General features: G+C 68.8%; 62 protein-coding genes and 1 tRNA gene (2 of these 63 running past the window's edge). 19 read left to right on the plus strand and 44 right to left on the minus strand.

Annotated features, from left to right (window positions below; all coding sequences use genetic code 11):
• The 6 genes from AAH991_RS26465 to AAH991_RS26490 all read right to left on the minus strand — a co-directional run.
• A protein-coding gene (locus AAH991_RS26465) for a replication initiator (protein WP_346228681.1) crosses the window boundary here: on the minus strand, positions 1-1,456 show its 5' portion. 167 nt of this gene lie to the left of the window's left edge; 1,456 of the gene's 1,623 nt are visible here — the first part of the coding sequence; its start codon is at positions 1,454-1,456; its stop codon lies off the left edge, out of view.
• A 41-nt stretch (positions 1,457-1,497) separates the two neighbouring features.
• Positions 1,498-1,653 carry a hypothetical protein gene (locus tag AAH991_RS26470; RefSeq protein WP_346228611.1) on the minus strand — a complete coding sequence of 52 codons (156 nt, stop codon included), beginning with the start codon at positions 1,651-1,653 and terminating at the stop codon, positions 1,498-1,500.
• Positions 1,650-3,077 (minus strand): FtsK/SpoIIIE domain-containing protein, encoded by a 1,428-nt coding sequence (locus tag AAH991_RS26475; protein WP_346228612.1) that lies wholly within the window; start codon positions 3,075-3,077, stop codon positions 1,650-1,652. Before AAH991_RS26475 ends, AAH991_RS26470 begins: the two co-directional genes overlap by 4 nt.
• Positions 3,078-3,163: 86 nt before the next feature.
• Complete coding sequence (locus tag AAH991_RS26480) at positions 3,164-3,466, minus strand: hypothetical protein (RefSeq protein ID WP_346228613.1); 303 nt, start codon at positions 3,464-3,466, stop codon at positions 3,164-3,166.
• Positions 3,466-3,735 (minus strand): hypothetical protein, encoded by a 270-nt coding sequence (locus tag AAH991_RS26485; protein WP_346228614.1) that lies wholly within the window; start codon positions 3,733-3,735, stop codon positions 3,466-3,468. The genes AAH991_RS26480 and AAH991_RS26485 overlap by 1 nt, the downstream gene beginning before the upstream one ends.
• Complete coding sequence (locus AAH991_RS26490) at positions 3,735-4,145, minus strand: plasmid replication, integration and excision activator (protein ID WP_346228615.1); 411 nt, start codon at positions 4,143-4,145, stop codon at positions 3,735-3,737. The genes AAH991_RS26485 and AAH991_RS26490 overlap by 1 nt, the downstream gene beginning before the upstream one ends.
• 370 nt (positions 4,146-4,515) lie before the next feature.
• On the opposite strand from AAH991_RS26490, the gene AAH991_RS26495 reads away from it, so the two are divergent.
• Positions 4,516-5,655, plus strand: coding sequence for a GmrSD restriction endonuclease domain-containing protein (locus AAH991_RS26495; RefSeq protein WP_346228616.1), 1,140 nt, complete (start codon positions 4,516-4,518; stop codon positions 5,653-5,655).
• Between the two features lie 13 nt (positions 5,656-5,668).
• Positions 5,669-6,169 carry a HEPN domain-containing protein gene (locus tag AAH991_RS40515; RefSeq protein WP_428834032.1) on the plus strand — a complete coding sequence of 167 codons (501 nt, stop codon included), beginning with the start codon at positions 5,669-5,671 and terminating at the stop codon, positions 6,167-6,169.
• A gap of 18 nt (positions 6,170-6,187) precedes the next feature.
• Here AAH991_RS40515 and AAH991_RS26500 read toward each other — a convergent pair whose 3' ends face one another.
• The 8 genes from AAH991_RS26500 to AAH991_RS26535 form a co-directional block, all read right to left on the minus strand.
• Positions 6,188-7,024 (minus strand): integrase, encoded by an 837-nt coding sequence (locus AAH991_RS26500; protein WP_346228617.1) that lies wholly within the window; start codon positions 7,022-7,024, stop codon positions 6,188-6,190.
• Positions 7,024-7,866: a sigma factor-like helix-turn-helix DNA-binding protein gene (locus AAH991_RS26505; RefSeq protein ID WP_346228618.1), complete on the minus strand. Its 843-nt coding sequence runs from the start codon at positions 7,864-7,866 to the stop codon at positions 7,024-7,026. Before AAH991_RS26505 ends, AAH991_RS26500 begins: the two co-directional genes overlap by 1 nt.
• Before the next feature lie 146 nt (positions 7,867-8,012).
• Positions 8,013-8,279: a hypothetical protein gene (locus AAH991_RS26510; RefSeq protein WP_346228619.1), complete on the minus strand. Its 267-nt coding sequence runs from the start codon at positions 8,277-8,279 to the stop codon at positions 8,013-8,015.
• A 5-nt stretch (positions 8,280-8,284) separates the two neighbouring features.
• Entirely contained in the window at positions 8,285-8,704 is a 420-nt protein-coding gene (locus tag AAH991_RS26515; protein ID WP_346228620.1) for an ATP-binding protein, read from the minus strand.
• A gap of 97 nt (positions 8,705-8,801) precedes the next feature.
• Positions 8,802-9,605, minus strand: a complete 804-nt coding sequence (locus AAH991_RS26520) for a helix-turn-helix domain-containing protein (protein WP_346228621.1) — start codon at positions 9,603-9,605, stop codon at positions 8,802-8,804.
• Between the two features lie 149 nt (positions 9,606-9,754).
• A complete protein-coding gene (locus AAH991_RS26525; protein ID WP_346228622.1) occupies positions 9,755-11,767 on the minus strand; it encodes an AAA family ATPase in 2,013 nt (670 codons plus the stop codon).
• A gap of 496 nt (positions 11,768-12,263) precedes the next feature.
• Positions 12,264-12,992, minus strand: a complete 729-nt coding sequence (locus AAH991_RS26530; protein ID WP_346228623.1) for a hypothetical protein — start codon at positions 12,990-12,992, stop codon at positions 12,264-12,266.
• A gap of 1,450 nt (positions 12,993-14,442) precedes the next feature.
• Positions 14,443-14,805: a tyrosine-type recombinase/integrase gene (locus AAH991_RS26535; protein WP_346228624.1), complete on the minus strand. Its 363-nt coding sequence runs from the start codon at positions 14,803-14,805 to the stop codon at positions 14,443-14,445.
• A 382-nt stretch (positions 14,806-15,187) separates the two neighbouring features.
• Here AAH991_RS26535 and AAH991_RS40520 point away from each other — a divergent pair, with 382 nt between their 5' ends.
• The gene (locus AAH991_RS40520) at positions 15,188-15,559 is read left to right on the plus strand and encodes a DUF7674 family protein (RefSeq protein WP_428834033.1); all 372 of its coding nucleotides are present in this window, start codon (positions 15,188-15,190) and stop codon (positions 15,557-15,559) included.
• Between the two features lie 373 nt (positions 15,560-15,932).
• Here the strand turns inward: AAH991_RS40520 and AAH991_RS26540 are convergent, their stop codons facing one another.
• Together AAH991_RS26540 and AAH991_RS26545 are read right to left on the minus strand one after the other, a co-directional pair.
• Complete coding sequence (locus AAH991_RS26540) at positions 15,933-16,583, minus strand: HAD family hydrolase (protein WP_346228625.1); 651 nt, start codon at positions 16,581-16,583, stop codon at positions 15,933-15,935.
• A gap of 221 nt (positions 16,584-16,804) precedes the next feature.
• Positions 16,805-17,068 carry a hypothetical protein gene (locus tag AAH991_RS26545; protein WP_346228626.1) on the minus strand — a complete coding sequence of 88 codons (264 nt, stop codon included), beginning with the start codon at positions 17,066-17,068 and terminating at the stop codon, positions 16,805-16,807.
• 137 nt (positions 17,069-17,205) lie between these two features.
• On the opposite strand from AAH991_RS26545, the gene AAH991_RS26550 reads away from it, so the two are divergent.
• Together AAH991_RS26550 and AAH991_RS26555 are read left to right on the plus strand one after the other, a co-directional pair.
• Positions 17,206-17,907 (plus strand): hypothetical protein, encoded by a 702-nt coding sequence (locus tag AAH991_RS26550; RefSeq protein ID WP_346228627.1) that lies wholly within the window; start codon positions 17,206-17,208, stop codon positions 17,905-17,907.
• 232 nt (positions 17,908-18,139) lie between these two features.
• Entirely contained in the window at positions 18,140-18,607 is a 468-nt protein-coding gene (locus AAH991_RS26555) for a tetratricopeptide repeat protein (protein WP_346228628.1), read from the plus strand.
• Positions 18,608-18,812: 205 nt separating this feature from the next.
• On the opposite strand, the gene AAH991_RS26560 is transcribed toward AAH991_RS26555, so the two are convergent.
• The gene (locus AAH991_RS26560) at positions 18,813-19,388 is read right to left on the minus strand and encodes a TetR/AcrR family transcriptional regulator (protein ID WP_346228629.1); all 576 of its coding nucleotides are present in this window, start codon (positions 19,386-19,388) and stop codon (positions 18,813-18,815) included.
• A gap of 188 nt (positions 19,389-19,576) precedes the next feature.
• Between AAH991_RS26560 and AAH991_RS26565 the strand changes: the two genes are divergently transcribed.
• On the plus strand, positions 19,577-20,044 hold the full coding sequence (locus AAH991_RS26565) for a hypothetical protein (protein WP_346228630.1): 468 nt from the start codon (positions 19,577-19,579) through the stop codon (positions 20,042-20,044).
• Between the two features lie 125 nt (positions 20,045-20,169).
• On the opposite strand, the gene AAH991_RS26570 is transcribed toward AAH991_RS26565, so the two are convergent.
• A complete protein-coding gene (locus AAH991_RS26570; RefSeq protein WP_346228631.1) occupies positions 20,170-20,703 on the minus strand; it encodes a YbhB/YbcL family Raf kinase inhibitor-like protein in 534 nt (177 codons plus the stop codon).
• Positions 20,704-20,845: 142 nt separating this feature from the next.
• Between AAH991_RS26570 and AAH991_RS26575 the strand changes: the two genes are divergently transcribed.
• Positions 20,846-21,544, plus strand: a complete 699-nt coding sequence (locus tag AAH991_RS26575) for a GntR family transcriptional regulator (RefSeq protein WP_346228632.1) — start codon at positions 20,846-20,848, stop codon at positions 21,542-21,544.
• 203 nt (positions 21,545-21,747) lie between these two features.
• Here the strand turns inward: AAH991_RS26575 and AAH991_RS26580 are convergent, their stop codons facing one another.
• The gene (locus AAH991_RS26580; protein ID WP_346228633.1) at positions 21,748-22,335 is read right to left on the minus strand and encodes a hypothetical protein; all 588 of its coding nucleotides are present in this window, start codon (positions 22,333-22,335) and stop codon (positions 21,748-21,750) included.
• Between the two features lie 94 nt (positions 22,336-22,429).
• Here AAH991_RS26580 and AAH991_RS26585 point away from each other — a divergent pair, with 94 nt between their 5' ends.
• On the plus strand, positions 22,430-23,203 hold the full coding sequence (locus AAH991_RS26585) for an SDR family NAD(P)-dependent oxidoreductase (RefSeq protein ID WP_346228634.1): 774 nt from the start codon (positions 22,430-22,432) through the stop codon (positions 23,201-23,203).
• Positions 23,204-23,210: 7 nt separating this feature from the next.
• Here AAH991_RS26585 and AAH991_RS26590 read toward each other — a convergent pair whose 3' ends face one another.
• Both AAH991_RS26590 and AAH991_RS26595 read right to left on the minus strand, forming a co-directional pair.
• Positions 23,211-23,867, minus strand: a complete 657-nt coding sequence (locus AAH991_RS26590; RefSeq protein WP_346228635.1) for a response regulator — start codon at positions 23,865-23,867, stop codon at positions 23,211-23,213.
• Positions 23,857-25,929, minus strand: coding sequence for a sensor histidine kinase (locus AAH991_RS26595; RefSeq protein ID WP_346228636.1), 2,073 nt, complete (start codon positions 25,927-25,929; stop codon positions 23,857-23,859). The genes AAH991_RS26590 and AAH991_RS26595 overlap by 11 nt, the downstream gene beginning before the upstream one ends.
• Before the next feature lie 237 nt (positions 25,930-26,166).
• Between AAH991_RS26595 and AAH991_RS26600 the strand changes: the two genes are divergently transcribed.
• Entirely contained in the window at positions 26,167-26,796 is a 630-nt protein-coding gene (locus AAH991_RS26600) for a hypothetical protein (protein WP_346228637.1), read from the plus strand.
• Positions 26,797-26,809: 13 nt separating this feature from the next.
• On the opposite strand, the gene AAH991_RS26605 is transcribed toward AAH991_RS26600, so the two are convergent.
• The gene (locus tag AAH991_RS26605; protein WP_346228638.1) at positions 26,810-27,670 is read right to left on the minus strand and encodes a helix-turn-helix domain-containing protein; all 861 of its coding nucleotides are present in this window, start codon (positions 27,668-27,670) and stop codon (positions 26,810-26,812) included.
• Positions 27,671-27,772: 102 nt separating this feature from the next.
• Here AAH991_RS26605 and AAH991_RS26610 point away from each other — a divergent pair, with 102 nt between their 5' ends.
• Positions 27,773-28,468: an SDR family NAD(P)-dependent oxidoreductase gene (locus tag AAH991_RS26610; protein ID WP_346228639.1), complete on the plus strand. Its 696-nt coding sequence runs from the start codon at positions 27,773-27,775 to the stop codon at positions 28,466-28,468.
• A 44-nt stretch (positions 28,469-28,512) separates the two neighbouring features.
• Here AAH991_RS26610 and AAH991_RS26615 read toward each other — a convergent pair whose 3' ends face one another.
• Positions 28,513-28,881 (minus strand): barstar family protein, encoded by a 369-nt coding sequence (locus tag AAH991_RS26615; RefSeq protein ID WP_346228640.1) that lies wholly within the window; start codon positions 28,879-28,881, stop codon positions 28,513-28,515.
• 8 nt (positions 28,882-28,889) lie between these two features.
• A complete protein-coding gene (locus AAH991_RS26620) occupies positions 28,890-29,303 on the minus strand; it encodes a ribonuclease domain-containing protein (RefSeq protein ID WP_346228641.1) in 414 nt (137 codons plus the stop codon).
• Between the two features lie 152 nt (positions 29,304-29,455).
• On the opposite strand from AAH991_RS26620, the gene AAH991_RS26625 reads away from it, so the two are divergent.
• Complete coding sequence (locus AAH991_RS26625) at positions 29,456-30,274, plus strand: glycoside hydrolase family 16 protein (protein ID WP_346228642.1); 819 nt, start codon at positions 29,456-29,458, stop codon at positions 30,272-30,274.
• A 110-nt stretch (positions 30,275-30,384) separates the two neighbouring features.
• Positions 30,385-30,900: a DUF4142 domain-containing protein gene (locus tag AAH991_RS26630; RefSeq protein ID WP_346228643.1), complete on the plus strand. Its 516-nt coding sequence runs from the start codon at positions 30,385-30,387 to the stop codon at positions 30,898-30,900.
• 49 nt (positions 30,901-30,949) lie between these two features.
• Here AAH991_RS26630 and AAH991_RS26635 read toward each other — a convergent pair whose 3' ends face one another.
• Positions 30,950-31,072 carry a hypothetical protein gene (locus AAH991_RS26635; RefSeq protein ID WP_264294895.1) on the minus strand — a complete coding sequence of 41 codons (123 nt, stop codon included), beginning with the start codon at positions 31,070-31,072 and terminating at the stop codon, positions 30,950-30,952.
• Between the two features lie 197 nt (positions 31,073-31,269).
• Here AAH991_RS26635 and AAH991_RS26640 point away from each other — a divergent pair, with 197 nt between their 5' ends.
• Both AAH991_RS26640 and AAH991_RS26645 read left to right on the plus strand, forming a co-directional pair.
• A complete protein-coding gene (locus AAH991_RS26640; protein ID WP_346228644.1) occupies positions 31,270-31,728 on the plus strand; it encodes a MaoC family dehydratase in 459 nt (152 codons plus the stop codon).
• Positions 31,729-31,867: 139 nt separating this feature from the next.
• Positions 31,868-31,940: transfer RNA gene (locus AAH991_RS26645), tRNA-Arg, on the plus strand.
• 77 nt (positions 31,941-32,017) lie between these two features.
• Here AAH991_RS26645 and AAH991_RS26650 read toward each other — a convergent pair.
• The 6 genes from AAH991_RS26650 to AAH991_RS26675 all read right to left on the minus strand — a co-directional run bounded on the left by AAH991_RS26650 (position 32,018) and on the right by AAH991_RS26675 (position 39,345).
• Positions 32,018-32,488, minus strand: a complete 471-nt coding sequence (locus tag AAH991_RS26650; protein WP_346228645.1) for a hypothetical protein — start codon at positions 32,486-32,488, stop codon at positions 32,018-32,020.
• A gap of 76 nt (positions 32,489-32,564) precedes the next feature.
• Complete coding sequence (locus tag AAH991_RS26655; RefSeq protein WP_346228646.1) at positions 32,565-33,695, minus strand: serine hydrolase domain-containing protein; 1,131 nt, start codon at positions 33,693-33,695, stop codon at positions 32,565-32,567.
• 109 nt (positions 33,696-33,804) lie between these two features.
• Positions 33,805-34,659: an ABC transporter permease gene (locus AAH991_RS26660; protein ID WP_346228647.1), complete on the minus strand. Its 855-nt coding sequence runs from the start codon at positions 34,657-34,659 to the stop codon at positions 33,805-33,807.
• Positions 34,659-35,654, minus strand: a complete 996-nt coding sequence (locus AAH991_RS26665; protein WP_346228648.1) for an ABC transporter ATP-binding protein — start codon at positions 35,652-35,654, stop codon at positions 34,659-34,661. The genes AAH991_RS26660 and AAH991_RS26665 overlap by 1 nt, the downstream gene beginning before the upstream one ends.
• Positions 35,655-35,713: 59 nt before the next feature.
• Positions 35,714-38,911 carry a type 2 lanthipeptide synthetase LanM family protein gene (locus tag AAH991_RS26670; protein ID WP_346228649.1) on the minus strand — a complete coding sequence of 1,066 codons (3,198 nt, stop codon included), beginning with the start codon at positions 38,909-38,911 and terminating at the stop codon, positions 35,714-35,716.
• Between the two features lie 206 nt (positions 38,912-39,117).
• Entirely contained in the window at positions 39,118-39,345 is a 228-nt protein-coding gene (locus AAH991_RS26675) for a cinnamycin family lantibiotic (protein WP_346228650.1), read from the minus strand.
• A gap of 355 nt (positions 39,346-39,700) precedes the next feature.
• Here AAH991_RS26675 and AAH991_RS26680 point away from each other — a divergent pair, with 355 nt between their 5' ends.
• Entirely contained in the window at positions 39,701-40,864 is a 1,164-nt protein-coding gene (locus AAH991_RS26680) for a serine hydrolase domain-containing protein (RefSeq protein ID WP_428834034.1), read from the plus strand.
• 18 nt (positions 40,865-40,882) lie between these two features.
• Here the strand turns inward: AAH991_RS26680 and AAH991_RS26685 are convergent, their stop codons facing one another.
• Entirely contained in the window at positions 40,883-42,415 is a 1,533-nt protein-coding gene (locus tag AAH991_RS26685; protein WP_346228652.1) for a S8 family peptidase, read from the minus strand.
• A 111-nt stretch (positions 42,416-42,526) separates the two neighbouring features.
• Positions 42,527-42,886 carry a hypothetical protein gene (locus AAH991_RS26690; protein ID WP_346228653.1) on the minus strand — a complete coding sequence of 120 codons (360 nt, stop codon included), beginning with the start codon at positions 42,884-42,886 and terminating at the stop codon, positions 42,527-42,529.
• Positions 42,887-43,255: 369 nt separating this feature from the next.
• Between AAH991_RS26690 and AAH991_RS26695 the strand changes: the two genes are divergently transcribed.
• Positions 43,256-43,714, plus strand: coding sequence for a nuclear transport factor 2 family protein (locus tag AAH991_RS26695; protein ID WP_346228654.1), 459 nt, complete (start codon positions 43,256-43,258; stop codon positions 43,712-43,714).
• Between the two features lie 62 nt (positions 43,715-43,776).
• Positions 43,777-44,298, plus strand: coding sequence for a nucleotidyltransferase domain-containing protein (locus AAH991_RS26700; RefSeq protein WP_346228655.1), 522 nt, complete (start codon positions 43,777-43,779; stop codon positions 44,296-44,298).
• A gap of 64 nt (positions 44,299-44,362) precedes the next feature.
• Here AAH991_RS26700 and AAH991_RS26705 read toward each other — a convergent pair whose 3' ends face one another.
• From AAH991_RS26705 to AAH991_RS26715, 3 genes are all read right to left on the minus strand, one after another.
• Positions 44,363-45,064, minus strand: coding sequence for a helix-turn-helix domain-containing protein (locus tag AAH991_RS26705; protein ID WP_346228682.1), 702 nt, complete (start codon positions 45,062-45,064; stop codon positions 44,363-44,365).
• Between the two features lie 94 nt (positions 45,065-45,158).
• Positions 45,159-45,605: a hypothetical protein gene (locus AAH991_RS26710; RefSeq protein WP_346228656.1), complete on the minus strand. Its 447-nt coding sequence runs from the start codon at positions 45,603-45,605 to the stop codon at positions 45,159-45,161.
• Positions 45,606-45,756: 151 nt separating this feature from the next.
• Complete coding sequence (locus AAH991_RS26715) at positions 45,757-46,215, minus strand: Lrp/AsnC family transcriptional regulator (RefSeq protein WP_346228657.1); 459 nt, start codon at positions 46,213-46,215, stop codon at positions 45,757-45,759.
• A 110-nt stretch (positions 46,216-46,325) separates the two neighbouring features.
• On the opposite strand from AAH991_RS26715, the gene AAH991_RS26720 reads away from it, so the two are divergent.
• Complete coding sequence (locus tag AAH991_RS26720; RefSeq protein WP_346228658.1) at positions 46,326-46,811, plus strand: DUF2000 domain-containing protein; 486 nt, start codon at positions 46,326-46,328, stop codon at positions 46,809-46,811.
• Positions 46,812-46,830: 19 nt separating this feature from the next.
• On the opposite strand, the gene AAH991_RS26725 is transcribed toward AAH991_RS26720, so the two are convergent.
• From AAH991_RS26725 to AAH991_RS26755, 7 genes are all read right to left on the minus strand, one after another.
• A complete protein-coding gene (locus AAH991_RS26725) occupies positions 46,831-47,226 on the minus strand; it encodes an ACT domain-containing protein (RefSeq protein WP_346228659.1) in 396 nt (131 codons plus the stop codon).
• Positions 47,227-47,271: 45 nt separating this feature from the next.
• The gene (locus AAH991_RS26730) at positions 47,272-47,922 is read right to left on the minus strand and encodes a DUF6461 domain-containing protein (RefSeq protein ID WP_346228660.1); all 651 of its coding nucleotides are present in this window, start codon (positions 47,920-47,922) and stop codon (positions 47,272-47,274) included.
• A gap of 162 nt (positions 47,923-48,084) precedes the next feature.
• Complete coding sequence (locus AAH991_RS26735; RefSeq protein ID WP_346228661.1) at positions 48,085-49,722, minus strand: sensor histidine kinase; 1,638 nt, start codon at positions 49,720-49,722, stop codon at positions 48,085-48,087.
• Positions 49,723-49,726: 4 nt separating this feature from the next.
• Positions 49,727-50,422, minus strand: a complete 696-nt coding sequence (locus AAH991_RS26740; RefSeq protein ID WP_346228662.1) for a response regulator — start codon at positions 50,420-50,422, stop codon at positions 49,727-49,729.
• Positions 50,419-51,930 (minus strand): serine hydrolase domain-containing protein, encoded by a 1,512-nt coding sequence (locus AAH991_RS26745; protein ID WP_346228683.1) that lies wholly within the window; start codon positions 51,928-51,930, stop codon positions 50,419-50,421. Before AAH991_RS26745 ends, AAH991_RS26740 begins: the two co-directional genes overlap by 4 nt.
• Positions 51,931-52,067: 137 nt before the next feature.
• Entirely contained in the window at positions 52,068-52,550 is a 483-nt protein-coding gene (locus tag AAH991_RS26750; RefSeq protein ID WP_346228663.1) for a DnaJ family domain-containing protein, read from the minus strand.
• A gap of 84 nt (positions 52,551-52,634) precedes the next feature.
• Positions 52,635-53,507, minus strand: coding sequence for an NAD(P)-dependent oxidoreductase (locus tag AAH991_RS26755; RefSeq protein WP_346228664.1), 873 nt, complete (start codon positions 53,505-53,507; stop codon positions 52,635-52,637).
• 97 nt (positions 53,508-53,604) lie between these two features.
• Here AAH991_RS26755 and AAH991_RS26760 point away from each other — a divergent pair, with 97 nt between their 5' ends.
• Complete coding sequence (locus AAH991_RS26760) at positions 53,605-53,979, plus strand: winged helix-turn-helix transcriptional regulator (RefSeq protein ID WP_346228665.1); 375 nt, start codon at positions 53,605-53,607, stop codon at positions 53,977-53,979.
• 218 nt (positions 53,980-54,197) lie between these two features.
• On the opposite strand, the gene AAH991_RS26765 is transcribed toward AAH991_RS26760, so the two are convergent.
• Positions 54,198-54,563, minus strand: the 3' portion of a protein-coding gene (locus AAH991_RS26765) for a hypothetical protein (protein WP_346228666.1). The gene runs 81 nt beyond the window's last position; only the last 366 of its 447 coding nucleotides appear in the window; its start codon lies off the right edge, out of view — the gene reads right to left on this strand; it ends in the stop codon at positions 54,198-54,200.

The following is a 54,563-nucleotide window of genomic DNA, read 5'->3' on the forward strand; positions in this document are numbered from 1 at the left end:
GGTGTGGGTCGACCGGCTCGTCTTCGACGCCGAGGGCTTCCAGGACCCAGGTACGGCGGTCCTGCTTGTGCTCGGTGAGGGTCTTGTTGGACCACTTCCGGGAGACGAGGACGCGGCGGCCCGCATAGCCGAGGTGGTCGGGCTTGTGCGCCTTGCCCTTGCATCGGCCCGGGGCCATGCCGGGCTTGGCGCCCTTGGGTTGCACGCCGTAGCGCAGCCAGTTCGGGCACGTCGGCGCGCACGGCTCGAACCGCAACGCCTCCAGCAGCCTCTCCGCGTGAGCCTTCCGGCGAGGGTCGTCGGTGCCGAGGGCGTCGCCGAGGGACTTGGTCAGGTACTTGGACAGGTACTGGATGAGCTGGTCGGCGTCCGGGGTCCCGGCGAGGACGCTCTGGATGTCGAGCTGGTCGCCGAAGCGGAGCACGTGCAGGGGTTCGGCGTCCTCGTCGGCGTCGAGGGCGTCGAGGGCCTGTTCCCAGGTCGGCAGCACTTCCCCCGTGGTCGGGTCGAGGTAGCCGGCCCCGTCCTCCCAGACCGGCAGGTGGTCGCCCTCGAACCGCACTTCGTCGGTCGAGGGCCACCACACTTGGTGGTAGGTCGCGGCGATGATCTGCCGCAGTTCCGCACGGGGTAGGGTGCCGCGGATCGCCATGTGCAGGTGCGGGGCGAGCCGCTTCTGTGGTTCGACGGTGGCGAAGTACTGCACGTCATATCCGGCGACGCGGCGGAGGTTCTGCACGAACCGGTCGACGAGCTTGGAGAAGTGCAGCGCGTCGCGGGCCGCCCGCGCGTAGTCGTAGCGGTCGGGGTCGAGGGGCGCTCCCTCCAGCACCCGCCCGTACGACGGGAGCGTGAGGGTGACGAACATCGAGGGCCGGTAGGTCTTGTCGTCCGAGCCGGTGAAGGTCCGCCCGAGCGTGGTCTTGGTCATCTGCCGCTTGGGCAGGTCCGGGGCGTCCTGCCGCCGCTTGGTCGAGCGGGAGCGCTTGCCGGAGGTGCGGCCGAGGACGTTGCCGCGCATCCCGGCCCGGTTGATCTCCTCGTTCAGGTCCTCGATCGCGGCGTCCAGGTCGGTGGTGTCGCCGCCGGCCTTTTCGACCTCGTCCCGCCATGCCTGGGCGTCGGCTCGCAGCTCGACGAGGTGACGCTGATACTCGTCGGCGTTGTCCGGGAGGTTCACGGGTTCGTGGTCGAGGTGCCAGCCCTCCCGGCACTGGGCGCGACGGAGTTGCCGGTTGCGCTTGGCACAGGGCGGGCACTTGCTCTCCAAGGTGGCCCCGCACGGCACGTCGATGACCTCAACCTGACCGGTGAGGATGTCCTGCCGCCGCAGCGGAACCGGCCGGATGCACACCCCGTACTGCTTGGCGATCTCCTCGACCACGTCCCGCGCGAGCGGTTGAGCCATCCGCACGGCGCGCGGCGTGGACCGGTCGTTTAGCCGAGCGGGGGACATCGGCTGGTCTCCCCCGCTCTGGTGGGCGTCGGTGAGGTCGATCAACTGTCCTCCTCTGCGGTATCGGGGATGGTGAGGGCGGTCTGGCCGCATTCACGGCACTCGACCAGGCCGCGCAGGGGGTCGAGCCACAGGACGTTGAGCGCGCCGCAGACCGAGCAGCGCAGCCCGTCGAGGAAGTGCGCCAGGCCGTTCATGCGGCCTCGCTTCGACTGCCGTACTCAGCGACCATCGCCCGGATATCGGCGTCGGAGACGTAGGCCGCCCGAACCCGGACAGGCTCGGGGGAGGTCTCCAGTCGGACGTAGCCGATGCCCGCGCCGAGTGCGGGGACGGGTGAGATGTGGTCGGCGAGTGCTCCTCGGTCGCGTGCGCCGTCGCCGAGGACCATGTCCACCTGTTCGCTCTCGTCGAGCCGGAGGGCGATCTTGTCGGGGAACAGGTTGCGGATGTTCACGACCTCCTTGCGCGGGTCCTGAAGCGCGGCCATGACCCCGATGCCGACCGCCCGGCCCTGCGTAGTGAGCGTGGCCAGGGCCGCCGTGATCCGCTGACGAAGGCCCTTGTCCGACTGGTAGGCGGTCAGGAACGCCACTTCATCCACGAGCACCAGGACGAACGGGTCATCGACGGTCGGCGTGTGCGAGCGCTGCAGGCCGGCGAACCGGTCGGCCCGCTCCTGCATCACGCACACGGCCTCGTCGAGCAGGTCGGCGCACTCCTTCGGATCGGCCGCATACCTCGCACCGAACAGCGCCCGTCCGAAGGACAGTTCCATCCGCTTGGGGTCGAGCGCCCAGACCTGCACCAGCCCGACCCTCATCGCGGGGAGGAGGCCGCGGATGGTCGACCACAGCCATGAGCCCTTACCGGCCCCGGTCGCGCCCGCGATCAGAACGTGCGTGCCGTGGACCTTGAGCCGGTACGGCGTGCCGTCCTCACATTGGCCGACCTCCACCGGCCCGACCGTCGACGACTCCGGAACCGGGACGGCGGGCAGGGGTTCGGCGAGGGGATCACGCCGGGGGAAGGTGAGGACGAGCCGCCCGGCCTTGGCGACGGCGACGCGGCAGGAGGTGGAGCCGAAGCCATGGGCCAGGTGCTCGGTGCGGTCGGCCCAGTCCTTGACGGCCTGCCCAGACAGCATGCGCACGGTGACGCGGTCGGCCCAGCCATCGCACTCGACCCGGAGCAGGCGGGGCAGGTAGTCGCGGCCCTGGAGGTGACGGCCGAGCCCGGACACGATCATCACCGGTTGCCAGTGCCGCCGGTAGATCCAGAACCGGCGCCAGAAGGCCAGCAGCCGCCAGCCGATCCAGCGGGCGAACGATGCCCGGTCGGCCAGCACCCAGCCGAACAGCAGCGAGCCGGGGATGGTGACGGCGGCGACCGCCGTGGGCCAGCCGTACCGGACCCAGATCACGCCGGGGACGGCGAGCACCGCCACCGCGACCGGATGGACGAGAAGGGTACGGACGAGCCCGGCGACCAGGCGGCCGAGGAAGACCAGGATCGTGAGGATCGCCGGGGTCTGGACGACGGCCGGTTTGAACACGACCGCCGTGTCTGGAGTGGTGGACACGAGGTTACGGACCTCGCCACCGGGAAGGCGCTTGAGCATAAGCTGAACTCCTCTCTTGTGATGCGCAGTCAGGGAGAGACCGAGGGGCCGCCGGAAGTTGCCGCTTCCAGCGGCCCCGCTTCGTGTCAGGCCGCCGACTCCATGGCCTGGGCGTGCTCGGCGTGCAGGCGCTCGCAGTCGGCCAGGTACCGCGCGGCGGCGTTGAAGATCTCCCGCGCCATGTCCAGGTCTTCGGAAGTAACCGGCCCGGCCCCGGTCGTCGAGACCGTCACGTCCGCCTCGTCGGACTCCAGGACCAGGTACGGCCGCCCGGACTCCAGCACCCGAGCACGCGCCCGAGTGATCGAGGCGTAGAACGAGATCCCGATACGGGGACGCTGGCCGGGGTCGATCGACATCGACACGTGGGTGTAGGGACCGTGCGCCATCACGCCACCCCGCGACCGTTGGCCAGGCCGTGAAACCGCCGCTCGACCGACCGGGCGAACGAGGCCGCCTCACGAGCGAGCTGCCGGGCGAACTCGACATCGGCCGGGCTGACCTGGTCGCTGTCCGAGGTGCTCAGTAGCACCGAGGTCGTACCGAAGTCCAGCGCCAGCACCGGCGTCCGGGCCGGGTACGGCATCGTCTTGGCCGAGGCCCCGCCCCCGGTGTTGAGGCTGATCACAACCGAGGGCCGCACCGTCCGCCGCCCCATCACGCCGCGTCCTTCGCAGCGTTGCCCGTCTTGCCGGCCCCGGTGCGTGGAGCCCGCATCACCCGAGCCGATATCGAGTAGGCCAGCCGCCCCGTCGCCTGATGGACGTACGGCTTGACCTCCAGCCCGTCGAACTCGGCCGGGGCGAGCGGCACACCCGGCAGCGACGGCGGGATGACCGGCTGAACCTCGGCGAGGATCTTCACGGTCACCGTCTTCTGCGCGGCCTTGAGCGAGGGGTCGGCGTCCATCACCGGGACCTGCCAGACCGGAAGACCAGTCAGCTTGTCCTTGGCCTGGGTGTCCCGCTTGGCGTCGAAGTCCTTCGCCGCGGTCACCTCGCCCACGACGTAGCAGCCGTGCGGGAACAGCAGCTCGAAGCTGATCGGGATGGGTCCTTGCAGTGCCATCGTTCACCACCTCCTTGTCCACCCCCCTAGACGGCGACGGTCGGTCCGCAACGGAAACTGTCTAGGGGGCTATGCGGAAGACAGTAGCCTGCATCTACCCAGCTGTCTAGGGGGGTAGACGTAGTACACAAATATTCATGGCAGCGTCCGGTCATCTTCGATCGCTATGCGAGTCGACCGTAAGGCAAGGCTGTCAGACCCACGTGGGCCAACCACGTGCCGAGCTTCCTTAGCGGCACTCTGTTCACTTGCCGCATGCGTCTCGAGCCGCAGAACGACCACGCCATGGACCGTCAAATCCCGAACAAACTTAGCCATAGCTACTACGCTGGCGTCGCTAGATGCGGCCGGGCCGTAAGGAGTAGCAGGCATGACTGACAACGGGCAAGATCAACTTGACTTTGACGTAGAGTCCGGGGAACCCGTCGAGCTTGACCAGGAGGATGTTGAGAGCCTCCAAGAGGCCGATCCGGAACCTGCTCGAGTTTCCTATACCGGCTCTGACTTCGACGCTGAAGGGCTTGTGAGGCGGCTAAAGAGGGGTGACATCGTTATTCCAACTTTCGGTCACCCTGAGGATCCGCCAATAGAGACAGCGCGCTTCCAAAGAGATTTTGTCTGGCGCAGGCCTCAGATGGATCGATTTATTGAGTCGCTGCTGCTTGGCTATCCAATTCCCGGAATTTTCTTGGTGCAGCAGGTGGACCGGAGATACCTGGTGCTGGACGGACAACAGCGACTCCGCACACTCGCTGCCTTCTATGAAGGACTCCACGAGAAGCGCGAGTTTGCTCTTCGTAACGTCGCCACCAAGTTCCAGGGCCTCACGTACCGCACTCTTACCCCTGAGGTGCGCCGAACACTGGATAATACGTTCATCCAGGCAACCATTGTGCAGACGGATGGCTCAACAGATTCCCTGGACGCCGTGTATCAGGTGTTCGAACGCCTCAACTCCGGCGGTACACAACTGACGCCACATGAGATCAGGGTCGCCTTGTACGCGGGTGATTTCATCGATCTTCTCACAGAATTGAATGCCGATCCGAACTGGCGAAACTTGTATGGCAGAAAGTCTCCTCGTTTGAGGGACCAAGAAGTTATCCTGCGAATAATCGCGCTGTATACCTCGCCAGGAACGTATAAGCGTCCTCTGAAAAAATTCCTCAACGACTTCGTGGGCCAGAACAGGGATCTGGAGTCCCTCTCCGCCGAACTCGTTGAGACACGTTTCCGGCTGGCGGCTCAGCTCATCAATGAGGGAGCCGGCCCGCGAGCTCTCCGCCGACAGTCGGCTCAGATCAATACCGCACTGACTGAGGCGATCTTCGTTGGTCTCATTAGGAGACTTGATGCAGACGCATCCGTGACTGCAGCGGACGTTGGGCAAGCCATCGAGCGGCTCCTTGGTAACAAGCGCCTGGAGCCCGCTATCTCCCGGGCTACGGCGGACGAAGAAAGCGTGCGAACGAGGCTGGCCGTGACTACTCAGGCCTTCGCCGCAATATAGGAGGCGCCATATAATGGCTAATCGGTGGCCTCCATGGGAAGTCACCAGCCTTAAAGTAGGCTTGGAATCCCTTAGTAACTTGGTTGAGAAACCTGCGGATCATAACCTGTCCGATGAAGTTCATGGCTGGTTATGTCGCCTTCTAGTCGTCCGTTCCTGCGGGTATCTAGAGCAGGCGACTATAGAAGTTTGCCGTAGTTACCTCGATGGTAAATCCGGTGGCCTAGTCAAGTCGTTCGCGAAATCCTGGCTCGATAAAAGTAGGAACCCTACCCCGGACAACCTCCAGCAGCTAGTTGGGCGTTTTGATAATGGCCTCGGTGAAGAGTTCCAAGAGTTCCTCGGCCAAGATGATCAGCGAGTATATCGAGAAATTTTCTTTCTTGTTGATCGTCGCAATAAAATTGCCCACGGCCTCAGTGAGAGTGTTGGCCACAAGAAGGCTATCCAGTTGAAATGTGTCGTATATGAGGTTGTTGATTGGTTTGTACTTCGGTTAAATCCCAATAGGTAACGTGGGCTCTGCCTAATATCAGAGAGCCTCTCTATTGAGGAACGAAATCCAGGATGCGGTGGCATCATCAGCCGGCTTGCTCCGTGGCCAGCGTTCGCCGTGCGGATCCGTGCGCTCGGCTTCGCGGACCTGGCGGATCAGCTCAGCCGGACCGTCCTGCGTAAGGACCTCGAGGAGCTGTCGCCAGGTCATGAGGCGGTAGCGGCTGACGGCGTCGGCGGCCCCGTCGGTGAGCAGGGCCGCGGCGTGTACCTGGTCGGTGGGGATGGTGCCGGTGAGGGCTTGGTCGGCGGCGAGGGGGTCGGTGGAGGCGACCCAGAAGCCGCCGTCGCGGTTGCGGTATTGGCCGAGGGTTTCGACGTACTCGCGGCGGGCTTCGGCGTGTTCGGGTGTGCCGCCGGTCAGGCTGTCGAGCCGTGCGCGGTGGGGTGCGGCGACCTGTTCGAGCCGGTCGTCGCAGATCACGATCGGGTCAGGTGTGTCGGTGTCGAGGATGAGGGTGCTGTCGCCGAGGACGAGCCAGTCGAGGTGGTCGGCGGTTTGGCGGAGCATGATGACGGTGGCGGAGGGGGAGCCGCCGTGGGTCAGGTCGCAGGTGTAGTCGTGCAGTGAGGTGACGTGCTTGATGCCCTGGGCGAGGAGTTCGGGCAGGGGGCCGGTGCTTTGGGTCATCTCGGCGAGCAGGGTGGAGCCGAGGGTGTGGGAGTACCAGCGCACGCTGTGGGAGCAGGTCGAGGTGATGCCCGGGGGGATGCTGGCGCCGTCGAGGAGGACGACGGCGTCGGCGGTGGCGGCGATGAAGTCTTCGTTGGGCCGGTCGGGGTAGGCGGGTTGGCTGGCGAAGGCGACGCGCATCAGGTGTCCTCGTGCCGGTAGAGCGGGCTGGCCAGTTCCGCCCGCACTGGTTCCCCGGTTTGCGGGTCGTATTCGACGCCGACTACGCAGGAGAAGCGGCGGTCGCCGACCTGCCCCCACAAGGTGGCGATCTCGCTGGCGAGTAGGTGGATGACGCCGAGGGAGCCGTTGGGGTGGATACCGGCGATGGCCAGGAACGAGCCGTTGCCGTCCGGGCGGGGCAGTCGGCCGAGGAAGGCCGAGTCGGTGGGCTGCTGAGGGTCGAGCTGGGAGCCGGAGCGGTACTCGCGCCCGGTGCGGGTGTCGAGGAGCTTCCAGCCGGTGTCGTCGCGGTCCCAGCGGATGACCGGGTCGGCGTCGTACGCCTGGCGCATGGCGTCGGACATGCGGGGGCCGCAGATGACGAGCAGGCCGGGCCGGTTGAGGTCGATCTGCCCGTCGATGGTGACGTTGTCGGTTGCGACGGTCAGGCCGAAGGTCCGGGCGAGGTCTTCCAGGCGCTTGCCGGCGCGCATGTCGTCCAGGGCGACCATGGAGCGGCCGGTCGCTGCGTCGTGCCGTAGCGGGGTCACGACGGTGACGGTTCCGACGCCGAGGAACGCGCCTTCGGGGGCGGGGCCGGTGTGGCGGATCTGGTGGATACGCCCGCGGGACAGCCCGGCCTTCTCGGCGATCTGCGCATACGACATGCCCCGGGCGTGAAGTTCCTGGATGATGCGGCGGCGGAGCCGGGCCAGTTCGGTGACTTCTTGCTGGGCGGCGTTGAGTCGTTCGGTGGCGACCCGGAGCAGCAGGTAGGGATCGTCGATCGCGGCGATTTTGTCCAGGTCGCTCGGTGGCACGGTTCCTCCTCGGTGGTGCGCTCCCGAGTCTAGGCCCCTAGACGAAATGCCGTCTATCCCTCTTGACAGTACGGTTTTGAGGGGTTTGCCGCTCTTTGGGTCCACGGCCCGGATCGCTGAGCGCCGGTTGGGGACACCGCGCGGGCTCACCGCGTCATTCCCGTCAGCAGGGCCGCCCAGACCTCACGCGCGCGGGCGAGGGGCCAGTGGTGGGTCTCGCGGATCTCGGGTGCGTCCTCGTTTTGGAGGGTGCGCCGAATGAACCCCTGCCCGCCCGCCTGGCACAACTCATAGACCATGGCGAGGCAGTCGCAGGTCCAGGCGAGCACGCGCACCCGCGCTCCGTCCGAGGGTTCGAACCATTCCAGCTTCTTGCACCCGGGTTGCCGGCGATCGGGGACGTGTGGGCTCACGCAGGTCATGACCGGGACGTCGCCTGTGCGGCGGCTGCAATCGGGTCGACCTTGAGCAGCGCCCAGACGGTACGGCCGGCCTGGCTGCCGTACACGCCCCAGTTGTCGGCCAGGGAGGCGACCAGCAACAAGCCGCGGCCGCCCTCGTCCTCACTGGGCCGTACGAGCCGGGGAAGGCTGGGGCCGCCTTCGTCGGTGACGCCGAGCCAGATCTGATCGGGTTCGGCCTGGATGCTGACGGTGAACTTGCCGCCGAACCGGGCCGAGGCGGTGTGCCGGACGGCGTTGGTCGCCAGTTCGCTCACGATGAGCTCGGCCGACTCGACGACATGCCAGTTGCCGAGGGTGGCGGTGATGAAGCGGCGGGCTTCGGTGACCGAGGCGGGACGGCCGAGGAAGTGCCGGGACAGGCGCCATGGGGGCATGGGACACGCTCCGTCGTATAGGGGGCTAGACATGCCTACGATCAGGAGCGTATGACCAACGTTAGAAGGTTCTCAAGGAATACGACGCATAAATGCGTCAGTCGTCGAGCTGCTTCGCCAGCTCCCGGAAGTCCGAAGCGATCTCACTCAGCAGCGCCCGCAGGTCGTCCCCGTACACGGCCGCACCCGCGAACGCCTCGAACGCCTCTTCATGAGCGCCGATCTCGGCCGCCTCCGTCAGCGTGAGATCACCGGTCAGGCTCTCCACCACACTCACGGACCCATCGAAGACGGTGAACCCGTGGAGTGGGAAGGCCGGAGCCTCTGTCCTCCACGGCACGACGCCGAGCCGGACATGCGGAAGTGTCGACACCTGAGCCAACCGGTCGAGCTGGGCCAGCATTAGCGAGGGCGACCCTGGCCAGGTACGCACCGCACTCTCGGTCAGCACGAAGGCGAACCGCCGGCTCTCCTCGAACAGCAAGGCTTGAGCATCCACGCGCACCGCGGCGGCTTTGGCCGCCTCGTCCTCATCCACATCCCGGCCGATGGAGACCGCGAGCCGCGCATACTCCGCCGTCTGCAACAGAGCCGGGATCATTGCCGAGGAGAAGACCGCCAGCCACTTGGACGACCGAACCCTCGCAGCATTCGCCGCCTCCCGGCCAGCCAACCCACTCTTCAGCTGGGACACCTCCTCACGCAGCCGTAAGAGCAGCGTGTCCAACTCCCGCCGCGCGTCCTGGCCGAGGTCGAGGGCTACAGCCACCCGCTCAACTGTCTCCGGCGTCGGCAGCAGCCGCCCCGTCTCCATCCGCGAAATCGTCGGCTGCGCCACCCCGGCCCGCTGTGCCAAGTCCTTACCAGTCAGCCCCGCATCCTTGCGCAGCCGCCGCAGCAACTCTCCTAAGGCGCGTAGCCGATCCCGACGATTATCCACCCGGACGTTCTATCATGACACGCTTCAGCCATATCTCACAGCCGCACTACTGGATGCTCTGACAGCGCACGCTGCGGCAATTCGGGATCACAGGCCGTAGGTAATTCCGGTCAGACGGGTCGTATCAGTTTAGTTCTTGGCGGCACAGAGACTAAAGAGTGGGGTAGGCCCTTCAGCATGGCGCGGAGATCAAGTTCCTCCTCGCTTGTAGCGAAAATTATCTGCGCCCCAGAGGCTCCATCGGTAGCTGCCCTATTTAGCAGTGCCGCGAAGCTCAGTCGGTTCGTCTCTTGCTGACGGGGCTCATCGAACACCAGTAGGCGCGCATGGTTGGTGTTGTACCGCATGCTAGCTTCAAGGAAAGCTAAGAGATACGCCCAGATGACCCGAATCATGTCGCTTGCGGATAAGTCGAAACCCAGGTCAAAGCCTTCATGTGTAGGACGATACGTTTCCCGGGACACCTCAATTGACTGAGGAGGTAGGGAATGGAAATGATATCTTCTTAGCTGATCCACGAGAGAGGCCTCTAGGAAGTCGACCTTCTCGGTATCCGACGATGAGCGCGGCCTGTTGACAAGTGCTCGAAGAGATTCCCGGTTGGTCGCCCAGGCCGCCGCTCTAGATCGCAGTTCTGCTGTTGTATCGGCGATATCGTCGCGTATCTTGGTTAGAGTCTCGATACGCTCGGAAAGCCGAAGTTTCTCCGTAATGGCCGCGACGGAAGGCTGCGAATTAGCGGATGTAAGGGAATCTTTCAGGGCCCGGATACGCCTTCTGATCTCCGAACTCTGCGAGCGCAATCTGTCGAGTTTGGTCTCTTGTACGTCGATCAGTCGATACAAATCGTCCCTGATAGCTCGAAAAGTTCGAAGTTCTTGCTCGATAAACCTTATGTTCTCCTCAGGCGACATCGGGTGATGGGTCACTTCGAAGCCGTCCGGCAAGCTCTGCTGGCACGTGGGGCAAACTGAATCTCCAGCTATCACCGCAGCGTGTCTCGATCCCAACCGCCGAAGCAGAGCGGCATCTCTATGGCGCTGAAGATCTTCCTCCAAAGAGGACACCCTGAGTTCAATACTGTCTCTTCGTCCTGTCGCGTCCCCTAATTCCTGAAGGGCGTCCGCGGTAAGTGCAGTAAGCGCAGTTAATTCTTCCTGGCTCTGAGTGAGCTGTATTTCGAGCTCAGGCGCGTCCTCTCCAACGCTAGGTACTTCATCTTCTAGGGACTCGTAGGCGGACGACAAGGAATCAATCTCCTGCTCAAGGCTCAGCCAAGCGCCGGAGTTGTGGACTACAGCTTCCGCAGCCACCTCTGAGATGTTCGCGGACGGCCTCGTAGGAAGCCCACGAATGACTACTGAAGAAGCCTTTGCGAGAGCCGTTAAGTCGCTAACAACTTGCTTCCATTCGCTCTCCATGATGCCGGCAGCGGATTCCAATCTTTGGCGCTGCAGAACCGCTTGGTACTCCTCTAGAGCCAGGATGAACTCTGCTGCACGTCGGCTTACGTCACGAATCATAAAGTACGTTGGTATTCTCGCCTGCACACCTGACCAACCGTGCTTCTGCTCCACGAAAAAGAATGGAAACAAACATTCTAGATAGAGCGGCACTTCGCTGCCGTCCATCCTCGCGACCTGAGGGAGATTCCAACCGATGAACCGTGCTAATTCGTAGTGAAACCCGCTCTCCCTCTGAGCAGCGCCGGGGCGGCGAACGAAGAAGTCGCGTCCTGTAGAGGGCATGCGTTCAGTGAGTACTGGCCCGCCAAATGTTTCGATAAGAGCGGAATCTCTGTCGGCGCTTTTTACGGCGCGTCTCACCGTCATGATCTCGGCATTGGCGTTCTCAATCTCTAAAGCGACCCAAGACTCTCGTACGCGATACTCTTGCCCCTCTACCTCAATAGTGTCCGTCATTGCATGAGGCAAAGGTATGTCACGCTTTGCGCTGAGCATTCCTTCAAGCCCAAGTGCGTATATGATCGCTTGCAAGCACGTAGACTTGCCGCTTGAGTTATCTGCGCGCAGGACATTGAGGCCATCTGTGAAAGAGATTTCGGTACCGCATACGGGCCCATCGGTGAATACCTGGATCCGCAGGTGGCGGAGTCTAAGCATACGTCACCAGTCCATGATTTCGCGTATAGCCTTCTGGGATATTTTGTTGGGAAGCCTGCTTAAGAAGGCCTTTTCTTGTTGCATCACCTCGGAGTTCGCCCAGATGCTACGGGCTAAGGCCACACCGGAGTCACTGAGCGATATTGTCTGGTTTTCATTCCGTTCGACAAGCCCGGCAGACACTGCAATCGCTATCGTGCGGGTTAGTGATGGATCATAGCGAACCGCGAAATCGTCGGGAGATTTTCGTCGCTCAAACCATCGCACAAGAATCTCCTGAGATCCTTTAGATCTTAGCGCCCAGGATAGTAAATAGATCTGTTCCATATTAGCCGTGTTTCCGCGGCATCGCGCTAGAATAAGCACCAGTGCGGACAGGCGCCATCCGTGGCGCAGGTCACCGGGGATCGGGTCAGGCCTACGCGCAAAAGCGACTGGTGATTCTAGGCTTCCGAAAATGTCCGCGAGATCGTCCGGGCTAAGCATAACTGTGCCTCTAGGAGGTAGGCGAAGGGAAGCTAAGTGGACACCGCATAAGCCAGTCCGCAATGGAGGCCCAAGCAATTACAGTCCTCAATCTTCCGTCGAGCGCTGGCACATCCCTTCCCAGTTCCGCATCGATCTCTTTTGCAATCTGGGCTAGGTTGCCGAATTCAACCGAATCGCTAGGATACTCCAATACTAGAAGCTGTTCTTTGTGGTTCCTGTAGCGACTGGTGAACTCCCAGTTCTCCGGATACTTACTACGCATGCGTTCGAGTGCGTTCTCTCCGTCAACGTACTGTCTAATCAGACTCTCAATAACTTTCAGGCGACGCGGTTCGTCAGCTACAAGGTCCCTGAGTTTGGTATCAGCGGTTGCGACCAACTGTTCGTTCGCTTCAATCCAGGCTTGGACCTGTTCTGGCGACGAGGTCTCTACATCAATAAGTGTCCTGGGTTGCTGTAAGACCTGTTCGCGAGTATCAGCATATGCATCTTCATCCAAGACGACTATGTGGAAGTCGGGATCTAAATGTGGGAGATGCTTGTCGCGATATTCCTGCGTTTTGTCTGAAGCGTGCTGAATAAGCTCATAAGAGTCAAAAAATGGTACAAAAAAGACGTAAGTCTTAATTCTTACATGACCCAAAAGGCGGAGAAACTTTTCTTGCCGATCTTCAAGCTTTGCGAGGTCACGCGTCAACTTGTCGCGCTGCTTTTCGTAGCGGTCCTTGACAGGCACGGGCTCCTGTACTGCGTAGCATTGAAAGGCGCATCCATCATAGGTGAAGGCTTCAATGCCTAGGTCACCTCTGTGTCGCGCAGGGACGACCTGAACCTGATGTGCGCCGTATCGTCGCCGAATAAGTAGAATGCACCAACTCTCCCAGTCTTCGCCGAGCCAACTTGTCGCACTCGCCACTTCGGTTTTACTCCTCCGAAAGGTCGCTTGAATCTAACTCTTGCTTGTACTGTCCGCTATGAGATCACCATACGTGGGTAGTGTAAAATTTCAACGGTATAAGTTGCCAAACCGCCGCGTTCCGGTGCTCCACAGCGGCGACGATGAAGTCGTATGGGCATGCTGATCGACGGCCGCCTTGGCTCCTCTGCTCACAAATGAGCAGCTCAGCTGCCGAATTGTGCTTTTAAGGATCAAGGGCGGCGCTGCGCCGCCGCCTCGCGGCCCTGCGCCCGCTCGGCGGCCGGGCTTGCGGCCTGGGGGCCGGTCCCGGCCGCCGGCGGCTCGGGCCGACACAGGACACCTCGAGCGGTCGCGCTCTGCCGCGTGATTCCACTGCGCTAACAAGTTGGGCAATCCGGATCGCCACACGGTTCTGTACGCCCACGCGGCATCCGTACGGGTGTAGGGCTTACGAACTCGTTGCGCTTGGACTGCGCCCGAGGTTGGGTTGCTGGAGTGATGACCACTGCATCCGGGATTGCGCGTCGGGGGCGAGGCCTTGCGGTCCCTCCGCTGCTTCCTCTCGCGGCTATCTGGTCCCAGCCCTCTCCCTCGGTTGTGATGGCGAAGCGGTTCCTTGCATGCAGCTGGGCCATAGCCTGCGTCAATCCCTGCTCGAGAACTTAGCCAGACGCTGTTGTATCGCTCCAAGCAGCGAGATCGTTTCGCCTCCGGCGGGGGCCTCCAGCTCCGGGATGCCGCCCGAGCTGGAGAGCACGGGCCGCAATGGCTGAGGTAGGAGCCCGCGCATCCCGTCTGCCATCGACCCAGGCAGAGCCCAGCAGACCGGCTCCTCCGGTTCAAGCCCGTCTGTGACCCTTGGCGTCCAATGGCTGCGGAACGGCGACCGGCTAAGGTACACGCAAAGACGGGCTTGCCCCTCCGTCGCCGGCCCGCTGCCGCTTCGCGGTGGGTCGACGGCATACGGGATGCGCGGAGGGCGAGGCGTGCGCGTCCGCGCAGGTCACTAGCCCGCTCTAGTTGCAGTTTTAGTTGCAGTTCCCCTTCGTACCAAGCCGTTCCAGGAGGACCGCCGTGCGGTGTTGGTCCAGGTGGAACGGATCGGGACGGTCGAGAGCCGAGCTGCTAATGCGGTTTGGGTCTTAAGCCCATCCGGGGTTCAAATCCCCGAGCCTCCGCAGTTCAAAGCCCCTCTCGCCGGTCTTCGGCGAGAGGGGCTTTTTGATCTCCAGGGGGTCTCTAGTTGCAGTTGCCTTCAGCCCCTTGTTTAGTCCTCGCCCCACAGGGCCGCCCCCATGCGCTCGCTGGCGTCCTTCACCTGGGGACTGGCGATGTGGGTGTAACGCTCTGTCGTCGTGACGCGGGCGTGGCCGAGGATCTCCTGCACGACCCGGATGTGGACGCCCTGCTCGACGAGGAGTGTCCCGGCCGTATGCCGCGCGTCGTGGAGGCGGGCCTCCCTGACCCCGGCCTGGCGGAGGAGCGCCTTACACATCTTGTAGTCCTCGCTGCGCTCCATCGGCCGGCCCCGGCGGGTGGGGAAGAGAAGGTCGTGATCCTCCCAGAGCTCACCGGCCTCCGCCCGTTCGGCGTCCTGGCGCTTCTTGTGCTCGCGCAGGATCGGAAGCAACTCCGGCGGACACTGGAGGGTCAGCCGACTCCGGCCCTTGCGTTGCCGAAAGACGATGCCGCCGCCCGTACGCTGCGGGCAGCGGTCGGCGTGCCCGGTGCAGCCCTTCGCGCACGTCCGCGGCGCGGCGCGCCGCCGCACTGCGGCCCGTCGCCCGCCTGCCGGCCGGGCATGCGGCCTGGGGGCCGGTCCCGGCCGGCAGCGGCTCGGGCCGTGCGCCACCCCGCAGCACACGCCGTGATCCAGCGCACCCGTCGACCACAGCGCCGCGCCGCTGCACTCCGCTCTTCGCGGCGCCTCATACTTCGCATGGTCCCCGTCATGCCTTGCCCCTGCCTGGACACGGACCTCACGTACGCAGAATGCTCAGAACATGGAGCCAATGACGTACGAGGATGTGGTGGACCGCCTCGTGCAGGACGTTCCGGAGTTCGCTCCGGTTTGGCGGGAGCATGTAGCCGATAACGGAGAGGTCCTACCGCACGTGCTGTTTTGGCACGTCACAACGCTCGTCCTTGGCGCGCATGAGCGAGGAGACCAAAAGCTCGTCGGGCGTTGCCTCGGCTTCCTTGAGCGTGCTCTTCAGTCGACAGACGTCCGCGTGCGGGAACTGGTTGGAGCTTCCTTCGTGTACAGCGTTGGCCCGTGGGATCCGGCTGTTCGTGACTTCATCGGGACGTGGCCTCCGCTTCTGCGAGAGCAGGCAGCTCGTGATGGCTGGCAGGCAACGGAAGCGCGTAACAAATCCCGCTGAAGAGTGCATGCCTCCGGCGGGGGACTCCGGTTCCGGGATGGCGCCGAGCTGGAGAGCACGGGCCGTAGATGGCTGAGGTAGGAGCCGCGCATCCCTCCGGCCATCGACCCAGGCGGAGCCCGGCAGACCGGCTCCTCCGGCTCAAGCCCGTCTTTGGCCCTTGGCGTCCAATGGCCGAGGAACGGCGACGGCTTCAGGTACACGCGAAGACGGGCTTGCCCCTCCGTCGCCGGCACGCTGCCGCTTCGCGGTGGGTCGACATCCCCGAGCCCCCGCAGTTCAAAGCCCCCTCTCGCCGGTCTTCGGCGAGGGGGGCTTTTTGATCTCCACAGGGCCTCTGGTTGCAGTTGCCCCACCGCTCCGTCACCGGGGTCTATCCGCCGGACGCGAATGCCAGGATGTCGTCCACCGCGTCGCGCAGCCTTTTGAAGTGACGGTGCGCTCCGTCCACGGCGACAGGCGTGTTGACGTTCCACACGGTCATTGCGGCCCTCAGCCCGGCCTGTACGCCGGAAGGAGCGTCCTCGACGACAAGGCAGTGCTCCGGCGGGACACCGAATCGCCGGGCGGCCAGCAGGTAGGGGTCGGGTGATGGTTTGCCCCGCTCGACCGCGGCCGCGTCCACGATCACCTCCGGTATGGGTAGCCGGGTGCGGAGGAAACGCCCGCGGACCCTATGGGCGTAGTTCGAGGTGACCAGTGCCCATGCTCCGGTGGGAAGTCCGTGCAGAAGCCTGGACGCCCCGTCGAAGGCCGTGTAGGCGCCGGAACGCACGTCCTCGTCCTCCAACGCGTGCAGTGCCATCAGGCAGGTGTGGGGATCCAGGTCTGGTGCGACAGCGGCGAAGGTCTCCACCGGCCGGGTCCGCAGCGCCACGCGGTAGACCTCCTCGGGGTCCAGCGCATGTTGCACCGCCCACGTTGCCCAGACGCGACGCTGGTTGTCCAACGCATCGATCAGCGTGCCGTCGACGTCGAAGAAGACGCATCTCGCGGGTCGCGGAGGCCGGGAGGCAGCGGACACATCCTGATCATCCCAGTCGCTCCGTGACTCGCGTGATGAGCCGACCTCCGAATATCAGCGACGACGCGGCAACCGGCTCCGATGTGCTGCCGGCCCGGCGCCCGCTCGGCGACCGGGCGTTCGGCCTGGGGGTCGCTCCCGGCCGGAGGCAGCTCCAGCCGCCTGCTCACCAGGCAGTACCCCGTACAGTGCCTGGCCGCTCCGCTTGTTCCGGCGCCGGCCTACGAGACGCCTGGATCCGTGTCGGCTACCTGCCCCTCCAGAGGCTCCGGCTTGCTCGCCTGATACCGAAGCCAGCCGATCACGCTGCTCAGTAGCACGACAAGCTGGATAGCCGAGAAAATCCATATGTGCAGGAGAGGCCATGGCCGCTCGTTGCCATTGACCACGAGCACGAAGTAACTGCCCGCGGCCATCCACCCGATATTGATGAGAGCAAGCCCGCGCCCCGCTCTGTACCAGATCGAGCGTCGGTACTGTTTCATGCCTGGAACTATCCCATCGACGAACCAACCTCAACAGACAGATCGATCCCGGGGGCTGTAGGGCTGCGCGCAACCGCTCGATTCGATGCGGAGTTCTGACTTCTGCTGCCCCGGCAGCCGCGCAATAGCATCCGGGCATGGACACGCCGCCAGATCTCGATCACGCGTTGGACGCTCTCTACGCGGCCTTCTCCCGATATCCGCTGCCGGTCAAGACCGAGGTGTGTGACCACTGCGTGTCCGACGAAGAGGTTCGCGCGACGCGCGCAGCACCCCTCCGCATGCTCACCGCGTCCGCGCTGCAGCCGTACGCCTGGAACGGCCTGTACACATGGGGAGACGTCGAGGAGTTCAAGCACTACCTGCCCCGGCTGCTGGAACTGCTCATCCTGGAAGAGCTCGACGAGGTACATGCCAGTGGCTTGATGCTGCGGCTCGGGGTCAGGTGGCGTACCTGGATGAAGACCGAGCAGGAAGCCGTCATCGGCACCGTCCGCGCATGGTGGCGGCACACCCTGAACCACTATCCGCGAGACGTCGACGTCATGATGATGATCGAAATCGTCGCCGACAGCCTGGAGCTGGATCTGGCTCCCTACCTGGCCGAGTGGGAGTCGAACACCACCGAGGCGGCGGCCCGCCACATGGCGTGGTTCATGCATTACTTCACTGTCAGCGTCGCCCGAAGCGACGAGTGGTACACGCTCCTGGACGATTGGATCAGGGGAACGGCACCCGCGGCGATCCTGGAGCGCGCGTTCTTCTCCGCCGGCTCACCGGAAGTGGCCCAGGACCTCTCCGACGCACTCGAGACCCACCGCATCTGGAGCCGGCGCTGAACCGTGATCCAAAGCGCGTCCCGCGGGGATGCTCCAGCCCGGCGCCGAGCCGAAGAGCGCGGGTCGCAAGGGGCTGAGGGAGGAGCCGCGCAGCCCTGCTGCCGTCGGCCCGGGTCGGTCAGACGAGTCCTCCGCCTCAAGCCCGTCGGTGAGCGTCGGCGTCACGAAGCTCGATCTTCAAGCCGTCGGGCGAATAGGCTGAACGCGGTTGCCGGCGATGGTGAAGGAGCCAATGATGACCACCGACCCGACGCTGACCCGGATCGGCCAGGGGGTGGAGCTGCATCACCATCGAGGCCAGCGCGAAGCCGCTCGCGACCTGTTCGCCCAGATTTGGGATGACATCGGCGGCGAGCAAGGTGACCCGCTGCATGTGTGCGTTCTCGCGCACTCGATGGCCGATGTGCAGGACGACGTGGACCAGGAGCTGATGTGGGATCTGCGCGCGCTTGCCGCCGCCGATCGGGTCACCGATGAGGCGGTGGCGCAGGCTGGGGTGCCGCTTCCCGTGACGGGCCTGTACCCGTCGTTGCACCTGAACTTGAGCGAGTGCTATCGCAAGCTGGGCGATCTCGATCGCGCCCGTGAGCATCTGCGGCAGGCTCGAGCCGGGATCGGCGCGCTTGGCGACGACGATTACGGGCGGCTCATCAAGGGTGGCCTGGAGCGGCTGGCCGAGCAGTTGGGTGAGGCCGTCTGAAGGCAGAACCCGGCGGCGGCCGGGCGATCCCTGCGCCGGCACGCTCGGCATCGAGGCACCGCCCGGCCTGACCGATCGACATGGAGCCGACGGCCCGGCGCCGCAGCGAGCTAAGGCATACAGCGAGCGAAGGCACACAGCGAGCGAAGGCACACAGCGAGCGAAGGCCGCAGACGGCCGAGGCGGGAGTCCTGTCGTGGCTCGTTCAGTGCGGGGTCGGTTCGACGTCCTGAGCAAGGCCGGCGAGGAGCCGCCGCAGGCCGTACTCGAAGGTGTCGTCGGGCGTGATGGCGGCGAACCGCGGGGAGAGCCCTGCCAGCGTGGGATGGACCTCGGGTGAGATCTCGGGGGGCTCCGACACCGGCAGGCATTCGGCGAGGACCGACCCTGCGGCGTAGTTCAGCAGTGACTGGTAAGCGGTCGGGATGGCGGTGGGCGGGAAGCCCGCCTCGCGGAGTACGGCGAGCAGGGCCTCGGTCAGGCGAAGGGCGTTCGGACCGACGGCGGGACGGGTGGCCAGGATCGGCACCGCCCGATGGTGCCGGATGTAGGCGGCCCGGATATCGCGGATGACCGTGGCCACACGCTCGGCCCACGGGCCCTCCGGTGCGGGCGGCGGCACCTCGCCGATGAGGGTGTCCAGGACGAGGTCGAGGAGCCGGTCCTTGTTCTGCACATGCCAGTAGAGGGTCATCGGGCCGGCGTCGAGGCGGGTGGCCAGGCGGCGCAGGCTGAACGACTCCAGCCCTTCCTCGTCGATGAGCGCGATTGCGGCGGCCACGACCTCCTCCGTGGACAGGGGCGGATGTCCGCGCCCGCGCCGCGAGGGCGCGTCCTGGCGGGGTGTGCGGCGCGCGGTCATACGGGCTCACCTGCGGGGCCGTAGGTCGTTCTTGACACTGGTACATCGTACGAGTACGGTCCCGTCGCGACAACTAGTACGGCGTACTAGTAGGGAGAGGACACGCGGTGCGCATCAATCTCGCGAGGGTGGCGATGGGCGGACTGGTGGCCGGGGTGGTGCTCACCGCGCTCAACGCGATCAAGGGCGGCGCGATCCCCGCCTTCAACGCCGAATGGGCACAGGCGATGGGCAGGCTGGGCATCGAGATGCGCGGCGCGTCGAGCGGCCCGGGCACATTGGCCTTCTTCACCGCGACGAGCCTGGTGTACGGGCTGGCGGGCGTATGGCTGTACGCGGCGATCCGGCCGCGCTTCGAAGACGGGCCGCGGACTCGGATACTCGCCGGCGCGATCCTCTGGCTGGTCGGCTATCTGCTGCCGATGGCCGGATATGCGGGCATGGGTCTGTTCTCCGCCCGGCTTGTGGCGCTCAGCGGCGGGCTCTCGCTGGTGGAGATGATCATGGCGGTAGCGGCCGGCTCATGGCTCTACCGCGAAACGGCGACCCGGTCCCTGGCCTCCGGTCACGGATGACCCCCGCATACGGGCCCGAGGTGGGCGAGCACCGCAGCGGCCGTCCGGAAGGCGTCCGGACGGTCCGCCGCGGCGGCTCGGGGACACCGCGCTCGATGTGTCGGCGAGTGCGGGCACGCCGTTCGTCAGGCGGGGGTCTCGGCGGTCGCGATCAGGACCGCGCGGCCGAGGGTGTGGCCGGCCATGGTGAAGCCGAGGAGGGCCGGGGTGGCGTCGGCCGGGACGCCGATGGACTCGACATCGAGGGCGTGCACCACGACGAAATAGCGGTGCGGGCCGTGCCCGGCCGGTGGGGCGGCGCCGATGAAGCGGGCCACACGGGCGTCGTTGGGCAGCTGGAAGGCGCCCTCGGGAAGGCCTGAGCCGCTGTCGTCGCCGGCGCCCTCGGGAAGTTCGGTGACGGAGGCGGGGATGTCGGCGACCGCCCAGTGCCAGAACCCGGACCCGGTGGGGGCGTCGGGGTCGTAGACGGTGACGGCGTAGCTCCTGGTGCCTTCCGGGGCGCCGCTCCAGGACAGCTGCGGGGAGATGTCCTTCCCGCCGGGGATGCCGGAGGAGAACTGCGCGGGCGGCCAGGGGGCGCCGTCGGCGACGGTGGTGCTGGTCACGGTGAAGGACGCCGCCTCGGGGAGGCGGGCGAAGGGGTCGTTGGCGGTCATCGCGTCGTTCCTTTCGGGCCGTGTTGCGTGGGCGTGCGGGTGAACGGAGAGCCCGCGACTCGGTCAGGGCATCACCGTCGGCTCGCCGAATCGACAATAACACGGAAAATCGATTATTTGGCGAATCGTCTATGCTTGTCGCATGACCCGCACGGCCCACCCCTCGAACTCGCCCGGCACGCAGATGCTCTCCGAGCAGGTCTACGCGCACCTGCGAGACGCGATCATGCGCGGGGACTACGCCCCCGGTGACGCCCTCAAACCGCAGGACATCGCCAAGGACCAGGGCGTGAGCCTGGCCGTCGTGCGCGAGGCGCTGGTGCGGGTGGTCGGCGAGGGCCTCGCCGACCGGCTGCCCAACCGCGGCTTCGCCGTCCCGTCCTTCTCCGACCGCCGCTGGCAGGAGGTCGCCGAGGCCCGCCGGGCCATCGAACCGGTCGTGCTGCGCATGTCCATCGAGCGCGGCGACGTCGACTGGGAGGCCCGCGTACGAGCCGCTCATCACCGGCTGGCCCGCACCCCGGCGTTCGTGCCCGAGGAGGGCGAGTACTACGCCAGTGCGTGGTCCGAGGCCCACCGGGTCTTCCACCGCACCCTGCTGGAGGGCTGTGGGAACCCCGTACTGCTGGAGACCTTCGACCGGTTGTGGACCGCGAGCGAGCTCGCTCGCCGCTTCTCGTCGCACCGCGACCCCGGCCGGGATCACGTCGGCGAGCATCGCCGGCTGGAGGAGGCGGCGCTGGCCCGCGACGCCGGCACCGCGGCCGAGGTGCTGTCCCGGCACCTCACCCTGACCGCGGCCGCACTGGCCGGCCGTACCCCCCAGGCGAAGGAAGCCTGACAGGCGTCACCTGGCCGGACGCATGCACCTGATCGCCGGCACCGGAGCCGTGGATGTCGCCGCCGCACGTGGTGGCGGGTTCGGCCCCTGTGCGCTCTCTTGTGGCCTCTCACCCGAGGACCGGCCGCGTAAGCGAGGGTGCGTGACCCCCTTGCAGCCGAGGCTCTCAATCGGGTCTCGATGAGGGGGTGGGGAGGCTTGAGCTAGCTCTCCCAGGTGGCGTTCCGCACCACGGTGGCGAGTCCGGGAGTGGTCCACTGGTCGACGATCAGGAGCTTTTCCTTCGGCAGGTACCACTCGCGCTGCTTGAACGTCGACTTCTCGGTCGCGTCGTCGTACGTGACGCAACGCCCCGGCCATACGCGGTAGTGCGCCTTGTGGCCCTCTCCGATGTTCCGGTGACCGACGGCGATCGCCTTGCCGAGAACATGGCCGAGCTTGGGGTCGGTCGGGCAGGGGGCGACGTCGACGGCGGGATAGAACGGTCCATTGACGGGGTTGTAGGGCCGGAAGCCCTCGCCCCCGGTCTTGAGCGTCTTCGCTCCCATCACCCAGAAGCCCCGGCACCTGGGCTCGAAGTAGTGGCTCTTGGGCTTGGCGCAGGCGCCGGTCACCACGTGCACCTGGTCGGCGCTCCGGTAGACCCGCCAGGCGCGGGGGATCTCCAGGGTCAGCCCGCCGGACAGCCGCAGGGACGTGGTGGAGGAGGCGGAGGCGCGGCCGGGGCCGGCCACAGCGACGGCCCCGATGACGGCGCCGGCAGCGGCGACCAATGAGATCGTTCTTCCCATCACGGCGCAAATAGTAGTGATGATCTCTCTGTAGGTCATTTGGGGTACGTCGCTCGTCGACCAGGTAGATCTCGATGTCGCGAAAGGGGCGGATATGGGCTCTTCGTACGTTGTCACCGGAGGCGGTCGCGGTGTCGGACGTGCGCTCGTCGAACGACTCCTCGGCGACGAGAACAGCGTCGTCGTCATCGAATTCGACCCGGCGGCGCTGGCGTGGACCCGTACCCATCCGGCCGGCTCCCGGGTCATCGCGGTGACCGGCGACGCCGCCGACGAGACCGTGGCGGAACGGGCCGCCGACCTGGCCCAGGCCGCGGGCCCGCTGGCCGGTTGGGTCAACAACGCGGCCGTGTTCCGGGCGGCCACGCTGGACCTCCCCTCGGCGCGGGAGGTCCTCGACCTCGTCGGGGCGAACTTCGCCCCGGCGGTCGTGGGATGCACGACCGCGATCCGCCGGTTCCTGAGCGCCGGCACGGGCGGGGCGATCGTCAACGTCTCCTCCCACCAGGCGCGGCGGCCGGTGCGCGGCTCCTTGCCGTACGCGACGGCCAAAGCCGCCGTCGAAGGACTCACCCGGGCACTCGCCGTCGACTACGGCCCGCGTGGCATCCGGGTCAACACCGTCGCCCTCGGCTCGATCGCCACCGAGCGCTATGAGGCGTTCCTGCACGGCCAGGAGCCCGCGGAGGCCGCACGGATCGAGCGCGAGATGGGCCTGTTGCACCCGGCCGGCCGGGTGGGCCGCCCGGAGGAGGTGGCCGCCGCCGTCGCCTACCTGCTGTCCGGCGAGGCGAGCTTCGTCAACGGCGCGACCGTGCCGGTCGACGGAGGCCGGTCGATCCTCGGACGCGACCCCGAAGAGGCCTGATGGGCGGTCACCGGCCGAGGCCGGCGTCGCGGGCGCGGATGATCGCCTCCGCCCGGTCGGCGGCCTGGAGTTTGGTGAGCACCGCGTGCACGTGGTTGCGCACGGTCTTCTGGGACAGGAAGAGCCGCGCGGCGATCTGGCCGTTCGACAGGCCGGCGGCCACCAGGTCGAGCACCTCGTGTTCCCGGGCGGTCAGGGCCGGGAACGGCGAGACGGCACCGGCCTGCGGCCTCGGGGCGAGGAAACCGGCGATGCGCGAGGCCAGGACCGCGCCGAACACGACGCCGCCGCCGGCCACCGTGGTGATCGCGCGGACGACTTCGTCCGGCTCGGCGCCCTTGAGCAGGTAGCCGCGGGCGCCGGCACGGAGCGCGTCGAAGATGGTGCCGTCCTCCTCGGACATCGTGAGCACCACGATGCCGATCTCCGGGTGCTTCTCGAGAATGCGACGGGTGGCCTCGATGCCGTCCATGTCCGGCATCTGCACGTCCATGACCACGACGTCGGGATCCCGCTCGGCGGCCTGCCGCAGAGCCTCGACGCCGGTCGCGGCCGTTCCCGCGACCTCGACCTCGTCGATGCTGCTCAGCAGTGCCGCGAAGCCTTCGCGGAACACCGGGTGGTCGTCCACCACGAGGACCCTCACCGGCCGCTTAGCGGTCATTCTCCACCTTTCCGGTAGACGTGAGCACGGGCGTCCGCCCGGACGACGTGACGGGCAGGCGCGCCCGCACCCGCGTGCCTGCGGGCTCCACGGCGGTGACCGTGCACGACCCGCCGAGTTCGGCGGCCCGTTCGCGCAACGACACCAGTCCCACGCCGGCCACCGTCTCCGGGGGGAGGCCGACTCCGTCGTCGACGACCACCACGTCGAGGTGCCCCTCGTCGACGTCGCGGATCAGCGACACCACGCACTCGCCGGCCTTCGCGTGCCGCACCACGTTGGTGATCGCCTCCGACGCGATCCGGTAGGCCGCCACCTCCACGGCGGCCGGCAGACCGGCGAGGTCGCCCCGCTCCTCGACCCGGACGGTCAGGCCCGGGGCGCGCAGCCGCTCCGCCTGCTGGCGGATCGCGCCGACCAGGCCGACGTCGTCGAGCGCGGGCGGGCGCAGGCCGTGCACCAGCCGCCGTACCTCGGCGAGCATCCCGGTCAGCTCCTGACGGGCCGTGCCGAGGATCCGGTCGGCGTCCTCGCTCGACCGGCGGGCGGTGATCCGGGCCGTGTCGATCCGGGACGCGACCGCCGCGAGAGTGGGGCCGAGGCCGTCGTGGAGCTCGCGGCGCAGGCGGCGCCGCTCGTCCTCGACGGCGGAGACGATGCCCTCCCGGCTGCGCTGCAGCTCCTCCGCGAGGCGTACGGCACGGGCCGCCGCGGCGGCCTGGCGGATCAGGTCGGCCAGCAGCCGTTCGTCACCGGCGGTGAGCCGGCGGCGGGCGGCCCGGCGCGGCAGCAGCAGCCGCCCGATGCGCTCACCCCGGTAGGTGATGGGAAGCGCCTGCGTCTCGGCGGGACGCTCGCCGTCCTCCACGAGCAGCACTTCGCCGCTGACCTGGGTGATCTCCACGCCCACGTAGGGCGTGCGGAAGGCCTGGGCCACCGTACGGGCCAGCGTGACGAGCTGCGCCTCCGAGTCGTCGGTCCGCTCCAGCCGCTCGGCGAGCCCGGACATCACGTGGTAGGGGTCGTCCCGATCCCCGATGACCCAGCGCCGCACCAGGCGCCAGAGCCGGTGCCGGAGCTGGGCGTACAGGATGGCGACCGCGAAGACGGCGATGACCAGGCGCTCCCCCTCGTTGAGGCGCGGCCCGAGCAGCCGGCCCGCACCGCCGAGGACCAGCAGGTCGAGGACGAACGTCAGGGCGAGCAGGAGGCCGTACACCAGCGTCCCGCCGAGCAGCCGGTCCACGTCGACGAGGTCCGGGCGCACGATCCCGATCGCGACCGACCCGGCCGTGAGGATCACGGCGATGGTCAGGCCGGCGGCGCCGAACCAGTTGGGCAGCAGCCGGAACGTCAGCATGACCAGGAGGTCGACCACGGCCGCCCACAGCAGCCAGCGCATCCGGGCACGGTCGATGCCGGTGACCGCGCGGTAGCGCCGCACCACCACGACGAACGGGGTGACCAGGCTCAGCGGGAGGCTCAGCTGAGCCACCAGCAGCACCCCGGTCCAGACGGCGTCCGGCAGCGGGAGGTAGAGCGCCTCGAGGTTCAGCGCGCGCAGCGGCGCGGGCAGCGGGGAGGACTCCGAGGTGGCCTGGGCGATGGCGGACGGCGCCGCGAGCAGGGCCAGCGGGAGCAGGCTCGTCAGCCCGAGACTGAGCAGCGAGGCGCCGCGCCACCACCCGGAGGGCAGCTTCCCGTCCGGGAACAGCAGCAGCACCAGGGGGAGCAGCAGCACCAGGCCCGCTCCGAGCCGCTGGTAGACGACGAAGGCCGCGGACGCCCCCGGGAGCGCGGGGTGGTGCGTGGTGGCGTACGCGAGCCACGACGACGCCACCCCGTCCAGCGCCCACCAGGCGCCGAAGGCCGACATCAGGCGGCCGAGGGTGTGGCGCGGGTAGCGGCGGAGCACCACCATGCCGGCCGCGGCGAGTGCGACACCCGCTGTCGCGTCGACCGCGCCCGGCTGCAGTTCGAGCACGGCGCGGTGGGCCTGCGGCACCCGCAGGTCGATCAGCGCCGCCACCAGTGTGGCGGTCACGGCGATCGCGAGGAGCACAGGCCCGAGGCTCAGGCGCGAAAGCCGACGAACCGTCCCAATCTGCACCAGGAAAGTGTGCCCTCGGCAGGTGCCCGATGTCCCTAGGACGCACGTCCCATCTGTCCTGGGACGCGAGAGATGCCGGGAATCGGGACACGAGGCCCTGACGACCTGGGCCGGTGGTTCGTGAGGATCGTCCTCGTCGCCGCGGCGACCGCCGCCGCCATCGAAACCCGCTGCTCAGAAGGAACGACGATGACCCTCCACACCCAGCCCAGCACCCGCGCCGCCGACGCGTCCCCGTCCGCGCCGCTCGCCGAGGCGACCGTACGCCGGCTCGCGCTGGGCCTTTCCACCGGCGCACTGGCCTGGTCCGCCGTCAGCTTCCTCTACGGATTCAACCCCGCCACCGAGACGGGAGTGAAGATCACCGACCTGGGCGGCCTGGCGTTCCAGTTCGGCGCCCTGTCCCTCCTCGCGGTCATGGTCCGTACGAGGGCGACCGGGGTGAGCCGCGTGGCCCGCGCGATGCTGCAGGTCGAGCGGGTGCTGCTGGCCCTGGCGATGGCGTGGAGCGTCTTCCACGCGTTCCTGCCCGGCCAGCGGGACAGCGTCTGGCTGGGGATCCTCGACGCGTTCTGGCCGCTGTCGATGCTGGGCATGTTCGTGATCGGTATCAAGGTCGCCGTCGCCGGGCGGTGGCGCGGGGCGGCCCGCTTCTGGCCGCTCGTCGCCGAGAGCTGGGTGGTCGTCACCCTCCCGACCATGGCGATCCTCGGCACGTCCGTGTCGGACGTCGTCGGCGCGGCCCACCTGCTCGTGGGCTACACCACGCTCGGCCTCATCATCGCGTTCCGTCCCGAGCTCGTACGCGGCGCGAGCTGAACGCCCTACCGGCTCAGCGAGCCGGGGCCGCGACACCCGTGACCCGGACGAGATCGAGCTTGGTCTCGTCCTCGCTGCCTGGTACGGCCGTGTAGACGACGATCTTCAGATCGGTGTCGGAGTCGCAGAGCACGTCGCAGTCGACCGTGACGTCCCCCACCGCCGGATGCCGGATCGTCTTGCGATCCTCCGCGTGGCCGCCCACGGCGCCGGAGTGCCACAGCTCGGCGAAGCGGGCGTTCCCGGCCAGCGTCCGGCGGATCAGCTCGCTCAGGCGCGTGTCCTCCGGGTAGCGGCCGGACGCGCGCCGCAGGTCGGCGACGATCGCCCGGTCGGTCGCGTCCGCGTTCTCGGAGACGACGGGCCAGGCCGCCAGGCGCGTGCGATCGGACGCCGCGGGGAAGCGCGAACGCACCAGGTTCCGCTCCTCCGGCGGGACCACGGAGGGGTCGCCGAGGAGCGCCGCCCAGCCGCGGTTCCACCACAGCAGCCGCCAGTCCGCGGCGAACACGGCGACCGGCGCGTCCCCGAGCCGGGTGAGCAGCCGCTGCATTCCGGGCGGGATGTGGTCGCTGATCACGCCGTCCCGGGGCGGTTGCAGCCCGGCGAGGCGGTAGAGGTGGTCGCGCTCGGCCCGGCTGAGCTGGAGCGCCCGTGCCAGCGCGGCGGCGACCTGCGCCGACGGCGTGGTGGCCCGGCCCTGCTCCAGCCGGACGACGTAGTCCACCGAGACGCCCGCGAGGTCGGCGAGCTCCTCGCGGCGCAGCCCGGCCGCACGGCGTACGCGGCCTGCGGGCAGGCCGACCGCCGCGGGGGAGAGCCGGTCGCGCCACGCGCGGATCGTCGAGCCCAGGCTCGTCTCGTCTGTGGTCATACGCCCATTCTGCGTGGGCCGCGGGACCCCAGGGTGGTACTGCCTGTCCTACCGGAGCGCTCTCCCTGGTTGTCCGCGCCCCGTCCGGCGATGCTTCCAACCATGACGATCACCTTCATCACCGGGGCCAACAAGGGCCTCGGCTTCGAGACCGCCCGCCGCCTCATCGACCTCGGCCACACCGTCGTCATCGGCGCACGGGACCCCGAGCGCGGGCAGACGGCGGCCGACAAGCTCGGCGCGCGCTTCGTGCGGATCGACGTGGCGGACGACGCGTCCGTCGCCGCCGCGGCGGCCGACGTCGCCGCGCACGAGGGCCGCGTCGACGTCCTGATCAACAACGCGGGAATCATCGGCCCGCGCGTGCCCGCCGAGGAGCTGATCGCGGACCACGCCCTCGAGGTCTACCAGACGAACGTCGTGGGCGTCATCCGCGTGACGAGCGCCTTCCTGCCGCTCCTGCGGCGGTCGGAGCACCCGGCGATCGTCAACGTCAGCAGCGGCACGGGCTCGTTCGCGCTGACCCACGACCCGGCCCGCGTGGAGTCCACGGTGGTGGGGCCGCTCTACACGTCCTCGAAGTCCGCGGTGACCATGCTCACCACGCAGTACGCGAAGGCGCTGCCCGGCATCCGGGTCAACGCCGCCGACCCCGGCTACACCGCGACCGACCTCAACGGGCACAGTGGCACCCAGACCGTGACGGAGGGGACCGACGCGATCGTGGCGCTCGCGACCGAGGGACCGGACGGCGGGACGGGCCGGTTCGTCGACCGCTTCGGCCCCGTGCCCTGGTGACGGCCCTCCGGCCCTGTGCCCTGGTCGTCGCGGGGCCGCGCCGGTCAGGACAGGGCCTCGATCACCCGCCTGCGCAGCAGGGGCTCGTGGCCGGGGCCGGCGTGGAGCGTCAGGGTCAGCCCGGACTCGGCGGCGCCGGCCAGGACGGCCAGCAGCGTGGCGAACTGCCCGGGAGGCTCGGCGTCGAGCAGTTCCTCGGCGTGTCTCACGACCAGACGGGTCGGCCCGATGTCGCGCAGGGAGTCGGTGAGGGCGTCCCAGTTGCGGCCGAAGTAGGCGGGGAGGCACAGAACCCGTGCCACCTCCTCGAAGAAGGCGGCACGGGTCCGGCAGGCCCGTCCCTCGACGACCGCCGGGGCCGGGGCGGTGGTCACCGTGAGCCACGGAGGCAGCGGGCGTGCGGCGGAGGCCATGACGGGTCCTAGAGCCGGTAGAAGTCGGTGTAGTGGTTGGGCGAGAACCAGGTCACGCCCGTGCCGCGGTCGACGACGATCCGGTACGCGTCACGCGAGGCGCCACGCGCCCTGGAGTAGACGTCGTACTCGTAGTAGGTGGCGCCGCCGGGAAGCTGGCCCTCCCGGTTGTAGAAGCGCCCGCCGGTGTAGTTGTACTTGCCGTCGGGCCAGGAGTACCAGCCGCTGCTGGTGGGATACCCCTTCCCGGCCCAGATCGCGTTCGCCGAGCGGGCGTCGGCGCAGCGGGAGATCGAGCAGGAGCCGTAGACCGAGGCGTGGGCGGGGACGGCGCCGGTCACTGCGGTGAGGGCCACGATGGCGGCGATCACGACGGTGAGCCGTCCCGCCCGGGACGGCCGGAAGCGTCGCGGAGTCTGCACGAGACCTCCTTGTGGGGGCGAGGGGACAGACACTCGCCAGCATCACCTCGGAACCGGGCCGGACCAAGGCCGACGCGGTGAACTTTCGCCGTCTTCTCTCGTATGCCCCGATGTGAGCCTCGGCTTCCCCTGAGCCGCGCCAGGATTGCCGTATGAGCGAAGCCCTGGACGCGACGTGTGCGCCGGACCCGGTGACGAAGGCCGGCTATGTGCTGGAGTTCGAGGACACCTTCGAGGGCGGCGTGCTCGACGAGAGCCGCTGGATCCCGCGTTACCTGCCTCAATGGACCACGCATGCGGCCTCGGCGGCCCGATACCGGGTGGGCGACGGCTGCCTGCGCCTGTTGATCGAGGAGGACCAGCCGCCGTGGTCACCGGAGACCGAGGGCCGGATGCGCGTGTCCTCACTGCAGACGGGCGTGTTCTCCGGGCCCGTGGGCAGCGGCGTCGGCCAGCACGGGCGCGGCCGGGCCGTCGTCCGCGAAGCGCAGGAGGAGGCCCGGCTCTACACCCCTCACCACGGCCTGATCGAGATGCGCGCCAGGGCCACCGGCGATCCACGCGCCATGGTCGCGCTGTGGATGATCGGCTTCGAGGACGCGCCCGAGCGGTCCGCGGAGATCTGCGTCTGTGAGATCTTCGGACGTGACGTACGGCCGGACGCGGCGAAGGTCGGCATGGGCGTCCACCCGTTCGGCGACCCCGCGATCACCGACGACTTCGCCGCCGAGGTCCTCCCCATCGACGCGCGGGAGTTCCACGTGTACGCGGCCGAGTGGACCCCGGACCGGGTGACGTTCCTCGTGGACGGCCGGCACGTCAGGACCATCCGGCAGTCCCCGGACTATCCGATGCAGCTCATGCTCGGGATCTACGAGTTTCCCGGCGCCGAGGGGCCGGACCGGGTGGGGCCGTACCCCAAGGAGTTCGTGGTCGACTACGTGCGGGGCTACCGGCCCGTGACACGCTGAGCCGTACCGGGGACGCGGCCGGTGGGTATGAGGCATGTGAAGCGTCATGCCCGGATGGTCGGAGCCGATCAGCCGGCGCTCGGCCGTCCGGTGAAGGATCGGGGGATCTGATGCTGAGATGGCTCATCGTCCTGGTCGCGGCCGTGGTCGCGGCACTGTCAGGGGTCACGGCAGGCTACGCGGCGCCGCCGGATGTCAGCGACAAGGACAAGGCGTTCCTGGTCGCCGCGCATCAGGACAACCTCACGGAGATCCAGGGCGGGCAGACCGCCGAGCGGCAGGCCGCCAAGCAGTCGGTCAAGGACGCCGGCAGGAAGCTGGTGCAGGACCACACCTCCCTCGACGCCCAGCTCAAGCGGGTGGCCGAGAAGCTGGATGTGAACCTGCCGAGCCGGCCGAGCGAGGAGCAGCAGGCCGAACTGCGCCGGCTCGCGGCCAAGAGCGGTGCCGCGTTCGACCGTGCCTGGATCGACGCACAGGTCAAGGACCACCGCAAGACCCTGCTCGCCCTGGATGAGCAGGTGTCGAGCGGATCCTCGGAGGAAGTGAAGAATTTGGCCCGGGCCGCCAAGCCGGTGGTCCAGGAGCACCTCGACCTGGTCGAGAGCATCCAGAGCGGCGAGTGACGACCGGTGCCGGCCGGGGCTGGTCTCCGGCCGGCACGTCCCCCCGAGCTCACCCGAACAGCTTGACCAGCAGCAGGATGATGAGCGCCCAGCAGACGAGACCGGCGACCACGACCGCGATGAGGCCGCGAAGCCGATATCGCTTGCCGGGTGGGCCGGGCTGCTCGTCCACGTCTCCTCCACGCCGGGGTGTGTTCCGGCGGTCTGCTGATACCCCGCAGGTCACGAGCGGCTCGTCACTGATGGAGATGTGTTTGTTGCTGATCGTGACATGGCTCGCCAGGTCCCCGGTGGCACCAGTGTGAGCGGCGCCCGGCTCCCAGTCCCCCGTTTCCGCCGAGCGGCGGCGCGCATGCGTAGGGTGCGATCATGCGGATCTTCACGAATCTCGCCGAACTCAAGGCGGCCAAGGGCGAACATCTCGGGTACAGCGACTGGCGGGAGATCAGTCAGGAGAGAGTGGATCTCTTCGCCGACGCGACGGACGACCACCAGTGGATCCACGTGGACCCGGAACGGGCGAAGGACGGCCCGTTCGGCGGCACCATCGGGCACGGGTACCTCACGCTTTCGCTGCTGCCGACGCTGGTGAGCGAGTTGTATCAGGTCGGCGGCCTGCGCATGGCCATCAACTACGGGCTCAACAAGGTGCGCTTCCCCCGGCCGGTTCCCGTCGGGTCCCGCGTACGGGCCGGGGCCGAGATCGCCGACGTCAAGGGAACCCCGTCGGGCACCCTCGTGAACCTGCGCGTCACGATCGAGGTCGAGGGGGTCGACAGGCCGGCCTGCATCGCCGACACGCTCACGCTCTTCGTTCCGCAGGAGTGACCTCTCTCGCCCTCGGTAGGGCTCCGATAGTACGGGGGCGGCTTGACCGGGGGCGGAGCAGTTTATTGGCGCAAGCAGGGGTGAGGGGTCTGGTAGAGTTACACCCGTTGCCGGGCACCGCAGGTGAACAGGCAGCAAAGCGGCCGTAGCTCAATGGATAGAGCATCTGACTACGGATCAGAAGGTTAGGGGTTCGAGTCCTCTCGGCCGCGCCCAACTCAAGGGCCCATTCCGAACATCGGGGTGGGCCTTTTTGATCTCTGTACAGCAGGTGATACAGCAACGGCATCTACTGGCGATCCCAGAGGTCCCGACCGTCGCGGCCTGAGGGGTCCATGGTGAGTAGGTCCTCGTGAAGATGCCGGACCGCTCTGCCTGTTAGTTCACCCGAGGCTGTGGTCTCCATCAGTCGCCAGCCAGGGGAAACGTCTGGTGCTTCGCTGTCGCGGCCGGCGGCTGTGAGGTTGTAGAGCAACCCGAACACCGCCTCATAGGCGGCGACTCGCGCGAGCTGGGCGAGGTCGTGGCGGTCCGCACCGTGGGCGAGTAGCCGGGCCGCGGCCGGGATGTTCTCCAAGGCGCCTGGAGCAGCCCAACTGTCGATCAGCTCCGGCCAGACGCGTCGTAGCGCGAGAAAGCGAGCCAGCTGAGGGATGCCTTCCGATATCTCGGAGAGAGCCCAACTATCGGGATCAGCCGCACCCAGTGCCGCGAAGCTATCCCGCAAGGCGAGCAGTGCGGCGGGATCTTCGTCATTCATTTGGATATTGCAACACAAGCAGACATGAGCTCGTGCGGCTTCAGCGGGCGGGCAGAGCGGCCGTCCGTCCTGCTGCTCAGCCGGTTCCGCAGAGTGCGTGGTCGATCAACCTGGAGGCCGCTCTCATCTGACGCAGGGAGCGGTCCTCGGAGTCCGCGTATTCGGTGGAAACCGAGACGACGACACCCCGCCGGCCGTCCTCGGAGAAGCCGTTCCTCGTCATGAAACCGACGATGTCTCCGCCGTGACCCCAGTAATGTCCGCCGCACGACAGCGGGATGGAGAACAACCCGAGGCCGTACCGCGCTCCGGGAAAGGCTCGTCGCACCTTCGCGTCGGTGGCGACGGTCCGCTTCAACTGGCCGAGCTCCGCCGGGCGCAGCAGCCTGCCGCTGAGCAGAGCGCGGTAGAACCGGTCGAGGTCGGCGGTGGTCGAGACGATGGCTCCGGCGGCGTCGGCGGTGTAGGGCGCGCGGGTTCGGGTGACGTCGATGAGCGTGCCGTCGGGGTACCGGTCGTAACCCTCGGAATGCGGGTCCGGAACGTCCGGGGAAAGGCCCGGCACACTGGTGTCACGCAGACCGAGCGGACGAAGGATGCGCCGGTCGACCTCCTCGGACCACGGGCGCCCGGTCGCCCGTTTGATGATCATCCCGAGCAGGATGTACCCGGCGTTGCAGTACCTCCATGACGTCCCGGGCGCGAAGTCGGGCCGGTGCCGCATGGCCTCTTTCACCAACGCGTCCGGCGGGACGATGTCGAACCGGTGCCGGTAGTAGTCGGCCGGTGTCTCATGTCCTTCGTCGCCTTCATGGATACCGCTCGTGTGCTGGAGCAGCTCACGGACGGTGATCTTGTTACCGTCGTTGCCGTTGCCGTGCACCACGCCGGGCAGCCGGCGTTCGACCGTGTCGTCCAGCGACAGCTTCCCTTCCCCCGCCAACTGCAGGACGACGGTCGCCACGAACGTCTTGGTGGAACTGCCGATCCGGAAATGGTCGTCCGGCTTGACCGGGCGCCGGGTGCCGGCGTCGCCGAAACCACTGGTGGCCGCCAGGTCATGGCTGTCATGCGTCGCACGCGACTGGACCCCTGTCGCCCCGGTCGCGGTGATCGCATCGGTGTCGCGCTGCAACCGGCTCTGGTCGTACGGCTGGGGCGCGGCCGTGCGCGTCGCAGCCGTTCCGCATGCCGCTGCCCCCAGCACAGTCGCCAGGGCCGTGACCGACGCTGCCAGGCGTGCCCGGGGCCCGCGCGGCTTCGGCGCTCTCACGTACCGTGTTGTCCCCCTGACCATGGGATCCATGTGTGACCGATCAGCCGAGCCGGGAGAAACGCCGGGCGGCCACAACCAGTGTGATCAACGCGAGAGCGGCGACGACGGCCAGTTCGGCAGGTGGCGACAGGCGCAGGCCGCCCCAGCTGACCGGCTCGGACAGCATGGCCGGTCCGCGCGGGAGCCGATCGACTCCGGCGGTGTGGCGCATGGCGTCCACGGCATAGGTCAGCGGGTCGAGGCGGGACAGCCACGCCAACCAGCCCGGCAGCGCACTGATCGGGAACATCGTCCCGGACAGGAACATCAGGGGGGCCATCAGGACGCTCAGCGCGGTGGTCAGCGTGCGGGGCCGCCGGACGAAAACCGCGACCGCCGCGGCCAGCACCGTCAGCGCGAACGACGTCAGCGCCAGCTCGGCGGCGAGCACCGCGAACGCCGCGGGCCGGTAGGCGACGTGGAGCAGTCCCGCACTGGCCAGGATCACCATGCCGTGGCAGGTCGCGACCGTCATGCCGCCGAGGCATTTGCCGATCAGCAGGGTGCTCCGCGACACAGGGGCCACGAGCATCTCACGGAGGAAACCGTCCTCCCGCTCCCAGACGATCGACGCGCCCACGGACATCGCGGCGGGTTGTGCCGCCATCACCAGCACACCGGGGAAGAGGAACGTCAGATAGTCCGACGCGGGCCCCATGCCGGAGGCGGCGAAGAGCCCTCCCAGGCCGATACCGAGAATGAAGAGGAACATCAGGGACTCCATCAGGGACACCAGCGTGCCGACCCGATCGCGGAGGAAGTGCAGCATCTCCCGCCGCCACACCATGCGCGCGGCGCCGAGCTCGGCGGCGAGGCCGTGGCTGTACGCGGCGCGTGGCACAGTGCCGTCGGCCATCAGCGGCCTCCCCCGGACTCGTCCCGGATGTGGTGCCCGGTGTGGTGGAGGAAGACGTCGTCGAGGCTGGGCCTCGTGACCGTCACCTCGTGAACCGGGACGTCCAGGCCCGCGCACAGCCGGGGTACCAGGCGCGCTCCGTTCTCCGCCTGGACGCGCAGGCCCCGCGGTCCGGCGACGGCCTCGATTCCGAAGCGTTCGCGCAGCGCCGCGGCCGCCGCCACGTCGTCGCCGGTACGCAGGTCGATGCGGTCGGCGGCGAGCGTCGACTTCAACTCGGCGGGCCTGCCCTGCACGACGATCCGCCCGTCGTGGACGATGGCGACGCGGTCGCACCGCTCGGCCTCGTCGAGGTAATGCGTCGTCAGGAAGATCGTGGTCGCCTCGCGTTCGCGCACCTCGCGAAGGTGTGCCCAGAGCCGGTCGCGCGCCTGCGGGTCCAGACCGATGGTGGGTTCGTCCAGGAACAGCACCCGTGGCCGGTGCAGCAGGCCACGGGCGATCTCCAGACGGCGGCGCATCCCGCCGGAGAAGGTCCGTACGAGGTGGTCACGCCGTGCCGTGAGCCCGGCCAGGTCGAGCATCGCGTCGATCCGGGCGGCCAGCCCGGCCTTGGCCATGGCATACAGGTCGGCGTGGAAGCGGAGGTTCTCCGCGGCGGTGAGCTCCTGGTCGAGCGTGCTCTCCTGGAAGACGATTCCGAGACTCCGCCGCACCAGGCCGGGCGCGGTCCGGGTGTCGTGACCGGCCACCTCGATGCGGCCGGCGGTGGGCATGGCCAGGGTGCACAGCATCGCGATGATCGTGCTCTTGCCCGCGCCGTTCGGACCGAGGAGGCCGAACGTCTCGCCCTGCTCGACCGTGAGGTCGACGCCACGTACGGCGTCCACGTCCGGATAGGACTTGTGGAGGCCGGTCGCCCGTATCGCGGGAACGCCCTGGCTCCGGCACGCGACGGGCGGCACCTGAGCGCTCCGATGGCCGGTTCCGAACACGGTTCCTCCCTCGGGCATTCCTCCGCGTGCGGCGCGACGGCGGCGTCGGGCCCCTTTTGTCATCCGCCGGGTACTGGATCGAGGAGCAGGGGGGACGGGACCCGGTCGGGGTGGGCCAGGCGCAGGAAGTGCATGCCGATGCCGGATCTTCCGATCATGAGTCCGGGAAGGAGGCCCGCCGTGTCCTGGATGAGATCGTTCCGGGTGTCGTCGAAGTGCCGCCATTGCTCGTGCGCCTGGACATTCGCCTCCATCTGAAAGGTCGGCTCGTCGCGCAGCCTGGCGAAACGCAGGAACAGTTCGGCGTTCCCCGACCGGCCGTGGCAGAGCGTGTCGCTCCTCAGCCGGGGGAAGTTCCGTAGCGTCGCCGTGAGGGCGTGGTGGGTGTCGCGCAGCAGCGACTCGTCGTCGCCGTCGAGGAGCGCCCAGCTCGCGATGCGGCTCAGGCCGATGCCGGCGGCGCCGTTGCACCAGGCGTTGGCATAGTAGCGGCCGTCCTGCGGTACGCCGCCGGGGCTGGTGCGCAGGTCGTACCAGTCGTTGGTGGTCTCGTCGAAGTGCCGGGCCTCGTAGGCCAGGGCGCGGCGTCCGGCGATCACGTACTCCGTCCGGTCCGTCAGCCGCCCGAGCCGGATCAGCGTCCACCCGATGCCCGCCGCTCCGTGGGCGAAGCCTGTGAGATTGGCCGGGGCGATGCGAGGATCGGGCGGGGGCCAGCTCAGCGTGCCGGCGTCCGCGACGGCGTGGCGCAGCAGCACTCTCGCGCACAGATGCGCCTGGTCGATGCCCTCGTCGTCCGCTTCGGAGGCGAGGCCGAGCAGCACCGGGATCAGGCCGGCGGCACCGCTGAAGACGTCCAGTGCCGTGTCGGCCTCGATACGTGATCGGAGGTCCTCGCTCAGGCGCACGGCGAGCCCGAGCAGCTCGCGGTCCCGCCAGAGGCGGTGCAGATGAGTGAGCACGTAGATCAGGCCGCCGACCCCCGTGAAGGCGCCGATCTGCCGGCGATCGGTGGCCGCGATGGCGTGGGACAGGGCTCGTTCGGCCGCCTGCCGGAACTGCGGTCGCGGAACGATCCGGTCGAGGTAGGCGAGGAACAGTGCGATGCCCGCCGCCCCGTCGTACAGGTCGCCGCCGATGTCGACCCGTACGGGCCCGTCCGGGCCGATCTCGTACGACGTCCACGGCGCGGGCTCCGACGGCTCGCGGAGCATGGCGCACAGGCGCTCGCCGATCCGGCTCGCCTGCTCGACGGAGGCGGACACGAAGGCCGGACTGGCGACCTCACTCGTGCGCAGGCCGGCCGCGATGTAGAGGCGCTGCCGCTCGCGGTTGTCCGCGGACAGGAGCCGGATCCGCCGCGTGGCGCAGTCGAGCGGAGAGGCGCCGACGTCGATCGCCAGCGGCGTCGTGTGGTCGTGCACGAGCGGCCCGCCGCGGGCGTCCATGGTGAAGATCGGTATGTCGAGCCGCCACATCGACTCGACCTCCCGCTCCGCGAGCCGGCCGTCCCGGTCCCAGCTCTGCGGGAAGGTGCGGACCGTGCCGAAGGTCAGGTCGACCTCCAGGGGGTCGACCAGGCACTTGGGGTGCCGGGCGTGCTGCAGCAGGTTGACGTAGAGCTGGGTGGACCAGTTGACGAACCGGACGCGGATGCCGTCGAACATCTCCGTCACCGCGCGTATCGCCGCCTCGGGGTGGCGCTCGAACCATTCGTGCACCCGGCAGAACCCCTCGATGATCGCCTCGGTGTGGTCCTCCGGCCGTACGAGCGTGTCGCCGACCAGCACCCGGTTATAAGTCTCCGGCTCGACGCGCACGCCGGTCATGTGCGTCACCGACGTCCGGAAGCTGTCGCGCCGCTCTTCGAGGCAGGGCACGGGCATCGGCAGCTCGTACGCCTCGCCTCCGGAGTAGCCGCTGGCCCGTATCAGGTCACCGGAGGCCGCCGCGCGCGGCCACTCGAGCAGTCCGGTCCTGAACACCGAGTCCAGGAGGGTGCCCGGCGGCCGTGCCTGACCACGCAGGAGCACGCCGAGGGCGGTCTCGCAATCGCAGACGTGGGCGTGACCGTCGGCGACCAGAACGTTCTCCAGATGCAGGTCGTCTCCGCCCAGTACGTAGAAGATCCCCAGGTGACCGCCGAGTTGCCGGTAAAGCCGCTCGATTTCCTCCTCGGTCGTCACATGGTTACGGCCCGGGGGGATCCGCTCCTCATAGCCGTATCCCGGCCGCGACAGGACGGCATGCGGCGCGAAGCCGAGCACTGCGTCCCCGCGCAGCCGCGCGAGGAGCTTCTGCATCGCCGCCTCGGCGGCGACCGGGCGCGGTTTGTAGACGAACGAACCGGTCGCGCCGCTCACCAGCCGGGCCTCGACAAGGGTGACGGTACGGGCTCCGGCGTGGTGATCGGAGATACCCGGCCGCACCGACAGGAACGACGAGACGTCCGCTCCGAAGATCGTGCGGCCGATCGCCGCGGCATCCGCGTCGAGGCGCTCGACGAGCTCGCATCCGAAGTCGGCCAGCAAGGCGGTGACGTGCGCCAGCCAGCGTCCCAGGACCGGGAACCTGAGATGGAAGCGGTGGTGGGCGGCCGCCCCGGCGAACGTGGCGTCGACGTACGCTCGGAAGTCCTCACGGGTCGCCCGTGCCCTGTCGATGCCCGCCTCTACGCAGTGCACCTTCGCGTCGGCCTCCACGGCCCACGCGAGTGACAGCTCGAAGCGCTCGAAAAGGTGCCGCTGCAGATCGTCGGTGATGCGACGGCCGAACCGGCCCGGATGGCGGGCTCGCGCGGCGTCCATCCGGCGGCCGAGTTCGAGGAGGAACGGCTCGCAGGCGATGGCGAGCCGACCGTAGTAGATCTCGGGGCGCCGCCAACTCGCGTCCGGCGCATCGCGGGCGGAGCGGTCGAACCGGTCGAGTGCGCCCCGGTAGGTCGGCAGCCAGGAGCGCTGCACCTCGGCGAACACCGCCTTGGTGTGGTCGTCGGCGTCACTCAGGCCGAGCTCGTGCCGCCGGAAGGCGGTGAGCGCCCGCCTGAGGCCGTCCCGGCCGAGGGCCTCGGGCGCGGATGGGTCCGTCCTCACGGCGAGCCGTCGGGAGACCCGGTCGATCTTCCAGGTGTCGAACGGGGGAAGCGGGCCAGCGGGCGTCGCCGGTCCGGTGGCCTCCAGTTCGGTCAGGATTCGCAGACGTTCGGCGAGGTTCGCGGCGGCGGCGGCCATGTCGATGAAGGAGTAGTGGTCGCCCAATGGTCGGACTCCTTTTGTACGCGACGGACGGCAGGCCGGCCGCGGCCGGCGCGTATTTCTCCGTTCGCACCTGCTGTGACATGACACGCACAGCCGTAGGGGTTCCCGATGAGCACGCGTATTCGGGCATGTGATGGTCACCGACGGGCGGCGGCGCGGACGACGACGGCCGGCCGCGCCGATGCCGGTGTCTTCTTGCTCGGCGCCTAATAGGTCTTGCGGCAGACGTGCGTATGGATGCAGTGATGGGTGCCCGGACACGCGTAGATTTCGCCGGCGGCACCCTCCGTCCAGGATTTCAGTAACTCCTGATCGGGCTGTTCGATCGGGTCGGGAAACGCGGAGACCTCGATACCGAAGGCGGTCGGATCCGCCATGAGTTCGGCCCGGAACTCATCGTCGACGGCGGCCTTGAGTATCATCGCTCTTTCCATTGTAATCTCCTTGCTTCCGGGCTTCGGAGAAATGATCGCTCGGGCGTGGCCGAATTAGCGCGTCCGACGTGCCCTGTCGTATTTTCAGTATCACTCCCGGTGCCACATTCGTTGCAACACGGACGTAAACTTGTCGGCAAGAGGGCGGAGTGTTCGGCACTGTTTTCTGCAGGGCTTTAACGTTGTTTACGTCTTTCTTGTTCGATGGGCGATCGTGGCGATATTGACTGGTCGCGTGGAGGTGGCAGGAGCGTGCCCGGCCCCGCGGTGACGGGCGGACAGGCCGGGTGGGCATCGAGCCGGGGGAGGGCGGATGGGGCGAACACCGTTTCGCGCGAAGGCCTCTCTGCGGGTCATGGCGGTGGCAGCCCTCGCCGTGGTGTCTCTCGGCCCCCCGACGTCTCCCCCTCCGGTTCCGGATCAGGACGGAGACTCCGCCCTGCGCGCGGTGTTGACCGAGGCCGTGCGCCGGAACCACTATCCGGGGGCGTTGGCGCAGGCACGGAGCCGGGAGCGGACCTCCGACGTGGCGATCGGAGTCGGTGACGTGCGGAACGGCACGGCGCCGCGGCCCGATTCGCGATTCAGGGCCGGGAGCATCACGAAGACCTTCGTCGCCACCGCGGTCCTGCGACTGGTCGCCGAGGATCGGCTCCGATTGGACGACACCGTCGAGCACTGGTTGCCGGGCCTGGTCGACGGCAAGGGCAACGACGGCCGGCGGATCACCCTGCGGATGCTGCTGAACCACACGAGCGGCCTCTTCGACTACACCACCGACAAGGAACTGAGCCACACCTATGAGCGTGATCCGTCCCGCCGGCTCCCGCCGCACGCGCTGGTCCGCGTCGCGGTCTCCCATCCCCCGCTGTTCCCGCCCGGGACGGCCTGGAACTATTCCGACACCGACTACGTCCTGCTCGGGATGGTCATTCAGCGGGTCACCGGCCGGTCGTACGCGGAGGAGATCACGCGGCGGATCATCCGGCCTCTGGGCCTGCGCTCGACCTACTTCCCCGGCGGATCCTCGTCCATAGCCCCTCCCTACCTGCACGGCTACGAGATGCCGGACTCCGGCGTCATCAAGGACGCGACCGTGCTCAACACGAGCTTCGCGCCCGGATCCGGCGACCTGATCTCGACCGTCGGGGATCTGAACCGCTTCCTCTCGGCCCTGCTGGCGGGGCGTCTGCTGCCCTCGTCTCTCCTGCGTCAGATGCTGACGCCGGTGCCCCGATCCCGTGCGGGCTCGGACATGGACAAGTACGGCCTCGGCGTGATCATCACGAGGCTCCCCTGCGGGATCACCGTGTACGGCCACGGCGGGACCCTCGACGGTTATCTCACCGGCGTGACCGGGCGGCAGGGCGGTGCCCACACGCTCGCCTGGGTGATCAATGGCAGTTGGGGGGTGGAGAACCAGATCGCGCTGATGGACAAGGCCTACACCGCCGAGTTCTGCGCCACCGGCAGCACGGCGCCGGGCCTGCACCGTCGTGACGGCGCAGGCCCGGCGTGATGGTGTCACTCAGTCAGTTCACTTGATGGCCGCGAGGGTGTCGACGACACCGGCGCCGAAGAAGCTGTTGTCGTCGGTGCCGGTGCAGGCCGCGGTGTTCGGCGGGCACGGCTTGGGCACGGCCCGCGCCTTGAGCTCGGTGATCATCTGAGCCGGCGACCACGACGGGTGCGCCGACTTCATCTGCGCCATGACGCCGGCGACGTGCGGGCTCGCCATCGACGTGCCGCTCTTGGTGCCGTAGCCGTCGGTGCCCGTACGGGTGTTCCACGTCGTGGAGTAGATCGACGAGCCGGGAGCCGCGACGTCGATCTTGCCGAGGCCGTAGTTGGAGAAGGACGACCGGACGCTGTCCAGCGTGGTGCCCACGCGCTGCAGGGACGCGACCGTCACGACGCCGTCGAACTCGGCCGGGATGTCGTTGCAGCCGCTGTTGATCGTGCGCACGGTCGGCTTCGGCGCGTCGTTGGGGCTGCCCGTGTCCACGCTCTTGTTGGCGAGGTCGTAGTTGGAGTTGCCCGCCGCGGCGACGTTGACGACGCCCTGCTCGGTGGCCCACCGCACGGCGCGCCGGACGGCCTCCTTGCTGGCGGCCTGGTCGGGCTGGTCGTCACACCAGAACTCGAACGGGTCGACGTAGTAGGAGTTGTTCGTGACGTCCATGTGCTTCAGGCCCGCCCACATGAAGCCGCAGACGGCGTACTCCGGGTAGATGAAGCCGTCGTCGTTGACGACCTTGACGGACGCCATGCGCACGTTGGGCGCGACACCGACGATGCCGATGTTGTTGCGGGCGGCGGCGATGGTGCCGGCGACGTGCGTGCCGTGGTCGCTCGTCGTCGGACGCCAGGCCAGCGGTGTCTGGTCCGGGCGGCCGACGTTGCTGCAGTTGACCGAGTTCGCGACGTCGATGTTGGCCTTGAGGTCCGGGTGCGTCGGCGAGATGCCGCTGTCGAGCACCCCGACGAGGACGTTGCGGTTGCCGTCGGAGATCGCCTGCGCCTGCGGAGCCTTGATCATCTGCATGTCCCACTGGACGCCCTCGTTGGGGTCGAGGCTCTCACCGGGCTGCGGGTCGGACGGGATGTCGCCGTTGTCCGGCTTCTTGGCACCCTTCTTGTACCCGTTGGCGCCGGGGCCCCACGGCGCGGCCAGGTCGGCCGGCGTCCCCTCGGAGACCCCGGCCGTACGGGTGGCGCCGACGGAGGCGACCGCGTTGCCGCCCTTGGCGGTGACGTTGGCGCGGAAGGCCGCGCGGTCGGAGTGGGCGACGACCACACCGATCTCGGGCCAGGACTGGACGACGACGCCTCCGGCGGCCTCGACGGCGCGCTCGACGAGACGAGTCTGGCCGGGGTTGGCGATCCGGGCGTTGACGACGTAGCTCATGAGCATCCCGTCGGGGATGTCGACGTTGACCGGTGTCGAGGCCGGCTCGTCGGTGGTGGCCGCACTCGCCGAGCCGGTCGCGCCTCCGAGGAAGGCGGCACCCACCATGGCGAACGCCGCGGCGGTGGCCGCGAGGCGTCGCTTGGGCAGGGCATGCTGCATGGGTTGCTCCTAGAACGGTGAGACCGCGGCACCATTGCTGCGGTCTGGCTGGCTTCGACGTCGAAAGTCCTAAATCGCCCTGAATCCAGCCTTTAGAGTTGGTTAGTGACGCTAACAGCTCGATCGTGAATTGTTCAAGAGCGCACCAAGGCGTACGGCACCTGCCGGAACAGCGGCCCGGGAGCACAGCGCGAACAGCGCGATCGTCGCGTGGCTCCCCGCGACGATCCCGGTGCCGGCGACCGCGAGCATGACCCACCAGGCGGTGATCCGCTGGTTGAGGTTCAGCACCGTCGTGTCCCCGGGCCGGTGCGCCGGGCCGGCACCGCTCCCACCGTTGTCGCCGCGGTGAGCACGGTCACCATTCCGGCGATCGTCATCCAGAAGACGTATGGCATGTCGGGTGTTTCCGATCGTGATGACCGCGCTCCGAGCGCGCTCCAGGAAAGCGTCCTTCTCCTCGCCGGGCACCCGCTCGAGTGGCGCGCCGAACCCCACCCGACACAGACGGGGAACGGGGATCACCTTTCCCGGCGGCCAGGGCGGACAGGTATCGGGGGTGGGCGCCGACCACGATCCGGACCAGCCAGACCAGCGCCACCCCGAGAAGACTAGACATCGGCGGCCCGCGATTTCCTGGCGATGGCGCGAGCGCGGGTCCAGCACGTGACGGCCGAGCCGGCGGCCACGACCACTGTCGCGGCCTGTTCGGCGTGACGGAGGTGCCGGAAACCCATGAGGCGACGCCTCGGACCTATTTCGACTCTACGCTTGTTGACCGAGAGATCGCCTTCGGTCTACGTTCGTCGAGCCGACATTCGCAGCGATGAAGGGGACAGCGTGCTCGCTACTCCACGGCAACTGCTCGACCGTTTCCATCAGGCGATGCTGGATTTCTCGCCCGACTCGCTCGCCGACCTGTTCGCCGACGAGGCGACCTATGAGTTCGTGTTCTGGACGCCGCATCGTGGTCCGTCGCAGCGGTACGACGGACGCGAGGAGATCCGCGCGGGCTTCAGGGCGGCGTGGGGGTCGGTCTCCGCGCCACCGCTGACCGGATTTCGCGGAATGTGCGTCCACGAGACGGCCGACGCCGAAGTGGTCATCTCCGAGGGTGAGATGGACGGCGTGAACCACGCGACCGGGCAGCCGTTCTCCTCCCGGTTCGTGCTCGTCCTGCGTGCCCGCGACGGCCGTATCGTCCATCTGCGCGACTACTCCGACGTGCTGCGGACCGCGGCGGGGCTCGGGCGCCTGTCTCAGCTCTTCGAGCTGGTGCGGGGCGAGTCCGCGCCGTGAGTTCGGGGGCGGCGGCCCGCCGGCGTCACCGGCCGCCGGGATAGCGTGGCCCGAAGATCGGGATGAGAGGCGGTGAAGCGGTGCTGTCGCTCGGCGAGATGCTGCGGGTGCTGAACGCGTTGCACACCACCGGATGCGACGTCTGGGTCGGCGGCGGCTGGGGGATCGACGTCCTGGTCGGGCGCGTCACCCGGGAGCATCACGACCTCGACCTGCTCCACCGCGCCGAACAGGAGCGGCTGGTGGTCGGCGAGCTGGAGTCGCTCGGGTACGCCGAACGGCCCGGCGTGGTGCCCGGGCGGCCGGCCAGGTTCGTCATGACCGACGGCCACGGGCACGAGCTCGATCTCCATCCGCTGCACATCGCGGAGGACGGTTCGGCCGTGCAGCACCTGGACGACCGCGGCGCGGCGCTCCACTACCCGGCCGAGGCTTTCGTCACGGGCACGATCGAGGGTGTGCGGGTGCGCTGCCTGTCCGTCGGCCAGCAGGTCGCCTTCCACCAGGGCTACGAGCCGAGGGACCGCGACCTGCACGACATGGCGAGCCTGCGTGCGGCGTTCGGGGTCACCACGCACTTCTGACCCGCCGCGCAGCCGTACGGCTGCCGCTCCGGCGACGACCGGGCACGGCGCCCGGGGCGAGCGGTCAGGGCGTGTAGAGGAGTGACAGCGGCTGCGCCGGATTCCGCTCGCTCAACTGCCTGGCGGTGCGCCCGATGTAACGGCTCAGGGACCGCGCCAGGTGCGGCTGGTCGAAGTAGCCGAGATCGTGGATCACGTCGTGGACCGGCACGCCATCCTGGATCAGGACCGCCGCCCGCCGGGCGCGGTCGATCTGCCGCACGGTGCCGCGGGTGAGCCCGGTCGCCGTCACGAAGCGCCGCTGCACGGTGCGTTCGGACACGTCCGGCGACGCGCCGCCGAGCACCGCGGCGACGAGCGGGTCGCGCTCCACGACACCCTCGCGCACCAGCCGCTCGACGAAGGCCTCGGCGTTCTCGTAGTCGGGCAGGTGCCAGGTGGACCCCTTCAGCCAGAAGGACCTGCGCGTCACATTGGGGATCTCCGCCGCACCGTCCACGAGCCGGCTGACCGGAAGATGGGGCATCGAGGTGCCGAGCGAGAAACTGATCCCGAAGAACGTGGCCTCCTCGGGAACGGGGGCCGAGCTCGCCCTCGACTCCGGCCCCTGGACGGATGCGCTCACCTGGCCGCGATGCTCCCAGAAGACCAGGTCCCAATGCGCCGTCGCGACCGCCGTCATCTCCTCGACGTCACGGCTGCTGCTCCGCCACACCCGCTCGATGTACGGCGAGTCGGACGACCGGCTCTCGATGTCCAGGCCCATCCGGGTCACACCCCCTCAATCGCCCGTGCGCGCCGGGACTCGCGGATGAACAACACCGTGCATGCGGTGATCAATAGTAGTTATCGGCGCATGATCAGACGGCCGTGTTCTGCCGGTCGGGCACAGGCGCGACCGCACCGTTCTCACGCTTGTCGCGGGCTCGGAACACCCGCTCGGTCGGATCCGGCGCCCCGTCGTCCCGAAGGCGATCGGTGAGGAGGAAGCCGTCCAGTTCGAACTCGGCGGCGTGTTCGCTCTCACTCAGGAAGAAGGTCCCGCCGGCGAGGCCGGGGTCCCACCCATGCGCCATGGCGTAGTCGACGACCCTGCGCACGTCCTTCGGTGTCGGGTGGGCGCAGTCGGTCGCGCACCCCCACGGCAGGACGGCCGTGGACAACAGATCCGCCTGGAGTGCGCGGCTGTTCTTCCCGGCACCCCAGACACGAAGGCGGACGCACCTGTGACAGTCACGCTCGCCGGCCACGTGGTTGATCTGCGCCGTCCACGCGCACTCTCGCCCGTCGGCGTACAGTCTGCGCACCCTCGTCCGCACCGTGCTCCCCCCCAGCTCCTGACCAAGAGGAGTATTCGCAGCCACGGGGGTCGCGGGCAATCGGATTTCCGGACGGGCGGACCGGACTCAGGGGGCGCCCCCGGGACTCACGCCCCCACGGGCGCGGGCGAAGAACGCATCATGGCCCGGTCGGGCCGATCCGGGTGTTGCGGATGTGCTCGTAGACGATCGACGTACGGACGTCGGCGACTTCGGGCCGCTCGGTGAGCTTGTCGATCACGAACGCGTACAGGCTGGCGTTGTCCGGCACGGCGACGTGCACGATGAAGTCCTCGGTGCCGGTCGTCACGTAGACGCCCAAGGTGTCGGGGAGCGCGCTGACCCAGTTGCGGAAGCCCTCGATGTTGCGCCGGGAGGGGGGACGTACGCGGATGGCGATCAGGGCCTGGACCGGACGCCCGATCGCCGCGAGGTCGACGTCGAGGATCGCCCCCCGGATGACGCCGCGCTGCCTAAGCGCCCGCGTGCGGTCGAGTGCCGTGGTCGGCGAGACCCCGACCGCGGCGGCGACGTCACGGTTGGTCTTCCGTGCATCCGACTGCAGTTCCGCCAGGATCGCCTTATCAAGTTCGTCCATGCCCGCGTCTACGCCCCTTCTCCCGATATAAGTACGGGTTCGTTGCAGGTCAATCGTACGGGTGCCTAGCATTTGCGGGGAACTATCGAACGGATGGATAGGAGAGCGGGATGACAGCCGTTGAAGGAGCAACCACGGGTGTCCGATTCGCCCCCGAGGAGATCGACCCGGCCCTCCCGACCCGGGCGGCCCGCCTCAAATGGGTGATCGTGGTCGACGGCGACCTTCCCGCCGGCCGTGCCGTGAACGCCGCCGTCTGCGTGGCCGCGGCGACCTCCACGGCGGTGACCGGGCTCCTCGGCGACGACGCGGTGGACGCCGACGGCGGCGCGCACCCGGGCCTGCCCTGGGCGGGGTGCTCGGTGCTGGCCGCCGACGCCGCCACGCTCCGTGCCATCCGTGCGAAGGCCGCGGCGTCCGCCGGATGCTTCGTGGCGGACATGCCCGCCGCGGCCCAGCACACGAGGGTCTACGCCGACTACCTCGCCACGATGAAGGAGACCGCGGCCGACGACGTCGAGTACTACGCGGTCAGCGTGGTCGGGCCGCGCAACCGGGTGGACAAGATCGTGGGAAAGCTGCCCCTGATGCCGTGACCCGGCGTCCCGGCGACGGTCAGGAGCCGGGCGAGCGCAGGTGGCGGGTGTCCACCCGGTGCCCCGACTTCTCCAGCACGGCGACCGCCTCCTCGATCCTCGGCTCGGGCACGAGGACCAGGTCGGCGTGGAAGGTCGAGGCGACGAACACCGGGATGGCCTCCTCGGCGAGAGGGCCGACGATGGCGGCCAGCATGCCAGGGACGTCCAGGTCGTGGCCCGTTCCCCCGCCGTACAGGCCGATCCACCGATCGCCGGATCCCGTGGGCCAGGCCTCGCGGATCACCGTGAGGCCCTCCGGGGCGCGGACGAGCGCGATCCAGTCGTCGTCATCGGGGAACGTCGCCTGCGGCAGGTGCTGGACGGCGAACACGGACGGCACGATGCCGAGCCGCTGGGCGGCGGGTGAGGTCATGCCTCGTGTGTAGCAGAGCCCGACGACAAGACACCGACAACAGACCTAGACCTGGGACCACTCGGAGACGGAGGCGACCAGCAGCGGCCCGGCGAAGGAGTCCGCGGTGAGGGTCACCCCGGTGATCCTGGCGGCGAGCGCGAACGCCTTCGGGAGCGCGTCGTCCCACCGCACGTCCCAGGCCGCCTTCCCGGCCGTGGCGGTCAGCGGCAGCCCGACCCTGCGCATCGGCTCCTTCAGCCGATCGGGGTCGCTGCCCCAGCGGTTGACCGACGCGTGCGGCGTGAACGCGGTGACGATCTCGCCGTCCACGGCGTACAGGAAGCTGTGCTCGGCGTAGTCGTGGCGTCCGACGGCCACGGCCTCACAGCCCTGCGAGAGGCGTGCCAGGTTCTCGCCCAGGCAGGTGTGCCAGCCGCACAACTCGATCATCACGCTCCACTCGCCGATCCGGGTGACGCCGACGTACCCGCCGCCGTGGCCGCCGTCGGTCCCCTCGACGAACTCCGTGACCTCGTCGTCGAGTTCGCCGAAGGTCATCGAACGCACCGGTGTTCCGGCGGAGTCGAGACGGGCCGCGACCTCGGCGGGGTCCAGCCCGTGGAAGAACGACACGCAGAAGACGTCGCCCAGCGGGTTGTCCACGCTTGCGGGCGGGGCCGCCGGCCACCGGAAACGGGCGAGAGCATCGGGCACGTGAGCCCTCCAGATCGTCTCGCGACGTCGTGGCGACCACCGCCGGAAAAACCGGGGCCGAGGCCGTTCGTCGCATTCCTGTCCACCGACGGCGGACGCCGTCTGTGTCAGGAGAATGGCGGCACGGTCCTGTAACCGGCTTGGATCTTGCTTAACGTCGTGTCACGGCCCGGGAACGACCGCCTTGGAGTCGAGCCGGCCGTGGGCGAAGCACAGACGATAGGCGCGGGCGGGATCGGCCCCCATGGTGTAGTACGCGCAGTCCCGGCCCTGTGGTGCGCCGGGAGCGCCGTCCGGCGGGCCGTCCCTGGTGAACACGGGGAGCCGGGACAGCACGTCGTCGCGTGGTTCGCCCACCTTCAGCCGATCGTAGGTCGCGGGGTCGAGGACGGAGAACGACGAGCCGGCGAAGCCGAGGGGGATCAGGAGCACGAAGATCCCGGTCAGCACGGCCACGGGGACCACGACCGCCTGGACCAGCCGCCGCCGCACCCGTCGCCGGGCGAGGCCGAGCTCCCGGGCCGACGTGGTCACGGGGGTGCGGGGACCCGCCGCCCGCGCGTACCCGTCGTCCGCGCGCACGCCGTCGACGGGCAGTTGAGCGGCGACCTCGAAACCCCCGCCGGGGGCCGGGCCCGCCCGCAGGACGCCGCCGGCCAGCCGGACCCGTTCCGCCAGCCCGACCAGCCCCGAACCACCCGAGTGACCAGAGCCACCAGGGGCGACGTCCGGCGGGGCGGCCGCCGGGGCGGGGTCGTTGACCACGCGGAGCGTGACGACGCCGTCGTCGGACGCGAGAGCGACGCGTACGGTCGCGCCTGGGGAGTGCTTGGCGGCGTTGGTCAGGGCCTCCTGGAGCACGCGGCGCACGGCGAGCGAGGTCATCGGAGCCAGGTCGCCGGTGCCGCCCAGGTGCTCGGCGACGATCGGCACGCCGGAGTCGCGGGCGCGCTCGACGAGCGTCTCCACGCTCTCCTCACGCGGCGGCGTCGCGTCGAAGGGCGGGGCGCCTTCGTCGTCCGCGCGCAGCACGCCGATGATCTCGCGGAGCCGCTCGGTGGCCGCCGCGGCGGCCTCACGCAGTTCGCGTACGGCCGCCTGCTGCCGGGGGTCGAGACCGGGGTCGAGTTCCAGCGCGCCGGCGCGCACCGCGAGCAGCGTCAGATCGTGGCCGAGCGAGTCGTGCATGTCGCCCGCGATGCGCGCTCTCTCCCGCAGGCGGGCGCGGTCGGCGACGGCCTGCTGCTCACGCTCCATCCGGTCGGCGAGCCGCCAGCCGGTGCGGACCAGTTCGGTGTGCTGGCGGCGCCACCGGCCGAGCAGCCAGGGTGTGACGACCGCGAGCAGCAGCGTGGCGAGCTGTGTGGGCCAGCCCCACAGGTCGCGCAGGACGAGCGCGGACAGCGGCAGCCCGGCGAGGGCGACGACGGCGAAGAACCACAGCGCCGGGCGGGCGATCGCCATCCGGTGCCCGGCCAGGTAGCCGAAGACCACCAGCGCCGCCCACGTCCAGGGCAGAGGGCCGACCATCTGCACGTCCAGGGCCAGGCTCACCGCCACCGGTACGGCCAGCGCCGCCAGCGGCCACCTGCGGCTCACCGCCGTGGCGGCCGCGAACAGCGGGACGGCCACGGCCGCGGCCGCCACCCGCCGCGGGTCGCCGCCCACAAGGACGCCATCGAGGACGCCGTCGAGGGCGCCGTCGAGGGCGCCGTCGCGGATGTCGTCGACGACCGACGCCACCGGCGGCGCGGAGACGGCCAGCCAGACACCGAGGTCGAGAAGACGGGACGTCCGCACCGCCTCACGTCCTCCGGTCGAGCGGAGCCTCGGGCACGAGGCCCGCCTCGTACGCGAGGATCGCGGCCTGGACGCGGTTGCGGAGGCCGAGGCGGGCGAGGATCTGGCTGACGTATCCCTTGACCGTGCCCTCGACGAGGTGCAGGCGCCGGGCGATCTCGGCGTTGGACAGGGCGGCCCCGACCAGCGCCAGCACCTCCCGCTCGCGCTCGCCGAGCCCGGCCACCAGAGCGCGGGCGGTGGCCTCCGTGCCGAGCGGGCGCGCGCGGAGGCGGGTGATGACCCGCCGCGTGACGGCGGGGGAGAGGTAGGCGCCGCCGGCGGCGACGGCGCGGACTCCCGCGATCAGTTCGCGGGGGTCGCCCGACTTGAGAAGGAAGCCGGACGCGCCGGAGCCGAGCGCGCTCGTCACGTAGTCGTCCTCGTTGAACGTCGTGAGCATCACGACGGCGACCTCGGGGAGGACGCGGCGCAGTTCGGCGGCGGCCGCCAGCCCGTCGAGGCGGGGCATCCGGACGTCGAGCAGGCAGATGGCGGGACGGTGGCGCAGGGCGAGGTCGACGGCCTCGTGCCCGTCGGCCGCCTCGGCGACGACCTCGATGTCGCCGGCCGTCGCCAGGATGCCCGCGATGCCGGCCCGGATCAGCGCCTCGTCGTCCGCCAGCAGGACGCGGATCGTGCCCGGCTCACCGATGCTCATGCCGGGACGCTATCAACGGCCCGCCGCCGGGTCCGTACGGCGTGGACGAGACGGGCGGCCACGACGGCGACGGCGGCCAGCGCCCCGGTGACGGCCCAGACGTACAGCGCGGGCCAGACGTAGGTGAACTGGTCCAGCGTGCCCACCCGGTTGAGCACCACCGTGGCCAGCGCCGGCAGCCCGAGGTAGAACGCGACGGGCAGCGCGTACGGCGCCAGCCGCGCGACCATCCGCCACGCGGGCCGGCCGGGGCGACGGCGGGTCCAGCGGGGGGCGCGTACCACCCCGGCCACGCCGAGGCCCAGGTTGAGCAGCGACAGCGCGCCCAGCCAGGGGTCCACCGACGTCGTGAAGGGCGCGGCGCCCGCGTCGGGCCGCCCCTCGATCAGGTCGACCAGGCCGTCGCTGATGATCAGCGCGTCGTCTCCCGAGATCATCCCCGTGTTGGTGACGACCGCGATGCCGTACCCGCTGCCGGGCAGGACGGTCTGCGCGGAGTTGTGCGTGAGCAGCCAGCCGGTGTGCCGCAGCATCGGCGCCCCTCCCGCGGTCCGCTGGGCCGACCAGCCCATGCCGTACGTGCTGCCGCCCACACCGGACGGGGCCTGGGTGGCCTCGACGAGGTCGCGGGGGATGGCGCGGCCGGCGCCTGTCTGCGTGATGAGCCACTTGGCCAGGTCGTCCGCCGTGCTGACGACGCCGTAGGAGCCGTTGACGAACCACTTCGGGTGCGCGCGTTCGATCACCCGGCCGTACGCCCGGACATACCCGGCGCCCGCGCCGGGCAGGTCCTCGGTGGTGTCCACCGTGCGGGTGGACGCCATGCCGAGCGGCGTGAACACCGTGGCGGCCATGAGATCGGCGAAGGGCATGCCCGACACCACCTCGGCCAGCCGTGCCGCGACCGTGTAGTTGGGGTTGTGGTACATCATCCGGGTGCCCGGCGCCGCCGCCAGCGGAGCCGTCCCGAGCATCGCGACGGCGCCCTCGAGGTCGTCCGGCGCGGGGAGCGTCATGTCGGGGAAGGTCCGGTCGCTCATGCCCGAGGTCTGCTGGAGCAGCTGCCGTACGGTGATCCGCTGAGCCCGGGGGTCGGCCATGGTGAACTCCGGCAGGTACCGGCGGACCGGGGCGTCGAGGTCGATCCTGCCCTCGTCGGCCAGGCGCAGCACCGCGAGGGCCGTGAACGACTTGGACAGCGAGGCGAGCGGCATCGGGGTGTCCTTGGTGATCGCCTCGCCGCCTGCCGTGTGGCCGTGACCGGCGGCGTACACGACCCGGTCGCCCTTGACGACCGTCACCACCGCCCCGGGCAGGTCCGTGCGCCGGATGTAGTCGCGTACGTACCGGTCGACGGACTCCGTGGTCGGGCCGGACCGCCCGGCCGGGCCTGTCGTCCGTGCCGGGGTGTCCGTCGCCGTCGTCGTTCCCGCCGCGGCGGTCGCCGTCGTCCCCGTCATGAGCAGCAGCACACCGGCCAGGCCGGCGGTCGCGGCGATCCTGCGCATCCGCACCGTGTTTCCCCTCCGAGTTTCCGTTCGCAGGTCACGTACGGTATGAGCGGCCGGAGGGGCGGCACAGCGGGCGATCGGGAGGTCCTCACCTGACTTTCGTCAGGTCCGGGACCGGGCGGGTCGGCGGCGGATCAGCGGCGGCCGAACCACCGGAGGAAGGAACGCTTCGGACGCCTCTCGGGAGCGGCCGCGGGGGCGGGCTTCCTCTCGGCGACCGGATGCAGGGCCCGCCACTCGGCGGCGATCTCGTCGGCGTCGATGAGCGGCTGCACGACGGGCGGACCGGACAGGGGCCTGCGGTAGCTGTCGCGGATCTTGACGTTCATCTCCTCGGCGATCCGGCGCGCCTCGGCCTCGGTGCGCGCGCCGAGCGCCTCCGCCCTCGCCTCCTCGGCCTCCTTGCGCAGCGCCAGCGTCCCCGGCAGCGGGAACGACAGGTTCTCCGCCCGCATCTTCTGCTTGATCCACCACATGTCGTCGTGCGGCTTGCCCTGCCCGGGGATGGGCTTGCCGGCGCCCGGCAGATCGTCGAACTCGCCACGTTCGGTGGCCTCGCGGATCTGCCGGTCGATCCACGACTCGAAGCTCACTCCGAGGGGCTTGCGTTCGGTCACGGCCTCACCTCGCAAACGACGCGGTCGGCATCCTCCTGCGAGGATAACTTTCCGGCCTGAGCCGCCAGGGTCCCAGGGGACGGCTCAGGGGACGCGCAACAGGTCGATCACCCCCGTGGTGCCCTCGCCGGCATGGCCGTCCGCGAGCCGCCGCTCCATCAGGGTCATGAACGGCGTGAGCAGTTCGGGGCTGACCTTCTGCTCCTCGGCCGTCCGCAGCAGGGTCGCGTTGCCCCGGACCATCATCGCCAGGTTGGACGTGACGTTCTTCGTGTAGTCGCCGCTGTCCAGGTGGTCGGCGACGCCGTACGCGTACGGGGCCATCGCCTTCAGCCAGCCCACGACGAGGTCGGCGAAGCCCTTCGGGGGAATCTCCTCGCGGACGAGCGCGAAGGCGTGCGCCACCCCCGCGAACATGCCCGTCATCGCGCTCAGCAGCGCCACGTCGTGGAGAGCGGCGAGCCCGGGGTCCTCGCCGGTGTAGACGGTGGCGGCGGGCACGGCCAGCGTGCCCGCGTGGGCCTCGAACACCGCCCGGGAGCCGCTGTAGAAGACGTAGGCGCCGGAGCCCGGCACGCCGACCATGGGCGGAACCGCCATGACACCGCCGTCCAGGAAGCGCGCGCCGCGCTCCTCGGCCCACCGCGCGCGGGACCGGGCCTCCTCCGGGGTGCCGGTGGTCAGGTCGACCAGATCCTTGCCGGACAGGTCGGCGTCGGCGAGGGCCTCGCCGACCGAGGCGTGGTCGAGCAGGCAGACGACCACGAGATCGCTCGCCGCCACGGCCTCGGCGGCGGTAGCGGCGGCACGGGCGCCCTCCAGGGCCTCGGCCCTTTCCGGCGTGCGGTTCCAGACGGTCAGAGGATGCCCGGCGGCGAGCCAGGCGCGGGCGAGCGCGCCGCCCATCGCGCCCAGCCCGAGGAGGGACAGCGGAGACTTCTCAGCGTTGTGGGTCATGCCGATTAGGCTGGTCACGAGCCCCGAGCCGATCAAGTACGCACTTTCGAGTGGGTGCTTACCCCGGGGTGAGCGAGCAGCCAGGAGGGGGTGGGGCATGCGGACCGCACGGCGTCCCGGCGCGTCCGGATGCGGGATCGACGCCGCGATGGAGGTGATCGGCGGGAAGTGGAAGAGCTCGATCCTCTGGGCGCTGAACGAGCGCGCGTGCCGTTTCGGCGAGCTGCGCAGGATGCTCCCCGGCGTGACCGAGAAGGTGCTCGCCTCGCACCTGCGGGAGATGGAGACCGACGGCATCGTGCACCGCGAGGTGTACGACGAGGTGCCGCCGCGCGTCGAATACTCCCTGACCCCGCTCGGCGTCACGCTGAACGAGGCACTGGCGCCGCTCGGCGAGTGGGGACGGGAGCACCTGCTCGGCGGACGGGCCGATCACCACGTCGACGCCACCGGAGACCGGGTCTCCGGATGAGCCCCACCGCCCCGAGGTGAGGTGTCACGGCCGGACCGCCCGGGTGGGAACGCCGCCCCGCGATCCCTGACGCGCGCATGCGCGGGCACGGTCGGTGCTCGCGGCGCGAGGGCCGGTCGTGGGGGTGCACCCCGCGGTGCGGAGCGCGTTCCTGGGATCGTCCCGTGCTGTCGGAGCGCGCCTCCTGAGGCGGCATGCGCCGATGAGCGGCCCGGGGTTCAGGGGGTGGTCTCGTGGCCGGGCTGTCCGGGTGTGCGCCGCTGCTGCTTCAGCTCGGCCTCGTAGAGGTGCCGGACTCCCCCGGCCAGCTCGTTGCGCGCCTGGCGTTCCAGCTCCTGGAAGGTCGCGTAGTAGCCGTCGTCGTACTCCTCGACGATCTGGAAGGTCCAGCGGCCCTGGATGACGTTGCGGCCGATCAGCTCGCGCTCGATCCGGTCGGCCCACTTGTCGTGGCCGGCCTGCCGCAGCAGCCGTACGGCGTTGTCCAGCTCGAAGTCCGCCGTCCCGGTGAGCTGGTGGAAGGCGTACAGATGGCCTCTGACCCGGTGGATGGTCTCCAGCGCCTTGCTGAGCCTGCCCAGCGC

The organism is Microbispora sp. ZYX-F-249 (genome assembly GCF_039649665.1).
In the GTDB taxonomy this organism is placed as follows: Bacteria; Actinomycetota; Actinomycetes; order Streptosporangiales; family Streptosporangiaceae; genus Microbispora; species Microbispora maris.

Excerpts from the sequence above, each read along its gene's own strand:
- AAH991_RS26470 (WP_346228611.1), bottom strand. The coding sequence starts at position 1,653 with ATGAACGGCCTGGCGCACTTCCTCGACGGGCTGCGCTGCTCGGTCTGC.
- AAH991_RS26475 (WP_346228612.1), bottom strand. The coding sequence starts at position 3,077 with ATGCTCAAGCGCCTTCCCGGTGGCGAGGTCCGTAACCTCGTGTCCACC.
- AAH991_RS26480 (WP_346228613.1), bottom strand. The coding sequence starts at position 3,466 with ATGGCGCACGGTCCCTACACCCACGTGTCGATGTCGATCGACCCCGGC.
- AAH991_RS26485 (WP_346228614.1), bottom strand. The coding sequence starts at position 3,735 with ATGGGGCGGCGGACGGTGCGGCCCTCGGTTGTGATCAGCCTCAACACC.
- AAH991_RS26490 (WP_346228615.1), bottom strand. The coding sequence starts at position 4,145 with ATGGCACTGCAAGGACCCATCCCGATCAGCTTCGAGCTGCTGTTCCCG.
- AAH991_RS26495 (WP_346228616.1), top strand. The coding sequence starts at position 4,516 with ATGACTGACAACGGGCAAGATCAACTTGACTTTGACGTAGAGTCCGGG.
- AAH991_RS40515 (WP_428834032.1), top strand. The coding sequence starts at position 5,669 with ATGGCTAATCGGTGGCCTCCATGGGAAGTCACCAGCCTTAAAGTAGGC.
- AAH991_RS26500 (WP_346228617.1), bottom strand. The coding sequence starts at position 7,024 with ATGCGCGTCGCCTTCGCCAGCCAACCCGCCTACCCCGACCGGCCCAAC.
- AAH991_RS26515 (WP_346228620.1), bottom strand. The coding sequence starts at position 8,704 with ATGCCCCCATGGCGCCTGTCCCGGCACTTCCTCGGCCGTCCCGCCTCG.
- AAH991_RS26525 (WP_346228622.1), bottom strand. The coding sequence starts at position 11,767 with ATGCTTAGACTCCGCCACCTGCGGATCCAGGTATTCACCGATGGGCCC.
- AAH991_RS40520 (WP_428834033.1), top strand. The coding sequence starts at position 15,188 with ATGACGTACGAGGATGTGGTGGACCGCCTCGTGCAGGACGTTCCGGAG.
- AAH991_RS26545 (WP_346228626.1), bottom strand. The coding sequence starts at position 17,068 with ATGAAACAGTACCGACGCTCGATCTGGTACAGAGCGGGGCGCGGGCTT.
- AAH991_RS26550 (WP_346228627.1), top strand. The coding sequence starts at position 17,206 with ATGGACACGCCGCCAGATCTCGATCACGCGTTGGACGCTCTCTACGCG.
- AAH991_RS26555 (WP_346228628.1), top strand. The coding sequence starts at position 18,140 with ATGATGACCACCGACCCGACGCTGACCCGGATCGGCCAGGGGGTGGAG.
- AAH991_RS26570 (WP_346228631.1), bottom strand. The coding sequence starts at position 20,703 with ATGACCGCCAACGACCCCTTCGCCCGCCTCCCCGAGGCGGCGTCCTTC.
- AAH991_RS26575 (WP_346228632.1), top strand. The coding sequence starts at position 20,846 with ATGACCCGCACGGCCCACCCCTCGAACTCGCCCGGCACGCAGATGCTC.
- AAH991_RS26580 (WP_346228633.1), bottom strand. The coding sequence starts at position 22,335 with ATGGGAAGAACGATCTCATTGGTCGCCGCTGCCGGCGCCGTCATCGGG.
- AAH991_RS26585 (WP_346228634.1), top strand. The coding sequence starts at position 22,430 with ATGGGCTCTTCGTACGTTGTCACCGGAGGCGGTCGCGGTGTCGGACGT.
- AAH991_RS26590 (WP_346228635.1), bottom strand. The coding sequence starts at position 23,867 with ATGACCGCTAAGCGGCCGGTGAGGGTCCTCGTGGTGGACGACCACCCG.
- AAH991_RS26600 (WP_346228637.1), top strand. The coding sequence starts at position 26,167 with ATGACCCTCCACACCCAGCCCAGCACCCGCGCCGCCGACGCGTCCCCG.
- AAH991_RS26605 (WP_346228638.1), bottom strand. The coding sequence starts at position 27,670 with ATGACCACAGACGAGACGAGCCTGGGCTCGACGATCCGCGCGTGGCGC.
- AAH991_RS26610 (WP_346228639.1), top strand. The coding sequence starts at position 27,773 with ATGACGATCACCTTCATCACCGGGGCCAACAAGGGCCTCGGCTTCGAG.
- AAH991_RS26615 (WP_346228640.1), bottom strand. The coding sequence starts at position 28,881 with ATGGCCTCCGCCGCACGCCCGCTGCCTCCGTGGCTCACGGTGACCACC.
- AAH991_RS26625 (WP_346228642.1), top strand. The coding sequence starts at position 29,456 with ATGAGCGAAGCCCTGGACGCGACGTGTGCGCCGGACCCGGTGACGAAG.
- AAH991_RS26630 (WP_346228643.1), top strand. The coding sequence starts at position 30,385 with ATGCTGAGATGGCTCATCGTCCTGGTCGCGGCCGTGGTCGCGGCACTG.
- AAH991_RS26640 (WP_346228644.1), top strand. The coding sequence starts at position 31,270 with ATGCGGATCTTCACGAATCTCGCCGAACTCAAGGCGGCCAAGGGCGAA.
- AAH991_RS26650 (WP_346228645.1), bottom strand. The coding sequence starts at position 32,488 with ATGAATGACGAAGATCCCGCCGCACTGCTCGCCTTGCGGGATAGCTTC.
- AAH991_RS26660 (WP_346228647.1), bottom strand. The coding sequence starts at position 34,659 with ATGGCCGACGGCACTGTGCCACGCGCCGCGTACAGCCACGGCCTCGCC.
- AAH991_RS26675 (WP_346228650.1), bottom strand. The coding sequence starts at position 39,345 with ATGGAAAGAGCGATGATACTCAAGGCCGCCGTCGACGATGAGTTCCGG.
- AAH991_RS26680 (WP_428834034.1), top strand. The coding sequence starts at position 39,701 with ATGGCGGTGGCAGCCCTCGCCGTGGTGTCTCTCGGCCCCCCGACGTCT.
- AAH991_RS26685 (WP_346228652.1), bottom strand. The coding sequence starts at position 42,415 with ATGCAGCATGCCCTGCCCAAGCGACGCCTCGCGGCCACCGCCGCGGCG.
- AAH991_RS26700 (WP_346228655.1), top strand. The coding sequence starts at position 43,777 with ATGAGAGGCGGTGAAGCGGTGCTGTCGCTCGGCGAGATGCTGCGGGTG.
- AAH991_RS26705 (WP_346228682.1), bottom strand. The coding sequence starts at position 45,064 with ATGGGCCTGGACATCGAGAGCCGGTCGTCCGACTCGCCGTACATCGAG.
- AAH991_RS26715 (WP_346228657.1), bottom strand. The coding sequence starts at position 46,215 with ATGGACGAACTTGATAAGGCGATCCTGGCGGAACTGCAGTCGGATGCA.
- AAH991_RS26720 (WP_346228658.1), top strand. The coding sequence starts at position 46,326 with ATGACAGCCGTTGAAGGAGCAACCACGGGTGTCCGATTCGCCCCCGAG.
- AAH991_RS26725 (WP_346228659.1), bottom strand. The coding sequence starts at position 47,226 with ATGACCTCACCCGCCGCCCAGCGGCTCGGCATCGTGCCGTCCGTGTTC.
- AAH991_RS26740 (WP_346228662.1), bottom strand. The coding sequence starts at position 50,422 with ATGAGCATCGGTGAGCCGGGCACGATCCGCGTCCTGCTGGCGGACGAC.
- AAH991_RS26745 (WP_346228683.1), bottom strand. The coding sequence starts at position 51,930 with ATGCGCAGGATCGCCGCGACCGCCGGCCTGGCCGGTGTGCTGCTGCTC.
- AAH991_RS26755 (WP_346228664.1), bottom strand. The coding sequence starts at position 53,507 with ATGACCCACAACGCTGAGAAGTCTCCGCTGTCCCTCCTCGGGCTGGGC.
- AAH991_RS26760 (WP_346228665.1), top strand. The coding sequence starts at position 53,605 with ATGCGGACCGCACGGCGTCCCGGCGCGTCCGGATGCGGGATCGACGCC.